The sequence below is a fragment of the Streptomyces sp. NPDC051041 genome (assembly GCF_044456065.1).
Taxonomy (GTDB): Bacteria; Actinomycetota; Actinomycetes; order Streptomycetales; family Streptomycetaceae; genus Streptomyces; species Streptomyces glaucus.
The window spans coordinates 171307-228496 of sequence record NZ_JBITFM010000006.1; the positions used below are offsets into that span (position 1 = coordinate 171307).

Genomic DNA, 57190 nt, shown 5'->3' on the forward strand with positions numbered 1-57190 from the left:
CGGCATCATCACGCGCGAGGACGTGCACGCGGCGGCGGCCCCGCCGAAGGCGCCCGAGTCCGCCGTCGAGGCCCCGGTCTCCCCGGTCACCGCGGCCCCGGCCGCGGCGCCGGTGTCGTACGACACCGCCCGCGAGACGCGCATCCCCGTCAAGGGCGTGCGCAAGGCGACGGCGGCGGCGATGGTCGGCTCGGCGTTCACGGCGCCCCACGTCACGGAGTTCGTGACGGTCGACGTGACGCGCACGATGAAGCTGGTCGAGGAGCTGAGGCAGGACAAGGAGTTCGCCGGCCTGCGCGTGAACCCGCTGCTGCTCATCGCCAAGGCCCTGCTGGTCGCGGTCCGGCGCAACCCGGACATCAACGCGTCCTGGGACGAGGCGGCCCAGGAGATCGTGGTCAAGCACTACGTCAACCTGGGCATCGCCGCCGCGACCCCGCGCGGCCTGATCGTCCCGAACATCAAGGACGCCCACGCCAAGACGCTGCCGGAACTGGCGCGGGCACTGGGCGAGCTGGTGACGACGGCCCGCGAGGGCAAGACCTCCCCGGCCGCGATGCAGGGCGGCACCCTCACCATCACCAACGTCGGCGTCTTCGGCGTCGACACCGGCACGCCGATCCTCAACCCCGGCGAGTCCGCGATCCTCGCGGTCGGCGCGATCAAGCTCCAGCCGTGGGTCCACAAGGGCAAGGTGAAGCCGCGTCAGGTCACCACCCTCGCGCTGAGCTTCGACCACCGCCTGGTCGACGGCGAACTGGGCTCCAAGGTCCTGGCCGACGTGGCGGCGATCCTGGAACAGCCCAAGCGACTGATCACCTGGGCGTGAGCCGGGTGCGGGGGGGGCCCCCCCGCGGGGGGGGGGGGCCGGGCCCGGGCCGGCGCGGGGGGGGGGCCCGCGGGGGCGCGGGCCACCGGGGCCCCACGCCCGGGGCCGCGGGGGCGGGTACCGGCCACCCCCCAACCCCCCCCCCCCCCCGGGGCTGCCCGGGGGGGGGGGCCCCCCCCCGGGGGGGGGGGGCCGCCGCACCCGCACAGGACGGGATCGAAGGGCCGTGCCGCCCGCCGTCGGGGATCTCGACGGTGACGGTGCCGCCGTCGGTCTCACGGGCCCCGGATTCCCCGCTCGGCCACCGGGGATCGAGTAACTCGCCGGCGGATGCCGGGACTTGCCGGTCGGCGCCGGGTGCGTGCACTCCGTGGCGGACCGCGGTGCGTTCGGTCCGCGACGCCGTCATGCGCGGTTCCCCAGGAAGTGGGCGCGGGCGCTGAGACGGGGGCGCCGGTGGTGCGGCGGGCGGTTTCGCGGTAGGAGACCGCCACGGCCTCGTGTTCGCCGAGGAGCACTGGCCACAGCTCCACCGGCTCCGCATCGACGAACGGCATGTCCGCGGCGATCTCCTGTGCCCGCTCCAGGCCGTAGCCACCGGACAGTTCACCGCTCCCGTGGTGCTTCCCGTCGAACGCCTCCTGCTCGGCGATCGCCTCCGGCCACGCCCCGCCCGGGAGGCGCACGGGAGGTTCTCCAGGACCGTCGTTGCCGGCGGGGAGCCCTCGGGCGGTGGGGTGGCCGTGCCGGCGACAACGGCTCGTCGAGCGTCGGATGAGCATGCGGAGCGAGACGAAGGAGGAGCGGGCGATGCCGCAGCCCTCCGGCCCGAAGGCGCTCCCGACCGGAAGGAAGGGAACACGGCCGAACAGAATTGACCTCAAGTCAAGTTGACTTTCTACGGTCGTCCTCTCGAACCAGTTCAAACAGAGGCGGAGGAGCCGGCCGTGGAGTATTCGCACAGCGATGCCGAAATTATCGAGCAGCCCATCGGCTACTGGAGTTGGGCGGCCTACAAGGCCGTCGTCACCCGCACCCGGGAAGCCCTCGCGGGGATCGGCGCCACCCAGCCGCAGTGGTGGGTTGTCGCGCAGGTCGCACGCGCCGACACCGTCAAAACCCGCGACGAGGTGTCCCGTCTCCTGCGGGACTACCTCGACACAGGCCCGGAAGCCATGGAGTCGGAGATCGACGAGACCATCGCCCGAGGCTGGATCACCGAGGACGCCGAGGGACGCCTCGGCATCACGACGGAAGGCGCGGCGTTCTACGACAAGGCCGCGGCCCTCCAGGACGAACTGTGGGCGGAACGGCACGCGGGCATCTCCGACGAGGAGTACCTGACCACCCTCAAGGTGCTGCAGCGATTCATCCACAACACCGGTGGGCGGGCTTGGCACCACTGAGACCGACCGGCGCAGGCCGACTCGTCGGCGAACGACGCGGTGGTCGAGGCGGAGAGCCGTACCGATCCCGCCGGTGGCGCGCGGAACGGCCCGACCGGCGGACCCGGTGGCTTCCCGCGCCTCGGGCGCCGCGTCCCGCCGCTCGGCTGCCGTGCGCGCCTCCTGCCGTCGTGGGGCCGCGGTACTGCTGCCGCGGGTGGACGGGCGGCCGAGCGGATCACGCACCGGCCCCGCCCGGCACGGTCATCTCCGCCCACACCGTCTTGCCCACGGTGAGCCGCTCCACGGCCCACCGGTCGGCCAGTGCGCGGACGATCAGCAGGCCCCGGCCGAACTGGTCGCCGGGGCCGGAAGCGCGGGGCACCGGCAGGCGTTCGCCCCTCGGGTCCGTGACGGCGACGCGCAGGGTGGTGCCGGTGAGGGACGTCTCCACGCGGAACAGGCGGTCCCGCAGGCACCCGTGCAGCAAGGCGTTCGTGCACAACTCGCCGGCCAGCAGCGCCGCGTCGGCTGCGGTGCCGGGGTGCCCCCAGTCGGCGACGAGCCGGGCGACGTGCCTGCGGGCGCGGGAGACGTTCTGAGGGTAGGGGGTGTAGCTGACGGCGTCGTAACGGTCGTACGCCTTGGGCCTGTCGGGAGGGCAGCAGTCGGTCACGGGAACGCCTCTCCTGGTGCGAGCGGGGAGTTCGGGGCCGGGCGGTGGCTTCGCCGTGCGGTGCCCGGGTGCGGGCAGCACGGTGCACTTCCGCCAGCCGATTCCAGTGGGTATGCGGTCTGGCACAGACGGTAGTCTTCCGCACGGGTGGCCATCAACTGATTCGGCCAGAAAATTCAATGCCCCTCGGGAGGGTGGGAATGGCAGGCAGGGATCCCAACCGTGGGAAGACGGTCACGACGGTGCTGGGGCGGCGGCTCGGTGGGGAGCTCCTGAGGCTGCGCGAGGCGTGTTCGTTGCGCCAGGCACACGCTGCCGAGGCACTGTCGGCGTCCGTCGCCAAGGTCGCGAAGATCGAGCGAGGCCAGGTCCCGATGCGTGATCCGGACATCAGGGCGCTGTGTCATCTGTACGGCCAGAACGACGAAGCGGTGATCGGCAGGCTGCTGGCTCTTGCGAAGGCGGACCGCGAGCGTCGCAAGGCCCGCGGCTGGTGGAATCAGTATCCGCAGCTCGAGGCCATGGTCGAGTATGTGGCGCTGGAGGACATCGCGACCAGTGTCCGGACGTGGCAGCTCGCGATCGTTCCGGGCCTGTTGCAGACGCCGGACTATGCGCGAGCCCTGGCCATCGGCAACGGCCACTGGGAGGACGTGGACGAGATCGAGCCCTTCGTCGAATCCCGTATGGCGCGTCAGGCACGCCTCCACGGTGAGACACCGCTGGAGTTGTGGGCGGTTGTGCACGAAGCCGCACTACGTCAGCTGGTCGGCGGGCGGGAGGTCATGCGGGAGCAACTGGGGCATCTGCTGGACACGGCCCGGCGGCCGAACGTGAAATTGCAGGTGCTTCCCTTTATCGCCGGCGCGCATCCGGGAATGACCAGCGCGTTCACCATCGTGTCGTTCGCCGAGCCGGGTGCCTTGGACGTGGTCCACGTGGATACCACCTCGTCGGCCGTCTGGTTGGAGAGCGATACTGATGCCGCGCATCACAACACGCTCTTCGACCGCATCACACGGTTGAGCCTCGCGCAGCGGAACTCGGTCGAGCTGATCGACGGAATCTTGAAGGAGATGTAGTCGGCGTGCCCGCATACCAATTCGTCAAGTCCAGCTACAGCGGTGGCAATGCCGGCCAGGAGTGCGTCGAAGTCGCCCGCAACATACCCGGCTCCATAGCCGTCCGTGACTCCAAGGACGCCGACGGGCCGATACTGACGTTCACGCCCGCGGTGTGGGCCGCGTTCACGGCGGAGGCGCACCGCGCGGCCGCGGCACCGGCGGTGGATCCGGCCGGCCGCTGAGGAGCGTTCCGGCGACGACGGGAGGGCCCGCCGCCCGCCTCCCCGGCGGACGGCGGGCCCTCCCGCGCTGTCGGTGCCCGGCGGGTGTCAGCCGAGCTGGGCGAAGCCGTAGTTCAGCAGCTTCTTGGCGTCCGCCTCGCGCTGGGCGGTGGAGGACGAGGCGAGGACCGTGCCGATGACGGTCTTGCCGTTGCGGGTGGCGGCGAAGACCAGGCAGTACTTCGCCTCCGGGCCGGAGCCGGTCTTCACGCCGATCGTGCCGCTGTAGCTGCTGAGCAGCCCGTTGGTGTTCTTCCACGCGGCCATCGTCCGGGTGCTGCCGGTCTTGGTGATCGTCTTGGCCGTGTACGACTTGGTCTTGACGATCGTGCGGAACGTGGAGTTCTTCAGCGCGTTGCTGGCGAGCTTCGTCAGGTCGCGCGGGGTGGAGTAGTTGGCGCCGTTGCCGATGCCGTCGAACGAGTCGAAGTGCGTGTTCGTCATGCCCAGGCTCTTGGCCGTGGTGTTCATCTTGCCGATGAACGACTTCACCCGCGCCGCCCGGGTCGAGCCCGAGCCGAACTTGTCGGCGAGCGCGTACGCCGCGTCGCAGCCGGACGGCAGCATCAGGCCGTACAGCAGCTGACGGACGGTGACCTTGTCGCCGACGATCAGACGCGCCGAGGAGGCGTTGTTCTTCACGATGTAGTCGCTGTACGCCATCTGGATCGTGACCTTGGCGTCCAGGTTGAGGTTCGGCTGCGCGAGCACGACCTTCGCGGTCATGATCTTCGTCGTGGAGCCGGTGGAGAGCCTGGTGTCCGCCTTCTTGGTGTACAGCGTCTTGCTGTTCGCGTTGTTCATCGCGTAGCCGCCCTTGGCGACGATCGTGGGCGCGGTGGCGGCCTGGGCGGGCGCCGCGTGGAGGGCACCGGAGGCGAGTACGGCGCCGGTGGTCATCGCGACGGCGGCGGCTCTGCGGAGGCGGATGCCCTGAATGCCGTTTATCAAGTGAGGTACCCCGATTACGTTGAATGCCCCTGCGGTGCGGCCGGATTGACGTCGGAACAGCACGGGGCCGCGTCTGTGTGACTCGTAACTAGCACAGATGGTTGTGCGCCCGCCGGGACACGCTTCCTTTTCCGCCGGTGCGGCGGCCTCCGGCGCGGTCGCGGTGACACGTCCGCATGGTGAACGGACCCGCCCATGCGTACGTGTTGTATCTATCCTGTCGGCATGACCCTCGCCGTGAAGCAACCTCCCGCCGCCGACCGCGTCTACAGCCATGTCAAACAGGGCGTCCTCGACCGCCGCTACGAGGGCGGCACCCTGCTCACCGAGGGCGAGCTCGCCGAGGCCGTGGGGGTCTCGCGCACCCCGGTGCGCGAGGCGCTGCTGAGGCTGGAGGTCGAGGGGCTGATCAGGCTCTACCCGAAGAAGGGCGCCCTCGTCCTGCCCGTGTCCGCCCAGGAGATCGCGGACGTGGTGGAGACGCGGCTGCTGGTCGAGGAGCACGCGGCGCGCAAGGCCGTGCCCGCCCCGCCCGGCCTGATCGAGCGGCTGGAGGAGCTGCTCGAACAGCAGAAGGCGCAGGCCGCGGCCGGCGACCTCGCCGCGGCCGCCGTCTCCGACCGCTGCTTCCACGCCGAGATCGTCCGCAGCGGCGGCAACGAGATCCTCTCCCGCCTCTACGACCAGCTCCGCGACCGCCAGCTGCGCATGGGCGTCGCCGTCATGCACTCCCACCCCGACCGGATCGCCAAGACCCTCACCGAGCACGAGGAGATCCTCGACGCGCTGCGCTCCGGCGACGCGGAGGCGGCCGTCGGGGTCGTCCACCGGCACGTCGGCTGGTTCTCGCACCTGGCCCGGGGGGAGGTCCGATGAGCGCCGCCACCGCCCTGCCCGGCGATCCGCCGGGCGGCCGCCGCGCCGTCGCCGTCTGGGGCATCGGCGTCGCCGTCTACTTCGTCGCCGTCATCTTCCGCACGTCGCTGGGCGTGGCCGGCCTCGACGCCGCCGACCGCTTCCACGTGGGCGCCTCCGCGCTGTCGACGTTCTCGATCCTGCAGCTGCTGGTCTACGCGGGCATGCAGATACCCGTCGGCCTGCTGGTCGACCGGCTCGGCACCAAGAAGGTGCTGACCATCGGGACCGTGCTCTTCACGGCCGGGCAGCTCGGGTTCGCCTTCTCGCCGTCGTACGGGACGGCGCTCGCCTCGCGGGCGCTGCTCGGCTGCGGGGACGCGCTGACCTTCATCAGCGTGCTGCGGCTGGGCACGCGCTGGTTCCCGGCGCGGCGCGGGCCGCTGGTCGCCCAGCTCGCGGGGCTGGCCGGCATGGCGGGCAACCTGGTCTCCACGCTGGTGCTGGCCCGGCTGCTGCACGGCGTCGGCTGGACGGCGGCGTTCGCGGGCAGCGCGCTCGCGGGCGTCGTGGTGCTGGTGCTGACGCTGCTGTTCCTCAAGGACCACCCCGAGGGGCACGAGCCGGAGCCGCTGCCGCACCAGGGGGCGGCGTACGTCCGCCGGCAGATCGCCGCCTCCTGGCGGGAGCCGGGGACGCGGCTCGGGCTGTGGGTGCACTTCACCACGCAGTTCCCCGCGATGGTGTTCCTGCTGCTGTGGGGGCTGCCGTTCCTGGTCCAGGCGCAGGGGCTGTCCCGGGCCGCGGCCGGGGAACTGCTCACGCTCGTCGTGCTGTCGAACATGGCGATCGGCCTGGTGTACGGGCAGATCATCGCCCGGCACCACGGGGCGCGGCTGCCGCTGGCGCTCGGCACGGTCGGGGCGACGGCCGTGCTGTGGGCGGCGACGCTGCTGTACCCGGCCGGCCACGCGCCGATGTGGCTGCTGGTGGTGTTGTGCGTGGTCCTCGGGGCGTGCGGCCCGGCGTCGATGATCGGCTTCGACTTCGCGCGGCCGGCGAACCCGCCCGAGCGGCAGGGGACGGCGTCCGGCATCACCAACATGGGCGGCTTCGTCGCCTCGATGACCACGCTGTTCGCCGTCGGCGTGCTGCTGGACGCCACCGGCGACGACTACACCGTCGCGTTCTCCGCGGTCTTCCTGCTCCAGGCGCTGGGCGTGAGCCAGATCCTGCGGCTGCGGCGGCGGGCGGCCCGGCGGGAACGCGAGCGGCTGGTCGCGAGCCGGGTGGAGACGGTGCACGTTCCCGCGTAGGAACCGGCGCCGGCGTCTCCGGGGGGCCGTCCGCCCCCCGGCCCCGTTACGGCGTCACCGCGAAGTTCCGCAGGATGGCCGCCGCCAGCTCCGGGTCGCCCTCCGTCTTCACCCGGTCCGCCACCGCCTCCGGTGCGACCCGGCCGCAGGCCAGGCGGACGTACGTCTCCCAGTCGAGGGCGAGGGTGGCGGCGGGGCCGAGGGCGGGGACCGCCTCCAGGGTGCCGCGGCCCTGCATGTCGACGCGGACCGTGCGCAGGAACTCGACCGGGCCGTGCACGTCGAAGACGACGGCCGAACTGCGGGGCGCGTCCGTCCGCTCGGCCACCACCCGGGGGAGCTCGGCGAGCAGCACGTCGCGGGCGACGTGCGCGCCGGGGGAGTCGAGGTTGCCGGGACGGCCGAGGGCGGTGCGCAGGTCCTGTTCGTGCACCCACACGTCGAACGCGTGCCGGCGCATCGACTCCTCCAGGGTGAGTTCGATGCCGAGCGGGCCGCGCACCTTCGTGCCCGGATCACGCGACTCGTTCCGCAGCTGGCGGTTGCGCCGGATGATCATGTACTCCAGTTCGGCCGTCATCTCGGGCGCCGTGTGGTGGCGGCGGGCGTCGACCTGCAGCTCCATGTAGCGCTGGTGGTCGGTGACGACGTGGAACAGGTCGCGCGGGAGCGAGTGGATGGGCCGCGGGTCGCCCAGCATCTCCGAGTCCAGGCCCATGACGTGGGAGACGACGTCGCGCACGGACCACGCCGGGCACGGTGTCCGGCGGTTCCAGTCTGCCTCCACGAGCGGCTGGACCAGCTCGGATATCGCCTCGATGGAGTGAGTCCAGGCGTCGGCGTAGGGCTGGAGGGTGGGATGCAGACTCACGGAACGGGACCCCTCGGCGGTCGTGACACGGGCAGTTGGTGGCGGCTTTGCCGGTGGAGGCGGCGGCTGTCGGCGGGTGTCGTGGAGCTCCCCCCGGCTCTCGGCTCGCTCGAACAAGGGGGACCCCCAAGTTACGCTGCTGTACGGCACCCCGGCAGTGCTTTCGTGTGACGATCGTAGGCCGGTGTGGAAGGCTCCTTTACCAGGACGGTGGTAGTGTGCGCGCCTCGCTGATCCAAGTCGCCGTAGAAGAGGGCGAATCGGTTGAAAACCGGCGTCGGCGGGTCGCCGACCTGGTACGGGATCAGGCCGGAGCCGATCTCGTCGTGCTCCCGGAGCTGTGGACCACCGGGGCGTTCGCCTACGAGGAGTTCGGCCCCGCGGCCGAGCCGCTCCAGGGGCCGACGTACGAGGCGATGGCGAAGGCCGCGAGCGACGCCGGGGTGTGGCTGCACGCGGGGTCGATCCCGGAGCGGGACCCGGACGGGACGCTGTACAACACGTCGCTGGTCTTCTCCCCCTCCGGTGAGCAGGCCGCCGCCTACCGCAAGATCCACCGGTTCGGCTTCGACAAGGGCGAGGCCGTGCTGATGGGCGCGGGCGAGGAACTGGTGACGGTGCGCCTGCCGTCGACCACCCTCGGCGTGGCCACCTGCTACGACCTGCGCTTCCCCGAGCTCTTCCGCGGCCTGGTCGACGCCGGCGCCGAGACCCTCGTCGTCTCGGCGGGCTGGCCGGAGCGCCGCCGGGCGCACTGGACGCTGCTGGCCCGGGCGCGGGCGGTGGAGAACCAGGCGTTCGTGCTGGCGTGCGGAACGGCCGGGACGCACGCGGGGATTCAGCAGGCGGGGCACTCGTTCGCGGTCGACCCGTGGGGCGAGGTGCTGGCCGAGGCCGGCGCCGGCGAGGAGGTCCTCACCGTGGAGTTCGACCCCGGGAAGGTGGCGACGACCCGGGAGCAGTTCCCGGCGCTGAAGGACCGGGTGCTGGGGCTGGCCCCGCCGCGGGGCTGACCGGCGCGGACCCTACTCGTCCTCCCGTTCCTTCTCCGCCAGGTGGATCACGCACATCGTCACCGCGATCAGCAGCGCCGGGTCCGCGTCCTCGCGGACGATGTCGATGCCGTAGGTGTCGCGGACGGTGAGCAGGCGGCGGGAGATCACCGCGAGGAGTTCGCCGTCGTACTCGACGGCGAACTCGCGGTCCAGGATCTTGCCGCTGACGTCGAGTTCCGTGCCGTCGGCCAGGGAGATCAGGTAGTGGTTGCGCAGCAGCGACAGCCGCTTGCGCCGGACGGTGGCCAGGGGCTCGCCGGCCCGCTCGATCACCATCGTGTCCCGCAGGGCGAGCATCTTCCGGTGGATGCCGATCAGGACGCGCCCTCGGGCGTCCTTCAGCTCCCAGGTGTCCCGCAGGCGCAGCGCCTTGCCGTCGACGAGGAAGGCCTTGTCGCCGCGGTCGTCCTCGATCCAGTGGTCGTCGCCGATGCCGAGGAGCCGGTCGTACACGAGGAATCTCATGGGAGGAGCGCTTCCCCGGGGGCCGGTCCGAAACGCCGCCGGTAGGCCGATGGGCTGAGCCCGGTCGCGTGCCCCGGTCCCCACCGCGATCCCGCGGCTCGGGCTCGCCGGGGCCCGTACCGCCGGCGGCCGCCGCGACGACGTGCCGGGCCGCGCGGAGGCCGCCAGGGGGCATGCGCCGACGTGATCGCCGGCGTCGGGTGGCACCCTTGGACGCATGAACCACTCGGCACCCCGACGCGCTCGCGTCCGCGCCCCCGAGCTGACCGGCAAGGGCGGCTGGCTGAACACGGGCGGCACCCAGTACACCCTCGCGGACCTGCGGGGACGCATCGTCATCCTGGACTTCTGGACGTTCTGCTGCATCAACTGTCTGCACGTCCTGGACGAGCTGCGCGAACTGGAGGCCAAACACCGGGACACGGTCGTGGTGATCGGGGTGCACTCGCCGAAGTTCGTGCACGAGGCCGATCACGCGGCGGTGGTCGACGCCGTCGAGCGGTACGGCGTGGAGCACCCGGTGCTCGACGACCCCGAGCTGGCCACCTGGAAGCAGTACGCGGTGCGCGCGTGGCCGACGCTCGTGGTGATCGACCCCGAGGGGTACGTCGTCGCCCAGCACGCCGGTGAGGGGCATGTGCACGCCATCGAGCGGCTGGTGACCGAGCTGGAGGCCGAGCACGCCGCGAAGGGCACGCTGCGCCGCGGCGACGGCCCGTACGTGCCGCCGGAGCCGGAGCCGACGGTGCTGCGCTTCCCGGGCAAGGCGATCCTGCTGCCGTCGGGGAACTTCCTGGTCAGCGACACCACCCGGCACCAGCTGGTGGAGCTGGCGGCGGACGGGGAGAGCGTCGTGCGCCGGATCGGCTCCGGCGCGCGCGGCTTCACCGACGGCCCGGCCGACGCGGCGGCGTTCAACGAGCCGCAGGGCCTGGCCCTCCTCGACGACGGCTCCGTCGTGGTGGCCGACACCGTCAACCACGCCCTGCGGCGGCTGGACCCGGCCACCGGCGAGGTCACGACCCTCGCGGGCACCGGCAGGCAGTGGTGGCAGGGCTCCCCGACCTCGGGCCCCGCGCGCGAGGTCGACCTGTCCTCGCCCTGGGACGTGGCCTGGTGGCGGGGCCGGGTCTGGATCGCCATGGCCGGCGTCCACCAGCTGTGGGCGTACGACCCGGAGGGCGACACGGTGGCCGTCACGGCCGGCACGACCAACGAGGGGCTCGTCGACGGGCCGGGCGCCGAGGCCTGGTTCGCCCAGCCGTCGGGGCTCGCGGCCACGCCCGAGCGGCTGTGGCTGGCCGACTCCGAGACGTCCGCCCTGCGCTGGGTGGACGCCGACGGCAGCGTCCACACCGCCGTCGGCACCGGCCTGTTCGACTTCGGGCACCGCGACGGCGCCGCCGAACAGGCCCTGTTCCAGCACCCGTTGGGGGTGACCGCGCTGCCCGACGGCTCGGTCGCCGTCGCCGACACCTACAACCACGCCCTGCGCCGCTACGACCCCGCGACCGGCGAGGTGACCACCCTGGCCACCGACCTGCGGGAGCCCAGCGACGCCGTCCTGGTCGGCGACGACATCGTGGTCGTGGAGTCCGCCCGGCACCGCCTGACCCGGCTGCGGCTGCCGGAGGAGGCGGTCAAGGTCGCCGCCGTCGCCCACCGCACCCGGCGGGCCGCCACCGAGGTCGCCCCGGGCCGGCTCCGGCTGGACGTGATCTTCCAGGCCCCGGCGGGCCAGAAGCTGGACACCCGCTACGGCCCCTCGACCCGGCTGCTGGTCTCCGCCACCCCGCCCGGGCTGCTGCTGGACGGGGCGGGCGCGGGAACCGAGCTGTCCCGCACCCTCGCGCTCGATCCCGCCGTCCCGGAGGGCGTGCTGCACGTCTCCGCGATGGCGGCCTCCTGCGACGACGACCCGGCCAACGAGTACCCGGCCTGCCACGTCCACCAGCAGGACTGGGGCGTGCCGGTCCGCCTCACCGAGGGCGGGGCGGACCGGCTGCCGCTGGTGCTGGCAGGCATGGACGAGGGGGCCGAAGGGGCCGAGAGGGCCGGGGAGGGCGCGGGGGCCGGCGCGGCCGGCGCCTGACACGTGCCGGGCGTGACGCACCTGTCCGGTGTGTCACGCCCGTCTCGGAGCCGTGTCCGCGTCCGTTCCCGTTCCGCGTGCCCGTGGCGTCAGACGCCGTAGCCGTCGCTGTAGCCGTCGCGGCGGTGCGGTACCGCCGGGTCGTCGACGACCGGCGTCGTGGGCGGCACCACCACGCGCCGGCGCCGGGCGATGCTGCTGAACGTCGAGACGCCGATCAGGCCGACGATCATCAGGATGATGCCGACCAGATCGAGGTTGACCCCCTGCATGTCCCAGTCGGTCGCGAACGTGAGGATGGCTCCCACGGCGATGAGGATGATGCACCCGCCGAGGCCCATGAGTGTCGCCTCCCTGTGGATCCGGTCGTTCCGGGCTTTCCGGTCGTTCCGGTTCCCTGCGGGTACCCCGAGGCCCAACACCCATGCGGCGGCGCGTCGTTCTTCCTCCCGGCCTACCCCTCCAGGAAGGCCGCCAGCGCGTTGGCCAGCAGGTACGGGTCGTCGGCGCCGCACAACTCCCGCGCGCTGTGCATCGACAGGATGGCCACGCCGACGTCCACGGTCCGGATGCCGTGCCGGGCCGCGGTGATCGGGCCGATCGTCGTGCCGCACGGCATGGAGTTGTGGGAGACGAACGACTGGAAGGGGACGCCGGCCTTCTCGCAGGCCGCGGCCCACACCGCGCGGCCCGAACCGTCCGTGGCGTAGCGGTTGTTGACGTTGACCTTGAGGATCGGCCCGCCGTTGACCCGCGGGCGGTGCGTCGGGTCGTGCCGCTCCGGGTAGTTGGGGTGGACGGCGTGGCCGGTGTCGGAGGACAGGCAGACCGTGCCCGCCAGGGCCCGCGCCCGGTCCTCGTACGAGCCGCCGCGCGCGAACACCGAGCGCTCCAGCACGTTGCCGAGCAGCGGGCCGTCCGCGCCGGTGTCCGACTGGGAGCCGTTCTCCTCGTGGTCGAAGGCGGCCAGCACCGGGATGTACGGCAGGTCGGCGGCGCCGGGCCCGGTCGCCACCGCCGCGAGCGCCGCCGCGCCCGCGTGCACCGACAGCAGGTTGTCCATGCGCGGGCCCGCGACCAGCTCCCGGTCCCGGCCGAGGTACGCCGGGGGCTCCACGGAGTGGACCATCAGGTCCCAGCCGGTCACCTCGCCCGCGGGCAGCCCCGAGGCCTCCTCCAGGAAGGCGATCAGGTCGCCGTCGCGGACGTCGCCGCCGAGCCCCCAGACGGGCTGCATGTGCTGCTGCTTGTCGAGCTTCAGGCCCTCCGCGGACACCGAGCGGTCGAGGTGGATCGCCAGCTGGGGGACGCGCAGCAGCGGCCGGTCGACGTTGACCAGGCGGGTGGTGCCGTCGCGCAGGGTGAGCCGGCCGGCCAGGCCCAGGTCGCGGTCGAGCCAGGAGTTCAGCAGCGGCCCGCCGTAGATCTCGACGGCCACCTGGCGCCAGCCGTGCGCGCCGGTGTCCGGGAGCGGCTTGACCCGCAGGGTGGGGGAGTCGGTGTGCGCGCCGACGATCCGGAACGGCGTGTGCGGCGCGGCGCCCTCGGGGACGTACCAGGCCACGATCGCGCCGCCGCGCAGCACGTACCTGCCGCCGCTCCTCCCGTCCCAGGCGTCCGTCTCCGCGACCCGTCGGAAGCCCGCCTTCTCCAGCCGTTCCGCGGTGCCGGCCACCGCGTGGTACGGCGACGGGCCGGCCGCCAGGAAGGACATCAGATCGTCGGTGTGGCCGCGGTCGAAGCGGGAGGGTTCGCTCATGGCAGCCACCATAAGGCTCGGCGGCGGAGGGCCCCAGCGCGGCCGGGGCGTCCGGTGGCGGGGCGGTGCGGGGTGCGTGGGACCGCGGCGCGCCCCGCCTCCGGGAAGGCGTGCGCCCCGAGGCCCCTCCGAGGGCGCGCCCGGCGAGCCGTCCGGGAGGGGGACCGCGGCCTCCCGGGCGCGCGTCCCGCGGCCCGCCCGGGACGGGGGCCGGCGCTCAGCGCCGCAGCGCCTCCACCGGCTGCACCCGCGCCGCCCGCCACGCCGGGTACACCCCGGCGAGGACGCCGGTCGCCAGGCCGAGGACCGGGGCCGCCGCGACCGTGCCCGGGTGGACGACGGGCGTCCAGTCGCGGGCGACGGCGACCGCGACGACCGCGACGGTGCCGAGGCTGGTGCCGACGAGCCCGCCGAGCGCGCCCAGCGCCCCGGACTCGGCGAGGAACTGGGTGGTGACATGCCGCCCGCGCGCGCCCAGCGCCCGGCGGAGCCCGATCTCCCCGGTCCGCTCCAGGACCGCCACCAGGGTGGTGTTGGCGATCCCGACCGCGCCGATGACCAGGCAGATCCCGGCCAGCAGCAGGAAGAGCTGGTTCAGGTCCGAGGTGACGGACGAGCGCAGGGTCTTCGGGTCGGGCGGCGGGATCGCCTTCAGGTACTCGGGGTGGTCGGGGCGCAGCGCGACCGGCGCCTCGTCGGCGATCTGCCGGGCCGCGCCCACCTCCGTGGACACCAGCATGCGCGCGCTCTCGGCGGGCGGCCCCCACAGGTCGCGCGCGGTGGTGTCGGGCACCAGCACGGACATCAGCACGTCCGCCTTGCGCTCCACGTCGTCCACGACGCCGATCACGGTGAACGGCTGGTCGCCGATGAACAGCGCGGGCCGCGTCTCCAGGGTGGAGATGCCCAGCCGTGCCGCGACCGCGCTGCCGACGACGGCCACCGGCTGCCGGGAGCGCGCGTGGTAGTCGTCGTACGGCCGCCCCTCGGCCATCGTCGGCACGGCGGCGTCGAGCACGCCGGGCGAGGCGGCCACGATCTCGATCCGCTCCCCCGAGGCGTCCCCGACCGGCGAGGACCGCACCTCGGGCGCCCCGCCGGCGGGCCGCACCGGCCAGTACACGCCCGCGTGCCGCACTCCGCCCAGCGCCTCGATCCGCTCCCCGGCGTCCTTCGGGAAGGCGTCGCCGGCGAACTCGTCCCGCTCCCGGGCCACGTCCTCGACGGTCACCTCGGTCGCGGTGAGCAGGTCGAACCGGGAGTCGATCTGCGAGGACGCGGTGGCGGTCAGCCCCAGGACGGCGACGAAGGTGCCGACGCCGAGGACCGTGCCCAGCGCGGTCAGCCCGCTGCGGCCGGGCCGCTGGAGGATGCCGGCCACCGCCTCGGCGAGCAGGTCGCGCGGGGCGAAGGAGGACGGCTCGACCGCCGTCGGCCGCCGGCGGGCCCCGGGCCACCGTGCCCTCATGCGGTCACCGCCTCCTCGCTCAGCACCCCGTCGCGGATCGCCACCGAGCGCCGGCCGCGCGCGGCGACGTCCCGGTCGTGGGTGATGAGGACGACGGTCATGCCCTCGTCGTGCAGCTCCTCCAGGAGCCGCAGCACGGCCTGCGCGTTGGCGCTGTCCAGGTTGCCGGTCGGCTCGTCGCACAGCAGCAGCGACGGCCGGGCCACCAGCGCCCGCGCGATGGCGACCCGCTGCCGCTCGCCGCCCGACATCCGGGTGGGCAGCGCGTCGACGCGGTGGCCGAGGCCGACCCGTCGGAGGGCCTCACGCGCGCGCGGCGCGCGTTCCCGGCGTGGGACGCCGCAGTAGACCATCGCGAGCACGACGTTCTCCAGGGCGCTGCGGTGCGGCATCAGGTGGAACGCCTGGAAGACGAACCCGATCCGGCGGCCCCGCAGCGCCGTGCGGTCGGCGTCCCGCAGCGTCCCGGTGTCGATGCCGTCCAGCAGGTAGGTGCCCGAGGTCGGCGCGTCCAGCAGCCCCGCGATGTTCAGGAAGGTCGACTTCCCGGAGCCGGAGGGGCCGACGACGGTGACGAAGTCGCCCCGGTGGACGGTCAGGTCGCAGGGGCGGAACGCCTCGACCGGCGGCGGTCCGGGATAGGTGAGCGCCACCCGCCGGAACTCGATCACCGGCGGCGTCCCCTCCCCGGCCGTCACGAGCCGCCCCCGCCCGTCGCCGTCCCCGCGGCCCGCCGTACGCCGGTCAGCACCCGGTCGTCCTCGGCGAGCCGTGCGCCCGCCGACGGGGTCACCTCGACGTACCCGTCGCCGGTGGTGCCCGCCCGCACCGGCACCCGCCGCTGGCGGCCGTCCGCGTCGACGACGGTCACGACGGTCCGGCCGTCGGCCCCGGCGGACACCGCGGTCACCGGTACGACCAGCACCTCGCCGTCGGTCGAGCCGGCCTCCACGGTCAGCCGTACGTCCTGGCCGGCCAGGTCGGCCGGGAGCGTGCGGTCGGGACCGACCACCACCAGGTATCCGGAGCGGCCGCTCCCGGCGGACGCCTGCCCGTCCTGCCCGCCCTGGCCGTCGCCCTGCGCGGACTGCTCGGTGGTGGGCGAGTCCGCCACCGACTCCACCCGCGCGGCGGCCTCCGCGCCGGTGACCTCGGACAGGATCCGCGTGCGCATGCCCGCGCGGATCAGCTCCTTCTGGTGCGCCTGGAGGAGTCCGTGCACCTCCAGCGCGCCCGAGGACACCTTCATCACGGCGCCCGACACCTGGGCGCCGACCTCGGCGGAGACGCTGTCGACCCGCGCGGGGAAGCTCTCCAGGAAGACCACCTCGGAGGACGGCAGCATCGCCCCGGCCGCCGAGCGCGCCCGTTCCAGGTCCGCGCGGGCCTCGGCCAGGTCCTCCCGGGCGCGGGCGAGGTTCTTGCGGGGCTCCTCCAGGACGTCCTCGCCGTTCCCGCCGCCCCCCTGGCCGCCGCCGGTCCCCGGGGCCGCGCCGGGGGACGCGGACGCGGCCGGTCCCGCCGGCGCGCCCGGGGCTCCCGTCTGCGCGCCCGATGCCTGTGCGCCCGATGCCTGTGCGCCCGATGCCTGCGCGCCCGAGGCGCTCGCCGCCTGCTCGGCCGCCTCCTCCGTCTCCTGCGCCTCCTCCGCGTCGTCCAGCGCGTCCCGGGCGTCCTCCACGGCCCGCTCCATGGACTTCACCAGGTCCTCCGCCGCCTCGACGTCCGAGCCCTCCTCGCCGCCGGCCTCGACGGGGTCGTAGCCGAGGGCGGAGTACAGCGCGGTCACGGCGGCCTTCGTGCCCGAGCCGTACGTCCCGGAGGCGTCCGGCGCGGTGCTGTGGCCGAGTTCGGCCAGGGCCTTCTGGAGCTGGGCGACGTCGTCGCCCTCGGAGCCCGGCTTGAGGTCCCGGTAGACGGGCAGACCGCCGTGGAGGGCGATGACCGGCCGCCCGGACACCTCGATGAGCGTCTTGCCCGCGGCGACCCGGTCACCGGCCTTCAGCGGGGTCTTGGTCACGGTCGGCGCCGAGGCGCCCTCCGCCCCGGCGCCGGCCGCGCCGGGCGTCACGTCCACGCTCTGCCCGGCGACGACCGTGCCGCGCAGGATCACGGACGTCTTCAGCACCCGCCGCTCGACGGGCGCCGTCAGCACGTCCGGCGGCGGCGCCTCGGAGTCGGCGGCGGCCTGCGCGGGCGACTTGACGACCAGCGAGGCGCCGACGCCGGCCCCGGTCAGCAGTACGGCGCCGACGGCGACGGCGACCACCCAGCGGCGGCCGCGGGTCGCGCCCGCGGCCGCGCCGGCCTCCGGCTCACTCTGTCCCGGGAAGCGCATCAGCTGCTCGCGAGGGCCTTCTGGGCGTTGCGCACGTACCCCTTGTGCCATTCCTCCAGGAGCTCGAACTCCTCGGCCCGCTCGTCTATCTCGGCCTGCTCCAGCGGCCTCATGACGGACACCCAGGTCTCCTCCAGGGCCGCCTTCTCGTTGCAGCCGCTGTCGGCGACGGCGACCTTCTTCTCCTCGTCGGTCGCGGTCCGCGTGGTGCGGGCGCCGTCGGCGGGCCGGTCGCCCTTGGCGCCCTTGCCGAGGAACCGGCCGGCGGCGTCGCGCGGATGGGCGAAGACGAAGCCCTGTTCCTTCATGCACGCGCTCCACTCGGCGACGGCCGCGGTGAGCTTCGGGTCGGACTGCGCCTTCTGCGCCGCTTCGTTCGCGGCCTGGTCGACCGGGCTGGGCACGGGCAGCTCGGGCAGGCCCTCGGCCATGGTCCGGTCGGTCTCGCCCTTGCAGCCGCCCTCCGGGACGGCCTTGCCGTCTACCGTCCGGGCGCCGGTGCCGAGGCGGACGGCGTTCTCGGCCTCGGAACCGGCCTTGCCGTCGTCGCCGGTCTCGTCGACGGGCTCGCCGCCGTCCGGGGAGTGGTAGCCGTGGGCGGCGGCGTCGGCGGCGGGGATCATCCGGTACTCGGAGTCCCGCGCCGGCTCGGCCTCCTCGACCCCGGGCTGCGGGGTGTAGGCGAAGCCGAACCGCTGCATGCACTCCTTCATCAGCAGGTCGGAGGCCTGCTGGATGGTCTTCTCGTCCTCCTCGGAGGTGGCGGAGTACGCGGACAGCGGCAGCGGCTCCACCGCTTCGCCGCCCCGGGCGGCGGCGCTGCCGCCGGTGCCGGCGTCCCCGGCCCTGCCGGACCCGCCGTCGGACGAGCCGCAGCCGGCGACGGCCGCCAGGAACAGCACGGGCAGCGCGGCGCGCAGGGCGGCTGTGTGGGTGGAGCGGAGCTTCATGCGTCTGTTCTCCAGAGGTCGTCGGTGACCGCGGGGGTCGGGATCAGTCGTGCCGTGCGTTCACGCGGCGGGCGTTGGCGAGCCGGGTCTCGCGGTCGGCCCTGGCCGCCGCCAGCTCGTCGGGGTGCTCCGCCATCAGGGACCGTTCGATCGCGCTCTCGACCCGGTGCCAGACGGCGACCAGGCCGGTGCGCTCCTTGCAGGCGACGTCGGCCACGGCGGTCCGCTTCTCGTCCGCGCTGGCCGGCGGGTCCTCGGGGAACCGCGGGTCGTTGGACGGGTCGAGCGGGCTCGCGTAGTCGTGGCCCTTCTCCCTCATGCAGTCCGACCAGGCGGCGAACACCCGCTTCACCTCCGGGTCCTGCTGGGACTTCTGGTAGGCCTCGCCGTAGATGTCCCGCGGTACGCCGGTCAGGTCGCGGTTGTCGTCCCGTTCGGCCAGCGTCCGCCGGGCCTCGCCGAGGCAGCCGCCCTCGGGGACGGCCCTGCCGCGGTACCGGGTGACCTTCTCGACGTCCGCGAAGGGCATCGGCTCGCCGTCCTCGGCGTAGGCGACACCGCCGGTGATCAGCGCCTGGGCGGTGGCGTCCGGCTGGGCCGCGTCCGGGTCGGGGCGGGACTGCAGGCCGGGCGGGATCCGGTAGCCGTGGTCGCGGGCCCACTGCCGGTCGGTGATGCCGTAGGGGGCCTCCGGGGCGGGCCGGACCACCGCGGTGTGCGGGGAGCGGTAGTCCGAACCGAGCCGCTCCAGGCAGGCGTTGACGAGGAGCTGCTCGGCCGCGCGCAGCTCGGCGTGCTCGGCGTTGCTGATGCGGTACGGGTCGATGGGCATCTTCGGCGGCTCGGGCGCGCGGGGCGCCGGGGCCGTGGCGGTGACCGCCGGGGAGGGCGGGGCGGGGGCCGGGTCCCGGTCGCCCGAGCAGGCGGTGAGCAGCGCGCAGCCGGCGGCCAGGAGCAGGGGGGCGAGAAGGCGCGGTGCGAGTGGGTTCATGGGTCCGCTCGTGGGTGTCTGGAGACGACGCGCGGGTGCCCGCCGGTGTCGGGCGGGCACCCCCTTCCTCGGTTCCGGCGTGGTGCTTACCAGAAGTTGTGGGAGGCGTTCTCGTTGTAGACGTTGTCGAACCGCCCGTCGCCGGTGGCGGCGGGCAGGGTGTCCGAACGGCCGTCGTAGGTGCCGTTGTTGTAATTGCTGTTGTACCAAACGGTGACGGCGAGGGAGGTCTCGTAGTTGAAGCCGCCCGCGGCGTTGTTCTTGACGACCTGCCCCTGGCCGGCGCCGGTGCTCAGGAACTTGTTGTCGACGAGGTTGGGGTCGTTGTAGAAGAAGTCCGAACGCGACCCCTGGTAGTCGCTGTTGAAGAAGTAGCAGAGCTCGCCGGTGTTGCAGACGCCGTCGCGGTCGGCGGCGGACGCCGGGGCGGCCAGGGCGAGGCCCAGGCCGGCGGCGGTGGTGACGGCGGCGAGCAGTGCAGCGCTGAAGCGTTTTGCCATGGTGGTCTCTTCCCGCTTCGTCTCGCTTCTGATGGGTGATGCCCGTGAGGCGTGCGGCGACGGCCGCCGCGCTCCGGGGCGGACGAGACGCTAACAAGGAAGTTCTGATCGGATGTTCGATTAATTTCCGCTCTTTGGCCGCTTCTGGGGTTTGAGTGGCCGATCGGTCGATGGTTGCGTTTTCCTTCGGCCATGTCCTGGTCGAAGCGGAATCAGCGAGTTCGGGGCGGCAAACAGCCGGTAGCTCACATTCCGCCACATTCGTCCCTCTGCTGGCCGGATTCATCCGGACATTCCCCCTGTTCCCGCGGGGTTGGCCTGAACCGCCTCCCGGTTGACGGCCGGATCGACCCACAGCTGCCAGCGCGCGCTGCCCGCGACCGTGCGCAGCTGGCCGGCGGAGAAGCCGGTGCCGACCGCGGTCACCGCGATCCGGGTGCCGTCCGGACGCAGCACGTCGGCGGTCGTCCCGGCCCCGCCGGGCCCCTCCCGGGAGAGCAGCACCGACCCGTCGTCGAGCCGGGTGACCCGGCACTTGCGGTCGCCGGCGGCGCACGAGTAGTGCTCGGCGAGGTCCGTCCGCTCCGCCGGCGGATCGCCCTTGCCGGCGGGCCGGTCCTTGGACCGCGCCTCCCCCTCCCGGCCCGCCTGCGGGGCCGCCGCCCCGTCCTGCGCGTACCCTCCCTGCAGCCACACGGCGACCGAGCCGCCGCCGGCCAGGGTGAGCTCGGCGTACGTCCGCACCGGCCCGCCCGCGCGGCCGCTGTCCCGCGAGGTCGCGTCCGTCACCGCCGGCCGCCCCGGCAGCAGCTCCGCCAGCAGCGCGGCGGTGGCGGCGCCGGTCACCGGCTCCTTCCCGGCGGGCGCGGCGGTGCTGCCGGCGGAGAACTCCGGCAGGGCCACCGTCGTCGCCGGCTCCGGGCCGCCCGGCAGCCCGAACAGCACCGCGGCCGCGGACAGCGCGGCGGTCGCCGTACCGGCCGCGCCCCAGGCCGCGAACCGCCTGCGGCGCCGGATCCGGGCGCCCCGCGCCACCGCGCCGGTCACCAGGTGCTCGGTGCGCGACGGAAGCCCGTCCAGGGCGGTGGCGAGGGTCTGGGACAGCTCCACGCCGTACCGCAGCTCGTCGTGCGGGGCGGAGTCGTCGTTCCGCATGGGGTGCACCGTCCTTTCCAGTGTCGGTTCCGGCGTGGGGGAGTGGGCGGGGGTTCGCGGCGGGGCGGCTCAGAGCACGGCGACCGAGTCCCGCCCGTCCCCGATGGCCTTGCGCAGCCGCGCCAGCGCCCGGCTGCTGCGGTTGCGGACGGAACTCTGGGTCATCCCGAGCGCGGACGCGGTCTCCTGCACGCTGCGGTCCTCCCAGTAGCGCAGGACCACCACGGCCCGGTCGCGCGGCGGCAGCTCCCGCAGCGCGGCCAGCAGGGTGAGGCGCAGGGCGTTGTCCGCGGCGGAGGCGTCGGCCGTGTCCGGTAACGCGGCGACCGGCTGCTCCGAGGAGCGGCGCAGCCGCTTGTGCGAGATGTAGCTGCGCATCAGAACGGTGTGCGCGTAGGCGTCCGGGCTGTCGGCCCGCCGTACCCGCGACCAGGAGGCGAACACCTTGCCGAGGGCCGTCTGCACCAGGTCCTCGGCGAGATGCCAGTCACCGCTCATCAGCAGGGCGGAGCGGAACAGGCGCGGCGTGACGGCGCGGGCGAAGCCCTGGAACTCGTCGAGAGCTCTTGCAGCCGTCACCCGTTCCCGTCCCTTCACCGCCGCGGGCTCCGCCGTGGAGCCCCGTACATCCCGTAGACGCCTCGGCCCCCGGGGCGTGTCGCATCCGGGACGGGATTTTTTTGCGGGACGGCCGGGAGAGAGATCGGACCGCCCGGAAGGACTCGGGGCGGAAGGACTCGTCCCGGAAGGATTCGGGGCGGCTTTCGGGGGACGGCTCGGGGCGGGTTCCGCAGAACGACTCGGGGCGGCTTCCGCAAGACGGCGGAACGGCGGGGGGGGGGCGCGGGCCCCGCCCCCGCCCGCCGGGGGGGGGGGGGGGGGGGGGGGGGGGGGGGGGGGGGGGGGGCGCCCCCCCCCGGGGGGGGGGCCGCCCCCCCCGGGGCGGGGGGGGGGGGGCCCCCCCCCCCGGGGGGGGGGGGGGGGGGCCCCCCCCCCGCCGTGTGGAACGGCCGGGTCAGAACGCGGCCTCGTCCAGCTCCATCAGTTCCAGGTCCGCGTTCTCGGAGACCTTGCGGGCCAGCGTGACGCCCGGCAGGACGTTGGCCGCGAAGAACTTCGCCGCCGCGATCTTGCCCGTGTAGAACGCCCGGTCCCTGGCGGAGGCCGTCTCCAGCTTCTCCGCGGCGACCGCCGCGCCCTTCAGCAGCAGGTAGCCGACGATCACGTCGCCGGAGGCCATCAGCAGGCGGGTGGTGTTGAGCCCGACCTTGTAGATGTTCTTCACGTCCTGCTCGGTGGCCGCGAGGTCGGTGAGCATCAGGCCGACGATGGCCTCCAGCTCGACGGCGGCCTTGGCGAGGTGCTCGCGGGCGCCGGCCAGCTCCTCGCCGCCCGTGCCGAGGGCGAGGAACTTCTTGATGTCCTCGGCGAGCGAGTTCAGCGCGGCGCCCTGGTTGCGGACGATCTTCCGGAAGAAGAAGTCCTGGCCCTGGATCGCGGTGGTGCCCTCGTACAGGGTGTCGATCTTGGAGTCGCGGATGTACTGCTCGACCGGGTACTCCTGCAGGAAGCCGGAGCCGCCGAAGGTCTGCAGCGACTGGGCGAGCTGCTCGTAGGCCTTCTCGGAGCCGTAGCCCTTGACGATCGGCAGGAGCAGGTCGTTCAGGGCGTGCTCGGCGGTGGCGTCCTCGCCGTTGGCCTCCTTGACCTGGATGGCGTCCTGGATGGAGGCGGTGTACATCACCAGGGCGCGCATGCCCTCCGCGTACGCCTTCTGCGTCATCAGCGAGCGGCGCACGTCGGGGTGGTGGGTGATGGTGACCTTGGGCGCGGTCTTGTCCATGAAGTTCTTCAGGTCCGGACCCTGGACGCGCTCCTTGGCGTACTCCAGCGCGTTCAGGTAGCCGGTGGACAGCGTGGAGATCGCCTTCGTGCCGACCATCATGCGGGCGAACTCGATGATGCGGAACATCTGGCGGATGCCGTCGTGCTTGTCGCCGACCAGCCAGCCCTTGGCGGGGTGCTTGTCGCCGAAGGTCATCTCGCACGTGTTGGAGACCTTCAGGCCCATCTTGTGCTCGACGTTGGTGGCGTAGACGCCGTTGCGCTCGCCCAGCTCGCCGGTCTCGAAGTCGAACAGGTACTTCGGGACGAGGAAGAGGGACAGGCCCTTGGTGCCGGGTCCGGCGCCCTCGGGACGGGCCAGCACGTAGTGGAGGATGTTCTCCGACATGTCGTGCTCGCCCGAGGTGATGAAGCGCTTGACGCCCTCGATGTGCCAGGAACCGTCCTCCTGCTGCACGGCCCGGGTGCGGCCGGCGCCGACGTCCGAGCCGGCGTCCGGCTCGGTGAGCACCATGGTGGAGCCCCACTGCCGCTCGACGGCGATCTTGGCGATGTGCTTCTGGACCTCGTTGCCCTCGTCGAAGAGGATGCCGGCGAAGGCCGGGCCGGAGGAGTACATCCACACGGCCGGGTTGGCCCCGAGGATCAGCTCGGCGTAGGCCCAGATCAGGGAGCGGGGCGCGGTGGTGCCGCCGATCTCCTCGGGCAGGCCCAGGCGCCAGTACTCGGAGTCCATGAAGGCCTGGTAGCTCTTCTTGAAGCTCTCCGGGATCGGCGCGGTGTTCGTCTCGGGGTCGAAGACCGGCGGGTTGCGGTCGGCGTCGGCGAAGGACTCGGCCAGCTCGTTCTCCGACAGCCGCGTCAGCTCTTCCAGGATGCTCTTCGCGGTCTCGACGTCCATCTCCTCGAACGGGCCGGTGCCGTACAGCTTGTCCCGCCCGAGAACTTCGAAGAGGTTGAACTCGATGTCGCGGAGATTCGACTTGTAGTGCCCCATGGCGACGGCTCCGTAGAGGGATCGGCGAGGCACTGACTCCTCGCACCTAGTTCACGTACCAACAAGTAGCTAAGATGATGCTACCCGTCGGTAATAAGAAGCAACCCCGATCCGGCGATCTGTGACTGAGTACTCTTTCGGGCATGTACGGCTACGACCAGACCGTGGGCCCTCAGCAGCAGTACGCCCCGCCGCAGCAGCCGATGAACGGCGGATACGGGCAGCAGGCGCCGCTGTACCCCGAGCCGTCCCCGCCCTCGCTCGCGGACGCGGTGCGGGCGTTCACCACCGGGCAGATGTCCGCCGAGGACTTCCAGCAGGTCTTCGCGACCTCCAAGGTCTACTGCCCGCGCGGCGACAACCCCGGCTTCCTCGCCCTGCACAACACCCAGCAGCCGGTGATCCCGATGTTCACCTCGCTCAAGGAGCTGCGCCGGTACGCGGGCAAGGAGTCCAAGTACTTCGTGATCACCGGCGCCGAGGTGATCGACCTGCTGCCGACCGGCTACGGCTTCGTGCTCGACATGGAGGGCGAGCACCGGATCGTCTTCGACGCCAAGGCCGTGGAGCAGATGGTGGAGTTCGCGATGCGGCGCATGTACGGCTGACCCCGTGCGCGGTGTCCCGCGGTGCGGCCCGGAGGGAATGCCCTCCGGGCCTTTCCTGTTGAGGGTGGCAGAAAGTTCAATTCTCAACTAAAGTGGACGCACCCGAGGAGGTACCGACATGCCTGCAGTGACCGTCGAGAACCCGTTGACGCTGCCCCGCGTGACCGCGCCGGCCGACGCCGTGGCACGTCCCGTGCTCGCCGTCACGACCGCGCCGAGCGGTTTCGAGGGCGAGGGCTTCCCGGTGCGCCGGGCGTTCGCCGGGATCAACTACCGCCACCTCGACCCGTTCATCATGATGGACCAGATGGGCGAGGTGGAGTACGCGCCGGGCGAGCCCAAGGGCACCCCCTGGCACCCCCACCGCGGTTTCGAGACCGTCACGTACATCATCGACGGGATCTTCGACCACCAGGACAGCCACGGCGGTGGCGGCACCATCACCAACGGCGACACCCAGTGGATGACCGCGGGCTCGGGCCTGCTGCACATCGAGGCCCCGCCGGAGCAGCTGGTCATGTCCGGCGGTCTCTTCCACGGCCTGCAGCTGTGGGTGAACCTCCCGGCCAAGGACAAGATGATGGCCCCCCGCTACCAGGACATCCGCGGTGGCCAGGTGCAGTTGCTGACCTCCCCGGACGGCGGCGCGCTGCTGCGCGTCATCGCCGGCGAGCTGGACGGCCACCAGGGACCCGGCATCACGCACACGCCGATCACCATGATCCACGCGACGCTGGCGCCGGGCGCCGAGATCACGCTCCCCTGGCGGGAGGACTTCAACGGCCTGGCGTACGTGCTGGCCGGGCGCGGCAGCGTCGGCGCCGAGCGCCGGCCGGTCCGCCTGGGGCAGGCCGCCGTCTTCGGCGCGGGATCCTCGCTGACCGTCCGCGCGGACGAGAAGCAGGAGTCCCGTACGCCGGACCTGGAGGTCGTGCTGCTGGGCGGGCGGCCGATCCGGGAGCCGATGGTCCACTACGGCCCCTTCGTGATGAACACCAAGGAGGAGCTGATGCAGGCCTTCGAGGACTTCCAGAAGGGCCGGCTCGGGACCGTCCCGGCGGTGCACGGGATGACCGGGGCCGGACCGCAGGACTGACGATCCGTCACCCGGGCGGGCCGTCCCGACGGGACGGCCCGCCCGCGGCGTGCTCGGGCGGCGGCATGCGGCCGCCTCCCGGGTCCGTGCCTCCCGGGTCCGTGCCGTCCGGGTCCGTGCCTTCCCGATTCGTGTCGTCCGACCTCGTATCTTCCCGACCGGTGCCTCCCGCTTCGCGGCCGTCGGCCGACTCGTGGAACTCGAACCAGATGCTCTTGCCCTGGCCGCGCGGGTCCACGCCCCAGGTGTGCGCCAGCAGCTCGATCAGCATCAGGCCGCGCCCGGAGGAGGCCAGCTCCCCGGGGCTGCGCCTGTGCGGCAGGTCGTCGCTGGCGTCGGTGACCTCGACCCGCATCCGGCGCCCGCCCGGCGCGCCCCGCATCTCCACGAGCAGCAGGGCGTCGGTGTCGGTGTGCACGAGGACGTTGGTGAGCAGTTCGGACAGCAGCAGCACCGCCGAGTCCACCTCGTCCGGCGAGGACCAGTCGTGCAGCAGCTCCCGCAGCTGCTGCCGGGCCTGCGCGATCCGCTCGGGCTCGGCCTGCGCCACCGTCAGCATCGTGCGCCGCACCAGCGGATGTACGGCCGCCGGGTGCCCGCAGCCGCGGCCCTCCCCCTCCCGGCACAGCAGCAGTACCGCGATGTCGTCCTCGCGCCGGTCGGCCAGCGGGCCGGTGGTGTGGTGGGAGAAGGGCCCGTGCACGCCCTGCACCAGGGCGTCGGCCAGCTCCTCCAGGTCGCCCTCGTGGTGCTCCAGGATCGCGCGGATGCGCCGCCAGCCGGTCTCCAGGTCGTGGCCGCCGGTCTCGATCAGGCCGTCGGTGCAGGCCAGCAGGGTCTCCCCGGGTTCGAGGGTGATCGAGGTGGTCGGGTAGTCGGCGTCCGGGTCGATGCCCAGCGGCAGCCCGCCCGCCGTGGGACGCGAGAGCACCGTGCCGTCCGGCATGCGGATGACCGGGTCCGGATGGCCGGCGCGGGCCATACTCAGCACGCCGGTGGCCGGGTCGGCCTCGACGTACAGGCAGGTCGCGAAGCGCAGCTCGGCCGGGTCGGCCTCGTTGAGGCCGTGCAGGAAGCGGGAGGCGCGGGAGAGCACCGCGTCGGGGCGGTGGCCCTCGGCGGCGTACGCCCTCAGCGCGATCCGGAGCTGGCCCATCAGCCCGGCCGCCCGCACGTCGTGCCCCTGCACATCACCGATGACCAGCGCGAACCGGCCTGCCCCGGACGCCGTCCGGGAGGTGCCCCCGGGCAGGGGGATCACGTCGTACCAGTCACCGCCGACCTGGAGTCCGCCGCCGGTGGGGACGTAGCGGCCGGCGACGCTCATGCCCGGGATGCGCCGCGGACCCAGGGTGGGCAGCATCGAGCGCTGCAGCCCGTCGGCCAGCGCCCGCTCGGTCTCGGCCGTCCCGGCCCGGGACAGCGCCTGCGCCAGCATCCGCGCCACCGTGGTCAGCACCGACCGCTCGTCCGGCGTGAACGCCACGGGGTGGGCGAAGGCGGCCAGCCAGGCGCCCATCGTGCGCCCGGCGACGGTCAGCGGCAGGAAGGCCCAGGAGCGGCGGCCGAAGCGCTGGGCGAGCGGCCAGGTCAGCGGATAGCGGGACGCGTACTCCTCGGGCGAGGACAGATACACCGCGCGTCCCGTGCGGACCACCTCGGCGGCCGGGTAGTCCGTGTCCAGCGACATGGAGGTGAACGGGGCCTCGTCCCCCGGCCGCTGCCCGTGGTGGCCGATGACCGTCAGCCGGTCGCCCTCCACCCCGAACACCGCGAGCCCGTCCGGCTCGAACCCCGGCATCGACAGGCCGGCGGCGACCCGCAGCACCTCCTGCGTCGACCGCGCCTCGGCCAGCGCCCGGCCCGCGTCCAGCAGGAACGCCGCCCGTGACAGGCTCCGGTCGCCGGCGGCCGCGCCGCGCCCGGCGGGGGTGGCGGGCGCCGGTTCGGCGACCTCCTGGAGGGTGCCGATCAGCTCGTACGCCGTCCGCTCGGGATCGGAGGACGGGGCGAAGCGGCTGCGTGCGGTACGGATCACCCGGCCGTGCTCGTCCATGATCCGCACGCGTGCCTCGGCGAGGGTGCCCTCGGCCACGGCGAGCCGCGTCGCCCCGGCGATCCCGTTCCAGTCGACGGGGTGCAGCCGGGCGCGGACCTGGGACTGCGTGAGGCCGGCCGCCTCGGCGGGCAGCCCGAGCAGCCGCGCCGCCTCGGCGTCGACCGTGACCAGCCCGGTGGCGGTGTCCCAGTGCCACAGGCCGGTCGCGAGGGCGGCCAGGACCTGCCCCACGGCGGACAGGGGCTCACCAGTGCGCATTGCCCCACTTTAAGAAGGGTGCATCGAACACTGCCACCGATCGCATACGGACGTACGGCCCGCGGCGGCCCGCGGAGCCCGGAAACGGTGAGGAGCCGATCCCGGGGTGCCCGGTACGCTGGGGGTGACGTTTCACGTGAAACACGTGCGCGTGGAACAGGCCCCCGATCCGCGAAGACTGGATGAACGACGATGCATCGGTACAGGTCCCACACCTGCGGCGAGCTCCGCGCCTCTGACGTCGGCACCGACGTCCGGCTGAGTGGCTGGCTGCACAATCGGCGCGACCTGGGCGGCATCCTCTTCATCGATCTGCGCGACCACTACGGCATCACGCAGCTCGTGGCCCGTCCGGGCACCGAGGCGTACGAGGCCCTCGACAAGCTCTCCAAGGAGACCGTCGTCCGGGTCGACGGCAAGGTCGTCTCCCGCGGCGCGGAGAACGTCAACCCCGACCTGCCCACCGGCGAGATCGAGATCGAGGTCGGCGAGGTCGAGGTGCTGGGCGCGGCGGCCCCCCTGCCCTTCACGATCAACACCGAGGACGGGGTCAACGAGGAGCGGCGCCTGGAGTACCGCTTCCTGGACCTGCGCCGCGAGCGCATGCACCGCAACATCATGCTGCGCACGGCGGTCATCTCCGCGATCCGTCACAAGATGGCGGCGATGGGCTTCAACGAGATGGCGACCCCGATCCTGACCGCCACCTCCCCCGAGGGCGCGCGCGACTTCGTGGTCCCCTCCCGGCTGCACCCGGGCAAGTTCTACGCCCTCCCGCAGGCCCCGCAGCAGTTCAAGCAGCTGCTGATGATCTCCGGCTTCGACCGCTACTTCCAGATCGCGCCCTGCTTCCGTGACGAGGACGCCCGCGCCGACCGCTCGCCGGGTGAGTTCTACCAGCTCGACGTCGAGATGAGCTTCGTCGAGCAGGAGGACGTCTTCCAGCCGATCGAGAAGCTGATGACCGAGCTCTTCGAGGAGTTCGGCGGCGGCCGGCACGTCACCTCCCCGTTCCCGCGGATCCCGTTCCGCGAGGCGATGCTGAAGTACGGCTCCGACAAGCCGGACCTGCGCGCCAAGCTGGAGCTCGTCGACATCACCGACGTCTTCGCGGGCTCGGAGTTCAAGGCGTTCGCCGGCAAGCACGTGCGGGCGCTGCCGGTGCCGGCGGTCCAGGACCAGCCGCGCAAGTTCTTCGACCAGCTCGGCGAGTACGCCGTCTCGTTGGGCGCCAAGGGCCTGGCGTGGGTCCGGGTCGGCGAGGACGGCGGGCTGACGGGCCCGATCGCGAAGTTCCTCACCGAGGACGACGTCGCCGAGCTGACCAAGCGCCTGTCCCTGGCCCCCGGCCACGCGGTGTTCTTCGGCGCGGGCGACTTCGACGAGGTCTCGAAGATCATGGGCGCGGTGCGGGTCGAGGCCGCCAAGCGCGCCGGGCACTTCGAGGAGGGCGTCTTCCGCTTCTGCTGGATCGTCGACTTCCCGATGTACGAGAAGGACGAGGAGACCGGGAAGATCGACTTCTCGCACAACCCCTTCTCGATGCCGCAGGGCGGTCTGGAGGCCCTGGAGACCCAGGACCCGCTGGATGTCCTGGCCTGGCAGTACGACATCGTCTGCAACGGCGTCGAGCTGTCCTCGGGCGCGATCCGGAACCACGAGCCGGACATCATGCTGAAGGCCTTCGAAATCGCCGGCTACGACAACGAGACCGTCGAGCGCGAGTTCGCGGGCATGCTGCGCGCGTTCCGCTTCGGTGCCCCGCCGCACGGTGGCATCGCGCCCGGCGTCGACCGCATCGTGATGCTGCTCGCCGACGAGCCCAACATCCGCGAGACGATCGCCTTCCCGCTCAACGGCAACGCCCAGGACCTGATGATGGGCGCGCCGACGGAGCTGGACGAGGCCCGGCTGAAGGAACTGCACCTGACGGTGCGCAAGCCGCAGCCGAAGTGACCGACGCGCACGCGTGAAGCGGCCCGGCCCCTCCTCGGGGCCGGGCCGCTTCACGCGTGGGGGCGGTGGTGCCGCCGAGTGATCCGCCCACGGCCTTCCGGGGGCCGTGCCCCTCGGGGCCGACGCGGACGGTGTCCCGTGATCCTCGCCGAATGCGAAAGCGAGAGCGGGAACGGGGGCGGAAACGGGGGCAAGGACGGAAGCGGAAGCGGGAGCGGAAGTCCCGGGGCAACCTTTTCGCGGTCCGCGGCCACTGGGGAGTCGGAAGCCCCTCAGCGGGGCTCCACACGAACCGCGTGTCTCAGCGAACCCCCGTAAGGACTCATTCGTGGCATCCGCCTCCCACCGCCGCTCGCTTCGCAAGCGCCGTGCCCTCGTCTTCTCCGCCGCCGTGGTGGCCGCCGCCGCCGGTACCGGCGTCTTCGTGATGAACGCCAACGCCGAAGCCGTCGACCTGTACCACCAGACGCTGCCCGCCAAGGACGGCTGGGCGGCTTCCGGAACGGGCACGACCGGCGGCGCCAAGGCCGACTCCGCGCACACCTTCACCGTCAGCACCCGGGCGGAGCTGGTGAAGGCGCTCGGCTCCGCCTCGGACACCACACCGAGGATCATCAAGGTCAAGGGCACCATCGACGCCAACACCGACGACACCGGCAAGAAGCTGACCTGCGCCGACTACGCCGCCGGCACCGGCTATTCGCTGGACGCCTACCTCAAGGCGTACGACCCGGCGACCTGGGGCGACAAGGCGCCCTCGGGCACGCAGGAGAACGCCCGCGCCGCCGCCCAGGCCAAGCAGGCGAAGAACATCGTCTTCAAGGTGCCCGCCAACACCACCCTCGTGGGCGTGCCCGGTACGAACGCCGGGATCAAGGGCGGCAGCCTGCAGGTGAAGGGCGTGGACAACGTCATCATCCGCAACCTCGCCTTCTCCGCCACCGAGGACTGCTTCCCGCAGTGGGACCCGACGGACGGCTCGGCGGGCGAGTGGAACTCCGCCTACGACTCCGTCACCCTGCGCGGGGCGACCCACGTCTGGGCGGACCACAACACCTTCACCGACGCGCCGTTCTTCGACAGCCAGGAGAAGACGTACTTCGGCCGCAAGTACCAGGTCCACGACGGCGCCCTGGACATCACCAACGGCTCCGACCTGGTGACGGTCGAGCGGAACGTGTTCACCAGCCACGACAAGACCATGCTGATCGGCAGCAGCGACACCGACAGCACCGGCAAGCTGCGCGTCACGATCCACCACAACCTGTGGAAGGGGATCGTGCAGCGGGCCCCGCTGGCCCGCATCGGGCAGGTCCACCTCTACAACAACGTCTACGACACGACCACGCTCAACGGCTACGCGCTCAAGTACAGCATCGACTCCCGCGCCAAGGCGCAGGTCGTCGCCGAGCGCAACCACTGGATCCTGCCCTCGGGCGGCAAGGTCGCCAAGCTGCTGAGCGGCGACGGCACGGGCTCGGTCGCGGGCGGCGGCAACCTCGTCAACGGCACGGAGACCGATCTGGTGGCCGCGTACAACGCCGCGAACTCCAAAAAGATCAAGACGACCGTCAACTGGACGCCGGCCCTGAACGCCGGGCTCCAGACGTCCGTGAAGAACCTGCCGGCCGAGCTGGCCACGACGACCGGCGCGGGGGTCCTGACCGCCCAGTGAGAGACCGGGCCCGGAACCGGCACCGGTTCCGGGCCGCCCGCGTCCCTGGGGCTCTCACCCGGCTCGCCCCGGGGCTCCCGCCCGGCCCGTGAGCATCCCGGGCGCCGGTGCGGTCATCCCGCGACGAACTGCGTCAGGATCGCCTGGATCTCGTAGATGTCGACGCCCTTGGTGAAGGTCTTCTGGATCGGGGTCGGGTTGCCGGAGATCCAGATCTTCAGTTCGGCGTCGAGGTCGAAGGTGCCGGCGGTCTCCACGGAGAAGTGGGTGATGCTGCGGTACGGGATGGAGTGGTACTCCGTCTTCTTGCCGGTGATGCCCTGCTTGTCGACCAGGATCATGCGGCGGTCGGTGAACAGGATGGTGTCGCGGATCAGCAGGCAGGCGGCGTGAACCTGCTCGCCGGGGCCGAGCAGGCGGGCGTAGTCCTGCTGGGCCTGGGACGGGTCGATGCTGTGTGCGTTTCCGAACAGGGCCATGGCTGGTTCCCCCCACTCATGGGCCTCGACGGCGAAGCCCTTGCGGCCGTGACTTCCATGATCTTCGTCTTCGGGGCGGCTCGTCCAGGTCCGGCGGTAACAGGCGTGCCACAGACGTGAGCCCGGTGACACCGAGCGGTGTCACCGGGCTCACGGGGCGCGTCCGCGGGGCTTACTGCGGCTCGCCGCCGAAGCGCTCCTTGTACTCCGCCAGGTCGTCGTCGGTCAGCTTGGCGAACAGGACCGGCGGGACCGTGAAGGGGGTGCCGGCCGGGACGGAGGCCAGGGCCTTCGCCTCGTCCTGCGTGACCCAGGTGGCCGTGTCGTCCGGCAGGGAGAAGGCCGAGCGCATCGCGGCGGAGGTCGTCGGGATGAACGGCTCGGAGACCACCGCGTACAGGTGGATCAGGTTCATCGCCGTGCGCAGGGTGAGGGCGGCGCCGTCCTTGTCGGTCTTGATCTCCAGCCAGGGCGCCTTCTCCTCCAGGTAGGAGTTGCCCGCCGACCACAGGGCGCGCAGCGCCGCGGCGGCCTTGCGGAACTGGAGGGACTCCATCTGGGACTCGTACTCGGCGAGCAGGCGGGCGATCTCCGCACCGAGCCGCGCCTCCGCCTCGCCGGGCTCGCCGCCCGCCGGGACCTCCTCGCCGAAGCGCTTCCTGGAGAAGGACAGGACCCGGTTGACGAAGTTGCCGAGGGTGTCGGCCAGGTCCTTGTTGACCGTGGCGGTGAAGTGCTCCCAGGTGAAGGACGCGTCGTCCGACTCCGGGGCGTTGGCCATGAGGAAGTAGCGCCAGTAGTCGGCGGGGAGGATCTCGAGGGCCTGGTCGGTGAAGACGCCCCGCTTCTGGGACGTGGAGAACTTGCCGCCGTAGTACGTCAGCCAGTTGAACGCCTTGACGTAGTCGACCTTCTTCCACGGCTCGCGCACGCCCAGCTCGGTCGCCGGGAACATCACCGTGTGGAAGGGGACGTTGTCCTTGGCCATGAACTCCGTGTAGCGGACGGGGTCGTCGCCGGAGTCGGCCTCGTACCACCAGGACTTCCAGTCCCGGTTCTCCGGGTCCTGGTCCGCCCACTCCTTCGTCGCGCCGATGTACTCGATCGGCGCGTCGAACCAGACGTAGAAGACCTTGCCCTCGGCGGCCAGCTCCGGCCAGGTGTCGGCCGGGACCGGGACGCCCCAGTCCAGGTCGCGGGTGATCGCGCGGTCGTGCAGGCCCTCGGTCAGCCACTTGCGGGCGATGGAGGCGGCGAGCTGCGGCCACTCCTCCTCGTGGGCGGCCACCCACTCCTCGACCTCGTGCTGGAGCCTGGACTGGAGGAGGAAGAGGTGCTTGGTCTCGCGGACCTCCAGGTCCGTGGAGCCGGAGATCGCCGAGCGGGGGTTCAGCAGGTCCGTGGGGTCGAGTACGCGGGTGCAGTTCTCGCACTGGTCGCCGCGGGCCTTGTCGTAGCCGCAGTGGGGGCAGGTGCCCTCGACGTAGCGGTCCGGCAGGAAGCGGTTGTCGGCGGGGCTGTAGACCTGCCGGATCGCCCGCTCCTCGATGAAGCCGTTCTCGTTCAGCTTGCGGGCGAAGTGCTGGGTGATCTCGACGTTCTGCGGGGAGGAGCTGCGGCCGAAGTAGTCGAAGGCGAGCGCGAAACCGTCGTAGACCGCCTTCTGGGCGTCGTGCGCCTGCGCGCAGAACTCGTCCACGGGAAGGCCCTGCTCCTTGGCCGCCAGCTCCGCCGGGGTGCCGTGCTCGTCCGTCGCGCAGATGTAGAGGACCTCGTGGCCGCGCTGGCGCAGGTAGCGGGCGTACACGTCCGCCGGGAGCATGGACCCCACCATGTTGCCCAGGTGCTTGATCCCGTTGATGTACGGAAGGGCGCTGGTGATGAGGTGTCGAGCCATCGCGGGCTGCTCCCAGGTCGTTACGTGTAGTGACGATCTCGTGGTTTCGGGTCGTCCGTGGAACCTTGAAATCGTAGCCGACACGGGTGGGCCGCCCGCTTCCTGTTTCGAGGGGTGGGAGGGGTGGAAGGGGCGGCCCGGGAGGGGGGAGGGGAGGAGGGGCTGTCAGGGACGCCAGGCGGCCAGGACGCCCTCGTAGAGCTCGTGGTCCGTGAGCTCGCGGGGGGCGGGGCCCGCGTGGAAGAAGGACGTGTTGGCGGTCTTCAGCTTGCGGAGGTAGTCGAAGGCCTTGTTGTCGTGCTCCCCGAAGGCGACGAAGGAGAAGAAGACCGAGGGGTGGTTCTTCTCGGCGTCCGTGAGGGACTGGGTGGCGGGGGTCTTGGCGTCGGGGGCGCCGTCGGTCTGGAAGACCACCAGGGCGGGGGTGCCGGGAGCGGTCCTCGCGTGGTGGGCGACGACTTCCTCGACCGCCGCGTGATAGCTCGTGCGGCCCATGCGGCCGAGCTCGGCGTGCAGGGCGTCGATCCTGTTCTCGTGGTCGGCGAGGGTGAGGTCGGCGGTGCCGTCCACCTCCGTGGAGAAGAACACGACGCGGACCGTGGCCTCGGGGTCGAGGTGGGCGGCCAGGGCGAGGGTCTGCTCGGCGAGGGCCTGGGCGGAGCCGTCCTTGTAGTACGGGCGCATGGAGGCCGAGCGGTCCAGGACGAGGTAGACCTTGGCCCGGGCCTCGGTGAGGCCGAGCTTGGCCAGGGTGGCGGCGGCGGCCTTGTGGGCGGTGGTGAGGGTGGCGGGGACGGCGGGGGCGGCGGCCGCTTCGGTCTCGCCGTCTCCCTCGGCGGGGGCTGCTTCGGTCTCGGCGTCTCCCTCGGCGTCTCCCTCGGCGGGGGCACGCCCGGCCGCGTCATCCGCGACGGCTCCGTCGGCGGCCGCGGGTGACCCCTGCGGGGCGGTCTCGCCGCCGGCGGCCGCGGGTTCGGGGGTGGCCGGTTCCTCGGGGGTGTCGTCGGGGGTGACCTCGGGGGTGGCTTCGGAGGTGGGGGCAGGGGCCGGTTCCGGCGCCGGGGCAGGAGTCGGTTCCGGGGCCGGTTCGGCCTCGGCGGACGCCTCGGTCCGGGGTTCCGCCTTGTCGTCCGCGCCGCTCCTGCCGTCGGCTTCCGGTTCCGCCTGGGCGGCGGGCTCGGGCTCGGGCTTCGTGTCGGCTTCTGCGGCGGGTTCAGGCTTCGTGTCGGTTTCTGCGGCGGGCTCGGGCTCGGGCTTGGGCTCGGTGTCCGTGTCGGCCTGGGTGGTGGGCTCGGGCTTCGCCTCGGTTTCTGCGGCGGGCTCGGGCCTGGGCTCGGTGTCCGTGTCGGCTTCTGCGGCGGGCTCGGGCTCAGGCTTCGTGTCGGTTTCTGCGGCGGGCTCGGGCTCGGGCTTGGGCTCGGTGTCCGTGTCGGCCTGGGCGGTGGGCTCGGGCTTCGTGTCGGCTTCCGGTTCCGCCTGGGCGGTGAGCTCGGGCTCTGCGACAGTCTCGGCCGCCACGGCAGGCTCGGGCTCCGGATCCGTCTCCGTCACCGGCAGCCGCTCAACCGTCGGCTCGTCCTCGGGCTGCGGTTCTTCGGTGGCCTCGGGGTTTTCGGCGGTCCCGGGGCCTTCGACGACCTTCGGCTCGTCACCGTTTTCCGGTTCTTCGGTAGCCCTGGGCTGCTCGGTGGTCTCCGGTTCGTCGGTGGCCCTGGGCTCCTCAGCCGTCTTCGGTTCCTCGACGGGTTCCGGCGCTTCGGCGACCGGCGGTGTACCGGCGGCAGCAGGCTCCTCCGCCACCGACGGCTCCGTCACCGCGGTCGACGCCTCCTCGATTTCCGGCGTCTCCTCGGCCTTCGGCGTCTTCGTCTCAGCTTCGGGGGCCTTCTCGTCGGCCTCCGTCGTCTCCTTGGCCTCCGCCTTCTCGTCGGCCTCCGGCGCCTCGTCGGCCTCCGGCGTCTCCTCAGCCTTCGACGTCTCCTCGGCCTTCGGCGTCTCGTCGATCGGTGTCTTCGTCTCGGCCTCGGGCTTTTCCTCGGCCTCCGGCGTCTTCGTCTCGGCCTCGGGCGCCTTCTCCTCGGCCGACGGAGTCTCCTCGGCCGACGTCGTCTCCTCGGCCGCCGACGGCGTCTCGGCGGTCTTCCGGTCCGCAGTCTCCTCCGTCCCCTCCGTCCGCTCGCTCTCCGTCGTGCGCGTCGGCTTCGGGACCGTGACGTTGTCGAAGGCCGCGACGACCAGTTCGTGTTCCTCGCCGGTGGCCGGACGGGATTCGGGGATGCGGGGTGCGGGGGCGGGCTCCGACTCGGTGGACGGGGACGGCAGCTTCGGTTCCGGCGACGCGGACTCCCCGGGGGCCGTCGTCCCGGTCGACGCGGCCTCCGGGGCAGCGGCCCCGGTCGCCTGCGCGGCCTCCGTCTCCGCGGGCTCCCGCGAAGCAGCCGGCTCCTGCGCCGCACCCTCCGCCTCGGCGGCCCTCGCTTTGCGTGACCGGCCGAATGCGTTCCGCAGGAGAGTGAGAATGCCCATGTGCGCAACCCTTCGCGTGAGTTGAAGCCCGTCAATCCCTGGCCAGGACGGACACGTAAGGTTAGCGGCCCCGTCTTGTGATCTTGTGCAGGGCCTGGCACGAAAGCCCCGCCACGTCAAGGGCCGCATCCAGTCTCCCCGTACCTTCGTCGTGGACGCCTGTGACTTCCTTCCGGCTGCCGCAGGTTCACTCTCTGTTCACCCGAGCGCCCGACTCCCGCACGTATGTGCCCCTACGGTCACGACGACACCAAGGGCATCCCAGGGGAGAACACAGTGCGCAAGCTGCTGCCGTTGATCGGAACGCCGTCCGGATCCCATCCCGGCGGCCGGTCCGCCATGACCTGTCGTTTCCGGTGTGGTGACGCCTGCTTCCACGAGGTGCCCAACACCAGCTCCAACGAGTACGTCGGCGACGTCATCGCCGGCGCCCTCAGCCGTCGCTCGATGATGCGGGCCGCCGCCGTGGTCACCGTCGCCGCCGCGGGCGCCGGTGCCGTGGGCGCGGCGGGCGCCCCGCAGGCCGCCGCGGCCCCGGCCGCGGCCGGGGCGGTGTCCGGCAAGCAGAAGGGTGCGCGGGGGCTGCGCTTCACGCCCGTCGCGCCCAACACCACCGACGCCGTCGTCGTGCCGGACGGGTACAAGCAGAACGTCGTGATCCGCTGGGGCGAGCCCATCCTGCGCGGGGCGCCCGCCTTCGACCCGGAGAAGCAGACGGCCAAGGCGCAGGCCGGGCAGTTCGGCTACAACTGCGACTTCCTCGCCCTGCTGCCGCTGCCCGGCGAGCGGAACCGGCAGCTGCTCGTGGCCAACCACGAGTACACCGACGAGGTCCTGATGTTCCGCGGCTACGACGCCGCCAACCCGACCCGGGAGCAGGTGGAGATCGCCTGGGCCGCGCACGGGCTGTCCGCCGTCGTGGTCGAGGAGGACCGGAGGACCGGCAAGCTGACCGCCGTGCCGCGCCACCACCTCAACCGTCGGGTCACCGCCACCACCGCGTTCCGGCTCACCGGCCCGGCCGCCGGCTCCGACCTGCTCAAGACCTCCGCCGACCCGACCGGCACCAAGGTGCTCGGCACCCTCAACAACTGCTCGGGCGGTGTCACCCCGTGGGGCACCACCCTGCACGGCGAGGAGAACTTCAACCAGTACTTCGCCAACAGCAGCCGCCCGACGGACAAGCGCTACGGGATCGGCACCGGCGCCACCGAGCGCAAGTGGGAGCGTTTCGACAAGCGGTTCGACGTCGCCCAGGAGCCGAACGAGGTGCACCGCTTCGGGTACGTCGTCGAGTTCGACCCGTACGACCCGACGTCCACCCCGCGCAAGCACACCGCCCTGGGCCGCTTCAAGCACGAGGCCGCGACCGTGCGGCTCACCCACGACGGACGGCCGGTCGTGTACTCCGGTGACGACGAGCGGTTCGACTACTTCTACAAGTTCGTCAGCAGCAAGCGGATGAAGAAGGGCAGCTCCCGCGCGGTCCGCGAGCACAACCTGTCGCTGCTCGACGAGGGCACGCTGTACGTCGCCAAGCTGACCGGGGACTCCCCGGCCATCGAGATCGACGGCACGGGCAAGCTGCCGAACGACGGCGAGTTCGACGGCAGCGGCGAGTGGATCCCGCTGGCCACCGCCACCGCCGACGGCGCCGTCAGCCACGTCGAGGGCATGACCGCCGAGGAGGTGTTCGTCTTCACGCGGCTCGCCGGCGACAAGGTGGGCGCCACGAAGATGGACCGTCCCGAGGACATCGAGCCCTCCCCGGTCACCGGCAAGGTGTACGTCGCCCTCACCAACAACACCAACCGCGGGGTCGGCTCGAACGCCAAGGCGGACGAGGCCAACCCGCGCAACGCCAACAAGCACGGGCACGTCCTGGAGCTGACCGAGCGCTGGAACCGGCCGGAGAGCACGAAGTTCGCCTGGTCGCTGTTCCTGGTCGCCGGCGACCCGAACGACCCGGCGACGTACTTCGCGGGCTTCCCGAAGGACAAGGTCAGCCCGATCTCCTGCCCGGACAACGTGGCCTTCGACCCGTACGGCAACCTGTGGATCTCCACCGACGGCGCTCAGCTCGGCTCGCACGACGGCCTCTTCGGCGTCGCCACGCGCGGTGAGCGGCGCGGTGAGCTGAAGCAGTTCCTGACCGTGCCGACCGGTGCCGAGACCTGCGGCCCGATCATCCAGGACCGGCGTGTGCTGGTCGCCGTGCAGCACCCGGGCGAGGTCGACGGCGCGACCGTGGACAAGCCGGCCAGCACCTGGCCCGACGGCCCCGGCAAGTACGTCCGCCCGGCGGTCGTCGCGGTGTGGCGCGCGGACGGCCGCGACATCGGCGCCTGACCGCCCACCGCCTCGACGGACCGACCGGCTGACCGGCCGATCGACCGGCCGGTCGAGCGACTGATCGCCTGAAAGGGCCGCCCGGAGGGGCGTCACGGCCGCGCACGGCTGTGGCGCCCCTCGTCGCGTCAGCTCCGCAGGTGCAGCGTCAGGTCGACGACCAGGGACCGGTGGTCCGTGTGCGCCAGGTCCAGGAAGCGGGCGCGGCGGGCCGAGAACTCCTCGGACACCAGCACGTGGTCGATCTGGGCGCCGAACGCCGGGGCGATCGGCGCCGGCCAGGTGGCCGTCCGGTCGGCGCCGGCCAGGCGGGCCGCGTCGCGCAGGCCGGTGTCGAGGACGCGGCGGAAGGCGGCGTGGTCCTGGGAGGCGTTGAAGTCGCCGGCCAGGATCGTCGGGGTGTCCCGGTCCCCGGCGGCGAAGTCGCGCAGGGCGGCCAGTTCGCCGCGCCAGAGGTCCACCTGGCCGGGCAGCGGCGGCATCGGGTGCGCGAGCTGGATCCGTACGGCGTGCCCGCGCACGTCGGCCACGGCGCCGGGCATGCCCATGGTGCCGGGGACGCCGTCGGTGCCGCGCAGCGGGAAGCGGCTGAGGACGACGGAGCCCTCGGAGCCGCCGCCCGCCACGGCCCGCCGGTGGGGGTAGGCGTCCGCGAGGTCCCGCCGCAGCGCCGCGTCGCACGTGTACTCGCACTCCTGGACGAAGACGAGGTCCGGTTCCTCGCGCCGTACCGCGGCGACGAGGGGACCGGTGCCCTGCCCGAACTCGACGTTCGAGGTCAGCACCCGCAGCTCGGCCACGGGCCGTCCGCCGGGCGCGCCGGCCTTGCCGTACGGTGCGGCGAACCACGCCAGCAGCGCCACCAGGGCCACCCCCCACACCGCTCCCGCCCACCACCGGGCGAGCAGCGCGAGCAGCAGTCCGAGGCCGGCCGGCACGAGCAGCCACGGCAGGAAGGCCAGCAGCTGCGGTACGGGCGTGACGCCGTCGCTGTCGGCGGTCCGGAAGCCGACGACCACGCTCACGGCGGCGAACAGCAGTCCGGCGCACCAGATTCCGGCCCGCCGGGTCCGCCGCCCGCCCCGCCGCTCGCGCGCGTCACCGGTCGCGGTCCGCTCGGCAGCCGCTGTGTCCACGCCCGGCCTCCCCGTCTCGGATGATCTGCCCGGAATCCTCCCTCAAAGACGGCGCGCACGGGCGGAAAGTTGCCCTCGGACCGGCCCCGGGTCGGCACCGCGGGAGCCCGGGCCCGGCGTCACAGCCGGGCGCGGGCCGGCCGGGGGCCGGGATCCGGGGAGCCGGGATCCGGGGGGCCGGGGCGGCGACGGTGCGCGAAGGGGCCGGGGCGGGCCGTGAGCCAGGAGAGCAGGGCGACCGCCAGGCCGAGCACGACCAGCAGCCAGGACACCGTGCGCAGGGTGGCCGTCAGGGCGTCGTAGACGGCGCCCGCGGCGGGACGGCCGATCTCCCCGGACAGGTCGGCGAGGGTCAGGCGGCGGCCGACCGCGACGGCGAGGGCGAGCAGCGCGCCGCCCAGGGCCGTGCCGAGCCCGGTGGCCGCGACCGCGCGGCGGCGGCAGGCGGCCACCGCGATCCCGCCGGCCGCGAACACCACGGTCGCGGCCGGCAGCCAGCGGGCGGCGACCTCGAGCACGCGGTAGCCCGTACGCAGCCGCTCCGCGTCCCGGGCGGGCAGGACGGCGATCGCGGTGTGCTCGACGGGGATGCGCCGCGCCAGCGGCACGTGGTCGAGGGCGAGCCGGGCCTTGACCCGGGCGGTGACCGGCGCCAGGTCGACGGTGACCGGGCCCCCGGCCGCGCGCTCGTCCCGCAGCCGGCGCAGCACCGCGTCGTGGACGGCCCGGTTCGCCGCGTCCCACCCGGCGCGGAACGCCTCCGTCCGGGTGAACGAGCGGGCCGCGTCCCGTACGAAGGGCCGCACGGCGTCCGGCAGCGGCCGGCCGGCGCCGGCCTCCCGCAGGAGGCGGGAGCCCACCGTGTCCGCGACCGCGTCGCGCACGTCCGGGTCGGTGGACAACGGCGCCAGCGCGGTGACGTACCGGCCGGTGTCGGCCAGCCCGTACGCAGCCCAGGCCGCCAGCGCGCCGAGCGGTACGAGCAGGCAGGACAGGGCGATCAGCAGGGCCGACAGGCCGTTGCGGAGACGTGCGGACACCCTTCCAGGCAAGGGCCTGCGGGCCGGGCGGGCGAGTCGAGCGGCCGCGGACGCGTCCGGACGGACGTGCGCCACCGGCCGGCCGAGCGCCTCCTCAGCCCGACGTGACAGCGGTGACCTGCGATTTCCCCGCTGTGACGGCGGGTTCGCCCGGACGGGTGGTTTCCGGGACGGGGAAGGCGCCGGTCACGGGCACCGCTTCGGCCCCGCGGACCCCGGCTGCGGCCCTGCTCGGCGTGGGGCCGGGCCGTGGCCCGGCCCGCCGGCGGTCCCCGCCCGCCGCGGCGGGGCCGCACCGGCATCACCGGTGACGGCACCGCGGAGGGAGCCGGGACCGCCGCGGCACCGCGCACCCGGCGGCACCGTGCGCTCACGGCGCCGGGCAGGGGCTCCCTGTCCGGCCCGGACCGGCGGGCGGTCCGGACCGGCGGGGGCCTACGTGGGGCCTTCCTGGTTCTCCGCCTCCCCCTTGCGCGTGTAGTAGTGGTAGACCAACATCACGAAGAGACCCGCCGCGACGGCCAGCGACACCGCCGCGGTCTCCAGCACGGACACGCTGGCCTGGGAGCACAGGAAACCGATCGCGGCACCGGTGAAGACGGACCAGAGCAGTGCGCGGAGTTCGCGTTTCAGCCGCCGGGCCACGGCCCGTACGGCGATGTACAGCATCATGAACGCGACCGCGGTCGCGAGGCCGAACAGCAGGTTCCAGCCGGTGACCGGCGCGCCGCTGCGCCGGTTGGTCGCGGCCCAGCAGCCGTAGGCGAGCCCGATCACGGCGGGCAGCGCCCACTGCGCGATCCTGTGGACCCGCTCGCTGAAGACGTCGGGCGTACCGGTCCGGGCCGGCGGGCTCGGCGTGCGCATTCCGCCGGGCGTGGGTGCCGCGTGCGTCATGAGAGCGCTCCTCTCTCTCCTCGCCCCGCCTACCAGGGCACACCTGGGGGCGGTGGGCGGCAAGTCGGCGCGGCGGGAGGCGTCCGGGATCCGGATGCGGGCCGTACGGGGGCGTGTTTCGCTGGGGCCGTGAGGGGTCGCGTCCTGAGACCGGCCGACGGCCGGTACCGGCAGCCGCCCGGCCGGCCGGCTCCCGCCGGACCCGCCGGCCGGGAGGACGTCCGGTACCGGCAGCCGCTGCTGCGGGTGCGTGGCCGCAGTGTCGCCTGGGCGCCGCCGCTGCTGCTGCTCGCCGGGATCACGCTGGTGGACTACAACACCACGGGCGAGTTCCGGATCATCTCCTGGATCGTGCTGGTGCCCGGCATCGCCGCCACGATCTGCGGGGTGTGGGGGACGGCCGCGTTCGCGGTCCTCTCGGTCGCCGCGTACGTCCTCGTGGACACCTCCTGGCCGCACCAGTACCAGACCGGGCTGCCCGACTTCATCCTCGTCACCGTGGGCGGCTTCCTCGCCACGCTGGCCTGCGCGGTCCGGGTGCGCGGCGAGCGGCGGATGCTGCACATGCGGGACGTCGCCGACACCACCCGGCGCACCGTGCTGCGCCCGCTGCCACCGGGCTGGGGCGGCCTGGACCACGCCGCGGTCTACCTCGCCGCGGACACCGAGGCCCGGGTCGGCGGCGACTTCTACGACATCCAGCCCGGGCCGCACGGCACCCGCGTCCTCGTCGGCGACGTCCAGGGCAAGGGCCTGGGCGCGGTGGAGGCGGCGGCCGCGCTGCTCGGCGCGTTCCGGGAGGCCGGCTACCACGAGGCGGACCTCATGACGGTCGCCGCGCGGCTGGAGGTGCGGATGGTGCGGCACCGGGCGCACACGGCGGCCCTGGGGCGGGCCGACGGCGACCGGTTCGCGACGGCCGTGCTGCTGGGGTTCCCCGAGGTCCCGCCGGACGCGGTGGACGTGCTGCTGTTCGGCCACGAACCGCCGCTGGTGGTCGGACCGGACGGGGTGCGGCGCCTGCCGGCCGGGGACGGGCTGCCGCTCGGGCTGGGGGAGTTCGTGACCGGACCGCCCACGCCGCGGCGGGTGCGGCTCGGCGCCGGCGAGACGCTGCTGCTGGTGACGGACGGGGTGACCGAGGCCCGGGACCGCGGCGGGCTGTTCTACCCGCTGACGGACGAGGTGGCCCGGGCGCTCGCGGCCGATCCGCGGCTCGCCGACCCCCGCCGCCTGGTCGCCTTCGTCCGGGACGGCACGCTCCGCCACTGCGGCGGCCGGCTGGCCGACGACACGACGGTGTTCGCGGTGCGGCGCGTGTAGTCGCCGGCGGCGCGCCGGTTTCCGCGGGGGTGCCGAGCGGCGGGAGGCGGGCGGGGGGCGGCTTCGTGCGGCTCGGCGCCGGTGCGAGCGGCGCCGGCGGGCGCGGGGCGTGCGGCTCGGGTGCCGCGGCCGGCTTCCGGCCCGGCGGATCCGTTCGCTCCGGAACGGCGTCAGCGGCTCCTCGGGGTCTCTCCCGCTCCCGGCCCGTGCCGCCGCTCGAACCGGGCACGGGCGGCGTCGTGGGCGTCGCGCAGGAGCCGCACGACCGTGCCGGCCGTCCGCGCACCGGGATTGACGACGCAGATCCAGCCGAGCGCGCCGTAGACCGGATGCGGCAGCACACGGTCGGCGGCCGCGTAGTCGCGGCGACGGCCGAGGGCGCGCGGCTCCTCTCCGGTGAGCTCCCGGAACGTCGCACGGTCGACGTGGACGTTCACCCGCCAGCGGCCCGGAGGGTCGAGGTCGGAGGCGTCGTCGCCGGGCTGGTCCTTGGTGACGATCGTCCCGTAGGGCTGGACGCTGCGGGGCATCCGCCCGTCCGGGGCGTAGTAGAAGAACGCGTCCCCCCACGCCGCCTCGGGGAAGTCGCCGCCCGGCGCCGGGACGACCACGAGCGCGCCGTCGAAGCCCCGCACGGTCGCGATGATCTGCTCCATACTCATGGTTCGAGCATCACCTTCAAGTGCTTGTGTGGGGTTGGCGATGACCGGGCCGGTGAGCGGTTCGCGACGGGCACCGCTGAGAACGGTCGACGTCGCCAGGGCGTCGGGCTACTCGCCGCAGCAGGTTCGCGACCTGGAGCGGCTGGGAGTCATCCCCCCGGCCGCCCGGTCGGGCAACGGCCACCGCCGCTACGCGCCGGTCCACGTGCACGCCCTGCGCGCCTATCGAGGGCTCGCCGCCGCCGTCGGACCCGTCGAGGCCCGGCGGATGCTCGCGGAACTGCGAACGGAGACGATCACGACGGCGGCCGCGGCGATCAGCGCGGTGCACGTCCGGCTCGCGCGGGAGCGGGACGAGGCGCTGCGCGCTCAGCGAGCGGTGCGGGCGATCCAGGCCGAAGCGGACGTCCCCGGGGACGATCGGGAGAGCGACGCGATGACGATCACGGAACTCGCCGGAGCGCTCGGCGTGCGTCCCTCGACCCTGCGGTTCTGGGAGCAGGAAGGGCTCGTCGCCCCCGAGCGGGTGACGTCACTGCGAGCCCGTCGCTACGGCCCTCCGGCGATCGGAGCGGCCAGGATAGTCGCGGCCCTGCGCGGCGCCGGCTACGGCATTCCCGCGGTGCGCGAGATCATGGCCTCCCTGCACCGGTTCGGCGGTCCCGAGGAGGCCCAGCGCATCCTGCGGCAGCGTCTCGACCGGATCGCGGCACGGGCCGTGGCGCTCCTGCGAGCGGGCGCGGACCTGGCGGCCGTGATCACATCCGTTCAGGAACCGGCATCCTGCCCGCCGGGCCCGGACCGCCCCGCCGGCTGACGTGCCCGGACCGCCGGCCCGGGCGCGCCGCTCGGCGGCGGCCGTTGCGGATCCGGCGCCCCGCGGGCGGCCGCAGCCGTTACCGTGCTGCCGTAAGTGATCGACCGTCGGGGGGAGGGCTCGATGCCCGGAACCGTGCTGCTGCTCGCGGCCGCACCCGTGGGAAAGGGCTGTCTGGTGGACGCCGCGTCCGTGCTGCCCGTGCTCGCGGCCGTGCCGCCCGCGGTGCTGGCCGGGACGGACACCGCGAACGTCGTCGAGCTCGCCGACCCGCTGGAACCCCAGGCCGTGCTGACCCGGCTGCGCGCCGCCGCCGCGGCCCCCGGCCCGCTGACCGTGTACGTCACCGGCCAGCTCCAGCTGGACCGCCGCCAGCGCCTGCCCCACCTCGCGCTGGCCCGCACCACCCCGGCGACCGTCCGCTACACCGCCCTGCCGTGGCACTGGATCCGCGAGGAGCTGAGACTGCGGCCGACGGGGGCGACGGCCCTGCTGCTCGACCTGCACGCGGACGCCGAGACCTGGCGGTGGCTGCGGGAGCACCCGCTGGACTCGGGCCGCAACAACGCCGTGTACGGCCGCGTCGCGCCGCCGCCGTCCCGGTGGTCGGTGGCGGAGCCGTCGTACATGAAGGCGGTCGCGACGATTCTGCGCAGCGGGTACCGGCCGCCGCTGGAGGAGCTGCACCAGCGGGCGCTGACGCGGATCGAGCCGGAGAGCGCGGGCGCCGACCTGGTGCTGACCGCGCCGGGGCCGGCGGCGGGCGACCCGCACGCCGTCATCGCCGCCGCCGTGCGGTCGGGGCGGCACGCCGACGCCGACGCGCTGGCCGCGCGGCACGAGGAGGCCGCCGTACGGGCGCACGGACCCGCGTCGGAGGAGGCGCTGCACTGGGCGGAGGTCCGCGCGGACCTGGCGATGTTCGCCGGGGACCCGGTGCGCAGCTGCCGCACCTGGCTGGCGGTGGCGGCCGCCCGGCTGGCCGCCGGGCAGGCGCCGGACGCGCCCGCCGTCGAGGCGGCCGTCGACCGGGCCCACCACCAGTGGGGGCGGATCCGTGACGCGGCGCCGGCCCGGGAACTGGGGTCCGCGCTCGCCCGGTTGCGGGGTCAGGTCCCCGGCCGGCGGGAGGGCGCCCTGGACGACGTCCGCAGGCGCCTGGCCGGCCTCGGCGCGTGACGCGACCGCGCGCCGGCGCGCACGGACGGGGCTCCTCCGGATGCCGCGGGGCGGGTGGTGTCGCACGGCGCGGAGTGTGCGCGGCGCGGGACGACGGGCGCGTTCCCGGCGCCGGAGCCGTACGACGTGCCGCCCGGCCCGCCGACGCGGAACGGCACGCGGACGTCAACGCGGCGTGCGGATCCGGCGCGCGGGGCGGGCGCGCGCCGGGAGCGGCTTCCAGACCCTGTCCAGTGTGCAACGCCGGTGCCATGATGATGAGTTATGACTGAGGGGGATGCAGTGGTGGGCCGCGGCGTGCGGGTCCGACTGGACGGGGCCGTCACCGAGAGAGACATCGGGGCGCTGCGCAAGTGGCTGGAGCAGGAGAAGCCGCTCGACGAGATGGTCCGTGCGGGACGGCTGCAGATCCACGAGCGGCGGCGCACGGACCACGACGGGACCGGGACGCCGATGGGCGTCGACATGGAGATCGTCGTGACGGTGCTGGAGGCGACCGTCACCCTGGTGGAGGTGACGCTCCTGGTGCGGCGGGCCGTCGAGGCCTGGCGGGCCAACCGCGGCCGGGTCGAGGGCGGTCCGCCGCCCGAGCACCGGGTGGACCAGGTGGGCCCGGAACCCGTACCGGACGACCGCCGCGGACCGGAGGACGGTGATCACCCGCCCGCTGGCCGCGGCGACGAGTAGATCCGGTGGCTCTCAACGACCCGGGTGGACCGGTGAACCGGGCACTACTGGTCGGAGTGTCCGAGTACGACGACACCAAGCCGCCGCACGGCGTGTCCGGCGACCTCCCGGCCGTCCGGCACAATCTGGACCGGCTGCGCGAGGTGCTGGCGCGCGGGCAGGTGTTCGGCGCGCACGAGATCGTCGTGAAGCACTCGCCCTCCCTGGACGACTTCGGCCGGGCCCTGCAGAAGGCCGCCGCCGAGGCCGACGGAGTGCTGCTGCTGTACTTCGCCGGGCACGGCGCGGTCCCGAACGCGCCGGACGAGCTGTTCCTGCAGATGCGCAACGCGAGTGTGATCGCGGGCGGAGAGGCCGTCTTTCCCGGCGCGGAGAGGTTCCTCACCGTGCTCACCGTGCTGGCCACCAGCCGGGCCGGACGGATCGTGGTGATCCTCGACTGCTGCTACGCGGGCAACGCCGCCCGGATCTGGGAGACCTTCCGCGACAAGCGGCGCGTGTTGCTGCTGATGAGCGTGCAGGCCAACCACAAGATCGACGCGGGCGACCCGGACACGCCGACGCCGTTCACCGGGGAGCTGGTGCGACTCCTCGCCGAGGACGGGGAGCTGTGGTTCAGCGGCCTCGCGGACGAACTGCGGGAACGGATGGCGGCGGGTGGACACGTCACCGTGCGCAACGAGCCCTGGGAACCGCAGAGCCGCGCCGAGCGGGGTGTGGACGCGCTGCTGTCGGCGCGCGGGGTGCCGGACGCGGGGGACGCGGGGGGTGGCTCCCCCGGACCCGGTCACCGGCCGGCCGCGCCCGCTTCCGCGCCCGAACCCACATCCGCGCCCGCTTCCGAGCCCGAGCCCGCTACGTCCGCGCCCGAGCCCGCTCCTACGTCCGCGCCCGCGCCCGCTCCTACGTCCGCGCCCGCGCCCGCGCCCGAGCCCGAGCCCGCGTCCGCTCCCCCGCGACCGGCCCTGTTATCCCGCGCCCTGGCGGCCTCCCTCGCCCTCCTGCACGCCTCGGCCGGCACCGTGGCCGCGTGGCGGCGGATGCCGCGGTCGGCGTTCTGGCGCCGGCCCCGCCGGGCGGTGTCATACGTCATCGGACTGGCCGTGCTGGCCACCGGCGTGGGCCTCGCCGCGTCCGGCTTGCTCACCCCCGACGGACGCGGCGAGGCCTGCGCCCCGCCCCTGGAGCTGCGCGTCCTGACCGATCCCGAACTGGAGTCCACCGTCCGGGCCGCCGCCGACGCGTATCTGACGTCGGACGGGAACACCACCGGCGACGGCTGCCGCCGCAGCGGCATCACCGTCTACAGCGCGGGCGCCGCCGACACGGTCGCCGCGCTGCGCCGGCAGACCGGCGCCTGGCAGGAGCCCCCCGACGACGACACCAACCCGCAGCGCGACATCGGCCCGCAGCCGGACGTGTGGATCCCCGCCTCCCGTGCCGACGCCGACCGGGTCGCCGCCGGGCAGGACACGGACGCCGCCGCCACCCTGGAACCCGCCGACGAGCCCTTCGCCTACTCCCCGATCGTGCTCGCCGTCCCGCAGGACCTCGCCGCCGACGACTACGACGCGCGGGTCGGTCCCCCGCTCAACCGGATGATCGACGACCTGCGCGCGCGGCACCCGGACGCCCGGGTGCGCCGCCCCGACCCGGAGTTCACCGACACGGGCCTGTTCGCCACGATCGGCCTGTACGGCATCACCGCCGACGCCGACGCCGGCACGGGGACCGGCCCGGACGCCGCCGACCTCGGCCGCGCCGAACGCCGCGTCGACCAGACCGGCCCGCCGTCCCCCACCGCCGGCCAGCTGCTGTGCACGCTGCCCGCCGACGACGCCGTGGACGACCGCACCGCCGCGCTCGTCCCCGAGTTCCTGCTGAAGAGCGGCGTCGGCTGCGAGAGCGAGCGGCGCGCCCCGCGCTTCGCCCAGTACCCCGGCGACGTGCCCGGCCTGGAGCCCCTCTTCGTGCGGGTCCGCTGGGAGGACGCCGACCGCGACGAGGCCGCGCGCGACGAGGCCGCCGAGGACTTCCGGGCCTGGCTCGCCGGCGAGCGGGGCGGTGCGGTGTTCGCGCGGGACGGCTTCCGCCCGGTCACGGGCGGCCGGACCCTGCCGGACGACGAGTCGGTCGCCGACGGCGTGCTGCGCGCCCCCGCCCCGCTCGTCGAGTCCGCCGGGCGGGACGCCGCCGAGGCCGCGCTGACCGGCTATCAGGGCGCCAACGGGCCCGGCCGGGTGCTGTACCTGCTCGACAGCTCCGGCTCCATGGTCGACCTGTGGGAGGGGCCCAGCGGCGGCCCCGGCCTGCTGAAGCAGTCGCTGGGCGGGCTCGGCGACCGCGACGAGTACGGGGTGTGGGCGGTGTCGGGCCTCGGCGAGCGGCCGTACGAGACGCTGCTGCCGTTCGGGCAGCACGGCCGCGGGGACGCCCGGCGGGCCGTCGACGAGCGCGCCCGCGTGCGGGACGCCGAGGCCGATCCGCACGCGGCCCTGCTCGCCGCGCTGGAGGAGATGGAGCGGCTCGGCACCGACCGCCCCCGGCTGATCGTGTACGTCACCGACGACGAGGACGTGGGCCGGCTGACCGGCACCCGTCTCGCCGACGTGCTGGCCAGGGTCCGGTCGGTGCAGGTGCCGGTGACGACGGTGCTCCTGGAGGGCGCCGGCTGCGACGCGGGCAGGCCGAACGCCCGGGTCTCCGCGGCGAGCGGCGGCCGCTGCATCGGCGTCGACGAGGACCTCGGCGCCGCCCTGCGCGACGAGGTCGCCCGCACCGGAACGGGGGAGGACTGATGACCCGGCGGCTCGTGGCCCTGCTCGCCCTGCTGCTGGTGGCCGCCTGCACCGGCGGCGGCCACGGCGCGGACCCCGCGCCCTCCGCCGACGTGCCCGGCGACATCGTGATCGCCAGCGGCCGGGACGTCACCGGCAACAACGGCGTCCGCCAGCAGCTCATCGACGCCTGGAACGCCGAGCAGGAGAGACGGGACACCGGCTACCGCGCCCGTCTGGTGGAGCTGCCCGGCAGCGCCGACGAACAGCGCAGCCAGCTGCTCGGCGCCCTGCAGTCCGGCAGCGCCGCCTACGACGTGGTCAACCTGGACGTGACGTGGGTGCCGGAGTTCGCCGCCGCGGGCCTGATCCGGCCGCTGCCCCAGGCGATGCTGGACGCCGACGTCATCCCGTCCGTGGCCGGCACGGCCCGCTGGGACGACCGGGTGTACGCGGTGCCGTTCAACAGCGACGTCGGCCTGCTGTACTACCGGCCGGACCATCTGCGGCAGGCGGGCATCCACCACACCGACCTGCGCGGCATCGACTGGGACCAGCTCCGGAACCTGATCAACTACGTCCAGGCCCGCCGCCCCCGCGGCTACGAGAAGGGCTGGACGACCCAGCTGCGCGCCTACGAGGGCCGCACGGTCAACGCCGTGGAGGCGTTCGCCTCGGCGGTGCCGGGCCTGACGCTCACCGACGACGAGGGCCGGTACCGCGCCGACGTCGACGACCTGGCGCAGGGCGTCGCGGAGCTGCGCCGCCGCACCGACGACTCGTACACCCTCACGGACGCCGACCGGTCCGACGAGGAGAAGAGCCTGGCCGACTTCGCCGCGGGCCGCACCACGTTCCTGCGGCACTGGCCGTACGCCTACCGCGCCCTGCACCAGACGTTCGACGAGCGGCGGCTGCGCGTGGCCCCGCTGCCCGGCCGGGCGGTGCTCGGCGGCCAGAACCTCGCGGTGACCGAGGCGTCCGACCAGCCGGCCAGGGCGAGGGAGCTGATCCGGTTCCTCACCGGCAGGCAGAGCGAGCGCTGTCTGCTGGACGCGGGCTTCGCGGCCACCCGCACCTCGGCGTACCGGGACGACTCCGTACGCTGCCCGCTGTCCTCTCCGGTCCCCTCGGCCTCCCCCACCGGCGAACGCGCCGACAGCATGCCGAGGGACGAGCGGACCGGCCGCCCCCGGTACGCCGAGGACATCCTGCTCCCCGCCCTCCAGCGCGCGGTGCCCCGCCCGCGCACTCCGCTGTACGGCGCCTTCACGCAGACGTTCACGGCCCAGCTGGGCCCCCTGTTCGGCGCCGACCCGCCGACCGACGCGGAACTGGCCCGCCGGCTGGACGGGGCCCTGCGCGAGGCCCTGCCGGACTGAGCGGCCGGGGCCGGGGCGGGGCGGGCCGCGCGGGCGGGGCCGGGCAGGGGGCCGGTACGTGGGCGGGGCCGCGTCCGGCCGCGGTCCTAGGGTCCTTCCACCGCCGCCAGGTACAGCTTCACGTACCGTTCCACGGCCACGTCCAGCGCCACGTCCACCAGGGGCTGCTCGCGGGTGCCGTCGTGGATCTCGGACTCGCCGGGGCGCCGGCGGCGGTCGACGACCGTCTGGCCGCGGGCCGGGCCCGCGGCCAGGTTCACCTCGACCGGCAGGCGGCGGGTGGTCAGGCCCTGCGGGTCGGCGACCGCGCAGACCGCGCCCGCGTCGCCGAGGCCGCCGCCGGGATCCGACTCGTCGACGACGGGGCCGCGGTGGGCGAGGAGTTCGCCGGCCAGGCGGGCGCCGGGCTCGGCGCCGGCGCGCAGCCGCCGCACGTCGGCGCCGGGGACCACGACCCGCTGGAACACGTCCAGGCCGTACATCGTGATCGGCACCCCGGCGGTGAGCAGGATCGCCGCCGCCTCCGGGTCGTGCCAGACGTTGAACTCGGCGACCGGCGTGGCGTTCCCGGCGGCGACCGCGCCGCCCATGAAGACGATGCGCTCGATGTTGCGCACCACCTCGGGATGGGTGCGCAGCAGCAGCGCGATGTTGGTCAGGGGGGCCGTGGGGATCAGGGTGACCGGGCGGGGGGAGGCGAGGATCTCGCGGCGCAGCAGCGTCACCGCGTCCACGTCCGCCGCGGTGCGGGTCGGCGCGGGCAGGCCGAGGTCGCCCATGCCGTCGTGCCCGTGCACGTGCCGGGCCGTGCGGAGGGGTTCGAGCAGCGGGCGCTCGGCGCCCCGGGCGACGGGGACGTCCGGGGCGCCGGCCTGCTCCAGCACGGTCAGGGTGTTCCGCACCACCCCGTCCACGTCCGTGTTCCCGGCCACGCAGGTGATCGCGCGCAGGTCCAGCCCCGGGTGACGGACCGCGAACAGCAGGGCCAGGGCGTCGTCGATGCCGGTGTCGCAGTCGATGATCACCGGGATGGGCCGGTCGGTCGTCACGGCGAGGGCTCCTTCCACCGTTTCCGCGTTCCCGCGCGGGGGCCTGTGCCGGTGACCTTACGCGGGTTCCCCCCGGCCCGGCGGGCCGCGACGCCCCGGCGGCCGGGCTCACCCGGACGGCCCGGAACGCTGGTGGGGCGCGGGGCGGGGTGCTCCCTTGGAAGACGACGTCCGGGATCTCCGGACGTGCCGGATCCCGAGCAGCGCGCCCCCAGGAGGCACCCGATGCAGCACCCCCCGGCCGCACGCATCCGCGTCCTCGCCGCCCGCGCTCTCCCGGTGGCCGCCCTGCTGACCGTGACGGCCTGCTCCGCCGGCCACCCGGAGCTGCCCGGAGCGGCCTCCAGCGCCGCCGCCTCGGCCGGGCGGTCGCCCGCCGCGCTCGCGTCGCCCACCGCCCCGCCCCCGCTGACCGAGGACGGGGCGCGGGACGCCCTGATCGCCCCCGGCGACCTGGGCGGGCGGTGGCGGCCGACGCAGGGCGCCGCGCCCTGGCGGGACGGGCTGCTCAAGGCGACCGCCGAGGACCCCGACTGCCGGCGCCTGCTCGACCTCCTCTACACCGAGGAGTTCCTCGGCCCGCCCGCGGGCGCCCGCGCGGTGGCCGGCTTCGACGACGCCGGGGGCGCGGCCCAGCTGCGCTACCAGGTAGCCGCCCATCGGGTCGCGGACGTGGACCGCACGCTGACCTGGTTCGCGGGCCTGCCGGTGCGGTGCGGGCGGTTCCCGGCCGTGACCGCGTACGGGGCGGAGCAGGACGTGGAGGTCGACGAGCTGCCGCTGCCGGAGGTCGGGGACGCCCGCCAGGGCCTGCGGGTCACGCTGAGCGGGCAGACGGCCGGCGGCGAGCCGTCGTTCCTCGTCGTGGAGGTCGCCGCCGTCCGCGTCGGCGAGGACACGATCACCCTCACCAACGGCGGCCCCGGCGAGGTGCCGGAGGAGGTCACCTGGCGGGCCGTGCAGGCGGGGGCGGAGCGGCTGGCGGAGGTGAGGAGGCAGAGCGGGACGGAGGTCTAGGGTCCCGGCGGGCGATGCCCTCCCGCCGCGGGGTCCGGGGTCCCGGCGACGCCCGCCCGTCCGGGGGCGGGGCCCGGTCAGTCCTCGCGGTCGAAGCGGGTGCGGCGGGCGATCACCTCGCGGGCCACGGCGAGAGCGGTGCGGCCGCCCGCGAAGGCGTGGGCGCGCAGCCGGGCCAGGGCCTCGTCGGCGCCGACGCCGAGCTGGGCCATGATCATGCCGATCGCCTGGTGGACCGCGTCGTGGTCGGTGGCCAGACCGCTCAGCCAGGACTCGCCGCCCCGTGCGTCCGGTTCGTCGTCGTGCGGCAGCGCCGTCAGGGCCACCGTCATGACGTCGGCCACCAGTTCCGCGGTGCGCAGTTCGCCGTCGGTGAGCCGGCCGGGGCGGTCGCGGTAGAGGTCGAGGGTGCCCACGCACACCGAGTCGTTGCCGAGCGGCAGCGCATACACCGCCCGCACCCCGGCGGCGGTGGCCTGCTGGGCGAAGACCGGCCACCGGTCGGCGTCGGGCCCGCGGGTCAGATCGCAGGCGAGCACGGGCGCGCCGGTCTCGGCGGCGTGCACGCAGGGGCCGTCGCCCAGGGTGGTCTGGATCTCCGCCACGCGCGCGGCCTGCTCGCTGCTGGCGCACAGACGGAGGGGGACGCCGTCGTTGCGCAGGGACGCGCTCGCACCGGTCACCGGCAGCAGTTCGACCGCCACCGCGCACAGGCGTTTCGGAACCTCCCGGGGCCGGGCATCGCGTACTTCCGCGGCGATCCGTTCGGCGGCGTCCGTCCGGTCCGCGTCCGGGTACCGGTCGCATCCGGCTCCGGACGGCCGGACGCGATCGCCGTTGGGTACGCCGCCGCGGTCGCCGTCCGGTACGCCGCCGCAGCGGTCGTCCCTTGGCCGCACGGCCCACCGCCTCCTTCGATCACCGCGGCCGGCAACGTCGACGCTCTCCCGGCACGGGGCACCGACGGCGCCGCCTGCCCGGAGACGAGCCGACTACCCGCGCCCCGCCGGGCGAAACCCCGCCGCCCGGGCTCCGGGGGCCGGTTCCGGCCGTCTTCGTCCCGGCGCGGCTAGCGCTTCTCGTACGGGTTCGCCGGCTGCTCGACGTGCCGGACCCGGGTGGCGTCGAGGACCGGCGGCCAGGCGGCGTCCGTGCCCAGGGCGCCCTCGGGGTGCCAGGTGCCGGTGACCGTGACCCAGGTGTCGGCGGGCGGGGCCTCGGCCGAGCGGATCTCGACCTTGCCGGTGGTGGCGTCGGCGGCGCAGCAGGAGACGAGGAGACGGGTGACGTACCAGGTGCCGTCGTCGCCGTGGGTGACGAAGCCGGTCAGGCGGACGGTGCGGCCCTTCAGGGACCGCTCGCTGTCGTAGATCGCGCGGGAGCCGAACTCGGCGAGGGTCAGGTCCACCGGGTCCCCGGACGGCAGCGCCGGGAAGGCGCCGACGCCCTGCGCCGCCCGCTGCGCCGCCTCCCGCTCGGCGCTGTAGGAGCCGAGGGCGGGCGGCGGGAACAGCAGCAGGGCGAGGGCGGGCAGGGCGAGCAGCCAGGCGACGCGGGGTCCGCCGGGACCGTGGGCGTGCCCGTGGTCCCCGTGCTCCCCGTGATCGCGCTCCCCGTGCTCCCCGTGCTCCCCGTGCTCCGCGTGTCCTTCGTGGTCCGCGGCGCGCCGCCCCGCCACCGCCGTGCACAGGGCCAGCAGCACCAGAACCGCACCGGACACGATCAGGTACGGCCGCAGTCCCGGCTGCACGTACCGCAGGTACAGGTCGCCGAAGAGGGAAATGCGCAGCACCGCCGCGCCGGTCAGCGCCAGCAGCACCGCGGGACCGTACCGCCTCACAGCAGCCACCACCCCACCAGCACGCTGCTCGCCACGGCCACCACCCACGTCACCGACGCGAACCGGACCGCGAAGGCCCGGCCGAAGGTGCCCGCCTGCAGCGCGATCAGCTTCAGGTCCACCATCGGCCCCACCACCATGAACGCCAGCCGCGCGGTCGGCGAGAAGCCGCTGAGCGAGGCCGCGACGAACGCGTCGGCCTCGCTGCACACGCACAGCACCACCGCCAGGACGGCCAGCAGCAGCACCGACAGCCACGCCGACCCGGTGAAGACGTCCAGCACCGAGCGGGGCACGGCGATGTCGAAGGTGGCCGCCGCACCGGCGCCCACCACCAGGAAGCCGCCGGCGTGCAGGAAGTCGTGCCGCAGCCCGGCGAGGAAGGCGTGCCGGCCGTGCGACGGCCCGGACGCCGGGCGCCCCTTCGACAGCCGCAGCCACTCCTCCCGCCCGAACCGGGCCCACAGCCAGCCCATGACCACCGCCGCCGCGAGCGAGGCGGCCAGCCGCGCCGCGACCATGGCCGGCTGCCCGGGGAACGCGATCGAGGTGGCGACCAGCACGACCGGGTTGATCGCGGGCGCCGACAGCAGGAAGGCCAGGGCGGCGGCCGGGGCGACGCCCCGCCGCATCAGGCTCCCGGCCACCGGCACCGACGCGCACTCGCAGCCGGGCAGCACCACCCCCGCCGCGCCGGCGACCGGGACGGCGAGCGCCTGGTTGCGGGGGAGGAGCCGGGTGAGGACCCGGTCCGGCACGAAGGCGCCGATCGCCGCCGACACGACCGTGCCGAGCAGCAGGAAGGGCACGCCCTGGACGACGACGGCGGTGAAGACGGTCCACCAGGCGGCCACCGGCGGGGTGTACAGGTCGAGCGCCACCACCGGGCCCAGCACGGAGACGACCGTCGCGATGGCGACGAGCGCGGTCCCGCCGACGACGGCGTACACGAGCGCGCGCACGGCCAGGCGCAGGCCGTCGGCCACAGTCCGTCGATTCTCCACGCGCCCTCTACCCGTTCCGTCGGTCGGCGCTCGCAGGCTAACGGACGCCGCTGTGCGCCGCCCCGGCACCGTCCCGGAGCGGGCTGTGCGGGCGTCGCGGAGGAAGCCGTGCGGGCGCCGGGCCGGTGCCGTCGCGGAGGGGCCGTGCGGGCGCCGTCACAGCGGGGGCTGTGCGGGCGCCGGGCCGAGGGTGGTCGTCCCCGGGGCCGTACGGTGACCGAGGCCCGTCCGGTAGGCGTCCAGCGCGGCCTCCACCCGCCCGGTGCGGCGCAGCAGGTCCCCCAGCAACCGGCACAGGTCGGCCAGGTCCCCGGCGGCGCCCGCCCGCTCCAGCAGGCTCAGCGCCCGGACGTAGTGCTCCTCGGCCGCCTCGGTGTCCCGGGCGTCCTCGGCGATGATGCCGAGCAGCCGGTGCGCGGCGGCGGCGTGGACGGCGCCGCGCTCGGAGGACAGGCCGTCGAGGACCCCGTGCAGCAGTTCGGCGGCCTCCTCGGAGCGTCCGCGCCGGTGCAGCACGTCGGCCAGCTCGACGGCGACCTGGCTGCTGTAGAGGGCGGCGCGCTTGGCCGTCAGCATGGCCAGGGCCTCGCGCAGCTCGTCCTCGGCGCGGTCGAGCCGGCCGTCCTGGGCGTACACGTACCCGCGCATCCAGTGGCAGTTGGCCAGCTCGGTGCGGAGCTGGAGCGTCCGGTACAGCTCTGCGGCCTTGGCGAGCGAGGCGTCGGCCTCGGCGAGGCGGCCCTCGGCGAGCAGGGTGCGGGCGACGGAGCGGTGCATGCGCGCCACCAGCGCCGGGTCGCCCGCCTGCGGGGCGAGCGCGAGCGCGAACTCGGCGGCCTGGGCGGCCCGCGCGTGCGCGCCCATGTCCATGTACGGCCCGATGGCGCTGGCGTAGAGCAGCAGCAGCGCGTCCGGGTCGTGCAGCCCGCTGCGGTTCAGCTCGTCGAGGGTCGACTCCAGCAGGTAGACGGCGTACCGGAGCTCACCGGCGAGGTAGTGGGCGACGGCCCGGCCGCGCAGCGCGGGGACCCGGCCCGGCAGGGGCGCGTCGGCCAGGCACTCCTCCGCGCGCTCGAAGAACCGCCGGCCGTCCGCCAGCTCCCCGCTCTCCAGCGCGCACTCCCCGAGCCCGAGCAGCGCGGCGGCCCGCACCTCGCCGATTCCGTGCGTCTCGGCCTCGGCGAGCAGGCCGGCGTACTGCCGCCGCGCCTGTTCCGTCTCCCCGGTGGCCAGGGTGCGCTGGGCCTCGGTCAGCCGCAGCCGCAGGTCGGTGGCGAGGCGGGCCGGACGGCCGGTGACCAGCTCCTCGTACGCGACGCCGAGCCGGCCGGCGATGTGCCGCAGCGCCTCCTCGGAGGCCCGCACCCGGCCCGCCTCCAGCGTGGAGACGTACGCGGGCGTGTACGAGGGTTCCGCGAGCTGCCGCTGCGTCAGCCCGCGCTCGACGCGCAACCGCTGCACTCGGCGTCCGATGGTCTCCGGGTCGTCACGGTCCCCCACTGGCCAACTCCCCCTGCGGCTCTTGCCGTTCGGCTGCGACGGCTTTAGGTTAAACCGTGAATTAAACGCGCTTAATACGTTGCTGTACACCCGTCGTCGCCCGACACCGTCGTCGGGCGCCGGCGCCGGCACCG

General features: G+C 73.9%; 48 protein-coding genes (1 of these 48 cut by a window edge). 20 read left to right on the plus strand and 28 right to left on the minus strand.

From position 1 onward, the window contains the following. Positions 1 to 829 carry the 3' portion of a dihydrolipoamide acetyltransferase family protein gene (locus tag ACIBAI_RS13185; RefSeq protein ID WP_399033680.1) on the plus strand. It extends 584 nt beyond the left edge of the window, so only the last 829 of its 1413 coding nucleotides appear in the window; its start codon lies beyond the left edge, outside the window; the stop codon is at positions 827 to 829. A 947-nt stretch (positions 830 to 1776) separates the two neighbouring features. Then, positions 1777 to 2235: a MarR family winged helix-turn-helix transcriptional regulator gene (locus ACIBAI_RS13190; RefSeq protein WP_399033682.1), complete on the plus strand. Its 459-nt coding sequence runs from the start codon at positions 1777 to 1779 to the stop codon at positions 2233 to 2235. A 217-nt stretch (positions 2236 to 2452) separates the two neighbouring features. Here ACIBAI_RS13190 and ACIBAI_RS13195 read toward each other — a convergent pair whose 3' ends face one another. Continuing rightward, the gene (locus ACIBAI_RS13195; protein ID WP_399033684.1) at positions 2453 to 2890 is read right to left on the minus strand and encodes an ATP-binding protein; all 438 of its coding nucleotides are present in this window, start codon (positions 2888 to 2890) and stop codon (positions 2453 to 2455) included. A gap of 200 nt (positions 2891 to 3090) precedes the next feature. Here ACIBAI_RS13195 and ACIBAI_RS13200 point away from each other — a divergent pair, with 200 nt between their 5' ends. Both ACIBAI_RS13200 and ACIBAI_RS13205 read left to right on the plus strand, forming a co-directional pair. Further along, entirely contained in the window at positions 3091 to 3972 is an 882-nt protein-coding gene (locus ACIBAI_RS13200) for a helix-turn-helix domain-containing protein (protein ID WP_399033686.1), read from the plus strand. A gap of 5 nt (positions 3973 to 3977) precedes the next feature. Then, complete coding sequence (locus ACIBAI_RS13205; RefSeq protein ID WP_399033689.1) at positions 3978 to 4196, plus strand: DUF397 domain-containing protein; 219 nt, start codon at positions 3978 to 3980, stop codon at positions 4194 to 4196. An 87-nt stretch (positions 4197 to 4283) separates the two neighbouring features. Here ACIBAI_RS13205 and ACIBAI_RS13210 read toward each other — a convergent pair whose 3' ends face one another. Beyond that, positions 4284 to 5186: a D-alanyl-D-alanine carboxypeptidase family protein gene (locus ACIBAI_RS13210; RefSeq protein WP_399033691.1), complete on the minus strand. Its 903-nt coding sequence runs from the start codon at positions 5184 to 5186 to the stop codon at positions 4284 to 4286. Positions 5187 to 5411: 225 nt separating this feature from the next. On the opposite strand from ACIBAI_RS13210, the gene ACIBAI_RS13215 reads away from it, so the two are divergent. Together ACIBAI_RS13215 and ACIBAI_RS13220 are read left to right on the plus strand one after the other, a co-directional pair. After that, a complete protein-coding gene (locus tag ACIBAI_RS13215; protein WP_399033693.1) occupies positions 5412 to 6062 on the plus strand; it encodes a GntR family transcriptional regulator in 651 nt (216 codons plus the stop codon). Next, positions 6059 to 7357, plus strand: coding sequence for a nitrate/nitrite transporter (locus ACIBAI_RS13220; RefSeq protein WP_399033695.1), 1299 nt, complete (start codon positions 6059 to 6061; stop codon positions 7355 to 7357). The genes ACIBAI_RS13215 and ACIBAI_RS13220 overlap by 4 nt, the downstream gene beginning before the upstream one ends. A gap of 46 nt (positions 7358 to 7403) precedes the next feature. On the opposite strand, the gene ACIBAI_RS13225 is transcribed toward ACIBAI_RS13220, so the two are convergent. Continuing rightward, a complete protein-coding gene (locus ACIBAI_RS13225; protein ID WP_399033697.1) occupies positions 7404 to 8228 on the minus strand; it encodes a maleylpyruvate isomerase family mycothiol-dependent enzyme in 825 nt (274 codons plus the stop codon). A gap of 218 nt (positions 8229 to 8446) precedes the next feature. On the opposite strand from ACIBAI_RS13225, the gene ACIBAI_RS13230 reads away from it, so the two are divergent. After that, on the plus strand, positions 8447 to 9241 hold the full coding sequence (locus ACIBAI_RS13230; protein WP_399033699.1) for a carbon-nitrogen family hydrolase: 795 nt from the start codon (positions 8447 to 8449) through the stop codon (positions 9239 to 9241). 12 nt (positions 9242 to 9253) lie between these two features. Here the strand turns inward: ACIBAI_RS13230 and ACIBAI_RS13235 are convergent, their stop codons facing one another. Further along, a complete protein-coding gene (locus ACIBAI_RS13235; protein WP_399033701.1) occupies positions 9254 to 9748 on the minus strand; it encodes an LURP-one-related/scramblase family protein in 495 nt (164 codons plus the stop codon). Positions 9749 to 9965: 217 nt separating this feature from the next. Here ACIBAI_RS13235 and ACIBAI_RS13240 point away from each other — a divergent pair, with 217 nt between their 5' ends. Next, entirely contained in the window at positions 9966 to 11840 is a 1875-nt protein-coding gene (locus ACIBAI_RS13240; protein ID WP_399033703.1) for a thioredoxin-like domain-containing protein, read from the plus strand. 89 nt (positions 11841 to 11929) lie between these two features. Here ACIBAI_RS13240 and ACIBAI_RS13245 read toward each other — a convergent pair whose 3' ends face one another. From ACIBAI_RS13245 to ACIBAI_RS13295, 11 genes are all read right to left on the minus strand, one after another. Next, positions 11930 to 12181, minus strand: coding sequence for a DUF6458 family protein (locus tag ACIBAI_RS13245; RefSeq protein ID WP_399033705.1), 252 nt, complete (start codon positions 12179 to 12181; stop codon positions 11930 to 11932). A gap of 113 nt (positions 12182 to 12294) precedes the next feature. After that, positions 12295 to 13599 carry a M18 family aminopeptidase gene (locus ACIBAI_RS13250; RefSeq protein ID WP_399033707.1) on the minus strand — a complete coding sequence of 435 codons (1305 nt, stop codon included), beginning with the start codon at positions 13597 to 13599 and terminating at the stop codon, positions 12295 to 12297. 217 nt (positions 13600 to 13816) lie between these two features. Continuing rightward, positions 13817 to 15067 carry an ABC transporter permease gene (locus ACIBAI_RS13255; protein ID WP_399033709.1) on the minus strand — a complete coding sequence of 417 codons (1251 nt, stop codon included), beginning with the start codon at positions 15065 to 15067 and terminating at the stop codon, positions 13817 to 13819. After that, positions 15064 to 15765 carry an ABC transporter ATP-binding protein gene (locus ACIBAI_RS13260; RefSeq protein WP_344600475.1) on the minus strand — a complete coding sequence of 234 codons (702 nt, stop codon included), beginning with the start codon at positions 15763 to 15765 and terminating at the stop codon, positions 15064 to 15066. Before ACIBAI_RS13260 ends, ACIBAI_RS13255 begins: the two co-directional genes overlap by 4 nt. Then, entirely contained in the window at positions 15762 to 17405 is a 1644-nt protein-coding gene (locus tag ACIBAI_RS13265) for a peptidoglycan-binding protein (protein WP_399033713.1), read from the minus strand. Before ACIBAI_RS13265 ends, ACIBAI_RS13260 begins: the two co-directional genes overlap by 4 nt. Beyond that, complete coding sequence (locus tag ACIBAI_RS13270) at positions 17405 to 18355, minus strand: hypothetical protein (protein ID WP_399033715.1); 951 nt, start codon at positions 18353 to 18355, stop codon at positions 17405 to 17407. The genes ACIBAI_RS13265 and ACIBAI_RS13270 overlap by 1 nt, the downstream gene beginning before the upstream one ends. Positions 18356 to 18398: 43 nt before the next feature. Next, on the minus strand, positions 18399 to 19346 hold the full coding sequence (locus ACIBAI_RS13275; protein ID WP_399033717.1) for a hypothetical protein: 948 nt from the start codon (positions 19344 to 19346) through the stop codon (positions 18399 to 18401). A gap of 86 nt (positions 19347 to 19432) precedes the next feature. Beyond that, positions 19433 to 19846, minus strand: coding sequence for a peptidase inhibitor family I36 protein (locus ACIBAI_RS13280; RefSeq protein WP_399033719.1), 414 nt, complete (start codon positions 19844 to 19846; stop codon positions 19433 to 19435). A gap of 282 nt (positions 19847 to 20128) precedes the next feature. Continuing rightward, the gene (locus ACIBAI_RS13285; RefSeq protein WP_399033720.1) at positions 20129 to 21001 is read right to left on the minus strand and encodes a hypothetical protein; all 873 of its coding nucleotides are present in this window, start codon (positions 20999 to 21001) and stop codon (positions 20129 to 20131) included. Between the two features lie 69 nt (positions 21002 to 21070). Next, positions 21071 to 21580, minus strand: a complete 510-nt coding sequence (locus ACIBAI_RS13290; RefSeq protein ID WP_399033722.1) for a SigE family RNA polymerase sigma factor — start codon at positions 21578 to 21580, stop codon at positions 21071 to 21073. Between the two features lie 436 nt (positions 21581 to 22016). After that, positions 22017 to 23843, minus strand: a complete 1827-nt coding sequence (locus tag ACIBAI_RS13295; RefSeq protein ID WP_399033971.1) for an acyl-CoA dehydrogenase — start codon at positions 23841 to 23843, stop codon at positions 22017 to 22019. A gap of 143 nt (positions 23844 to 23986) precedes the next feature. Here ACIBAI_RS13295 and ACIBAI_RS13300 point away from each other — a divergent pair, with 143 nt between their 5' ends. Next, positions 23987 to 24451: an SseB family protein gene (locus ACIBAI_RS13300; protein ID WP_344600461.1), complete on the plus strand. Its 465-nt coding sequence runs from the start codon at positions 23987 to 23989 to the stop codon at positions 24449 to 24451. A 118-nt stretch (positions 24452 to 24569) separates the two neighbouring features. After that, a complete protein-coding gene (locus tag ACIBAI_RS13305) occupies positions 24570 to 25547 on the plus strand; it encodes a pirin family protein (RefSeq protein WP_399033724.1) in 978 nt (325 codons plus the stop codon). A gap of 7 nt (positions 25548 to 25554) precedes the next feature. Here the strand turns inward: ACIBAI_RS13305 and ACIBAI_RS13310 are convergent, their stop codons facing one another. Beyond that, positions 25555 to 27864, minus strand: a complete 2310-nt coding sequence (locus tag ACIBAI_RS13310; RefSeq protein WP_399033726.1) for a SpoIIE family protein phosphatase — start codon at positions 27862 to 27864, stop codon at positions 25555 to 25557. 192 nt (positions 27865 to 28056) lie between these two features. On the opposite strand from ACIBAI_RS13310, the gene aspS reads away from it, so the two are divergent. Both aspS and ACIBAI_RS13320 read left to right on the plus strand, forming a co-directional pair. Further along, entirely contained in the window at positions 28057 to 29820 is a 1764-nt protein-coding gene (gene aspS, locus ACIBAI_RS13315; RefSeq protein WP_399033728.1) for an aspartate--tRNA ligase, read from the plus strand. A gap of 328 nt (positions 29821 to 30148) precedes the next feature. Beyond that, positions 30149 to 31495 carry a polysaccharide lyase family 1 protein gene (locus ACIBAI_RS13320; RefSeq protein WP_399033731.1) on the plus strand — a complete coding sequence of 449 codons (1347 nt, stop codon included), beginning with the start codon at positions 30149 to 30151 and terminating at the stop codon, positions 31493 to 31495. A 113-nt stretch (positions 31496 to 31608) separates the two neighbouring features. Here the strand turns inward: ACIBAI_RS13320 and ACIBAI_RS13325 are convergent, their stop codons facing one another. From ACIBAI_RS13325 to ACIBAI_RS13335, 3 genes are all read right to left on the minus strand, one after another. Beyond that, positions 31609 to 31974: a PH domain-containing protein gene (locus ACIBAI_RS13325; RefSeq protein ID WP_344600453.1), complete on the minus strand. Its 366-nt coding sequence runs from the start codon at positions 31972 to 31974 to the stop codon at positions 31609 to 31611. Between the two features lie 172 nt (positions 31975 to 32146). Beyond that, positions 32147 to 33871, minus strand: coding sequence for a methionine--tRNA ligase (gene metG, locus ACIBAI_RS13330; protein WP_399033734.1), 1725 nt, complete (start codon positions 33869 to 33871; stop codon positions 32147 to 32149). Between the two features lie 165 nt (positions 33872 to 34036). Further along, entirely contained in the window at positions 34037 to 36397 is a 2361-nt protein-coding gene (locus ACIBAI_RS13335; protein WP_399033737.1) for a VWA domain-containing protein, read from the minus strand. A gap of 276 nt (positions 36398 to 36673) precedes the next feature. Between ACIBAI_RS13335 and ACIBAI_RS13340 the strand changes: the two genes are divergently transcribed. Next, on the plus strand, positions 36674 to 38746 hold the full coding sequence (locus tag ACIBAI_RS13340; RefSeq protein ID WP_399033739.1) for a PhoX family protein: 2073 nt from the start codon (positions 36674 to 36676) through the stop codon (positions 38744 to 38746). 128 nt (positions 38747 to 38874) lie between these two features. On the opposite strand, the gene ACIBAI_RS13345 is transcribed toward ACIBAI_RS13340, so the two are convergent. The 3 genes from ACIBAI_RS13345 to ACIBAI_RS13355 form a co-directional block, all read right to left on the minus strand. Next, on the minus strand, positions 38875 to 39882 hold the full coding sequence (locus ACIBAI_RS13345) for an endonuclease/exonuclease/phosphatase family protein (RefSeq protein ID WP_399033740.1): 1008 nt from the start codon (positions 39880 to 39882) through the stop codon (positions 38875 to 38877). Between the two features lie 119 nt (positions 39883 to 40001). Continuing rightward, positions 40002 to 40922, minus strand: coding sequence for a hypothetical protein (locus ACIBAI_RS13350; RefSeq protein WP_399033742.1), 921 nt, complete (start codon positions 40920 to 40922; stop codon positions 40002 to 40004). A gap of 435 nt (positions 40923 to 41357) precedes the next feature. Continuing rightward, positions 41358 to 41819 carry a hypothetical protein gene (locus ACIBAI_RS13355; RefSeq protein WP_399033744.1) on the minus strand — a complete coding sequence of 154 codons (462 nt, stop codon included), beginning with the start codon at positions 41817 to 41819 and terminating at the stop codon, positions 41358 to 41360. 237 nt (positions 41820 to 42056) lie between these two features. Here ACIBAI_RS13355 and ACIBAI_RS13360 point away from each other — a divergent pair, with 237 nt between their 5' ends. Further along, on the plus strand, positions 42057 to 43142 hold the full coding sequence (locus ACIBAI_RS13360) for a PP2C family protein-serine/threonine phosphatase (RefSeq protein WP_399033973.1): 1086 nt from the start codon (positions 42057 to 42059) through the stop codon (positions 43140 to 43142). A 170-nt stretch (positions 43143 to 43312) separates the two neighbouring features. Here the strand turns inward: ACIBAI_RS13360 and ACIBAI_RS13365 are convergent, their stop codons facing one another. After that, on the minus strand, positions 43313 to 43798 hold the full coding sequence (locus ACIBAI_RS13365; RefSeq protein ID WP_399033975.1) for a DUF6194 family protein: 486 nt from the start codon (positions 43796 to 43798) through the stop codon (positions 43313 to 43315). Between the two features lie 46 nt (positions 43799 to 43844). Here ACIBAI_RS13365 and ACIBAI_RS13370 point away from each other — a divergent pair, with 46 nt between their 5' ends. From ACIBAI_RS13370 to ACIBAI_RS13390, 5 genes are all read left to right on the plus strand, one after another. After that, on the plus strand, positions 43845 to 44621 hold the full coding sequence (locus tag ACIBAI_RS13370; protein ID WP_399033746.1) for a MerR family transcriptional regulator: 777 nt from the start codon (positions 43845 to 43847) through the stop codon (positions 44619 to 44621). 123 nt (positions 44622 to 44744) lie between these two features. After that, the gene (locus ACIBAI_RS13375; RefSeq protein ID WP_399033748.1) at positions 44745 to 45800 is read left to right on the plus strand and encodes a hypothetical protein; all 1056 of its coding nucleotides are present in this window, start codon (positions 44745 to 44747) and stop codon (positions 45798 to 45800) included. Between the two features lie 264 nt (positions 45801 to 46064). After that, the gene (locus tag ACIBAI_RS13380; protein ID WP_399033749.1) at positions 46065 to 46487 is read left to right on the plus strand and encodes a hypothetical protein; all 423 of its coding nucleotides are present in this window, start codon (positions 46065 to 46067) and stop codon (positions 46485 to 46487) included. A gap of 32 nt (positions 46488 to 46519) precedes the next feature. Then, entirely contained in the window at positions 46520 to 49285 is a 2766-nt protein-coding gene (locus ACIBAI_RS13385; protein ID WP_399033751.1) for a substrate-binding domain-containing protein, read from the plus strand. Continuing rightward, on the plus strand, positions 49285 to 50646 hold the full coding sequence (locus ACIBAI_RS13390; RefSeq protein WP_399033753.1) for an extracellular solute-binding protein: 1362 nt from the start codon (positions 49285 to 49287) through the stop codon (positions 50644 to 50646). The genes ACIBAI_RS13385 and ACIBAI_RS13390 overlap by 1 nt, the downstream gene beginning before the upstream one ends. A gap of 86 nt (positions 50647 to 50732) precedes the next feature. Here ACIBAI_RS13390 and ACIBAI_RS13395 read toward each other — a convergent pair whose 3' ends face one another. Then, a complete protein-coding gene (locus ACIBAI_RS13395; RefSeq protein ID WP_399033755.1) occupies positions 50733 to 51695 on the minus strand; it encodes a nucleoside hydrolase in 963 nt (320 codons plus the stop codon). Positions 51696 to 51920: 225 nt separating this feature from the next. On the opposite strand from ACIBAI_RS13395, the gene ACIBAI_RS13400 reads away from it, so the two are divergent. Beyond that, on the plus strand, positions 51921 to 52712 hold the full coding sequence (locus tag ACIBAI_RS13400) for a hypothetical protein (protein WP_399033757.1): 792 nt from the start codon (positions 51921 to 51923) through the stop codon (positions 52710 to 52712). 77 nt (positions 52713 to 52789) lie between these two features. Here ACIBAI_RS13400 and ACIBAI_RS13405 read toward each other — a convergent pair whose 3' ends face one another. From ACIBAI_RS13405 to ACIBAI_RS13420, 4 genes are all read right to left on the minus strand, one after another. Then, positions 52790 to 53611: a GAF and ANTAR domain-containing protein gene (locus ACIBAI_RS13405; RefSeq protein WP_399033759.1), complete on the minus strand. Its 822-nt coding sequence runs from the start codon at positions 53609 to 53611 to the stop codon at positions 52790 to 52792. A 170-nt stretch (positions 53612 to 53781) separates the two neighbouring features. Beyond that, the gene (locus ACIBAI_RS13410) at positions 53782 to 54552 is read right to left on the minus strand and encodes a TIGR03943 family putative permease subunit (protein WP_399033977.1); all 771 of its coding nucleotides are present in this window, start codon (positions 54550 to 54552) and stop codon (positions 53782 to 53784) included. Beyond that, on the minus strand, positions 54549 to 55538 hold the full coding sequence (locus tag ACIBAI_RS13415) for a permease (protein WP_399033761.1): 990 nt from the start codon (positions 55536 to 55538) through the stop codon (positions 54549 to 54551). Before ACIBAI_RS13415 ends, ACIBAI_RS13410 begins: the two co-directional genes overlap by 4 nt. A gap of 174 nt (positions 55539 to 55712) precedes the next feature. Beyond that, positions 55713 to 57056, minus strand: coding sequence for a tetratricopeptide repeat protein (locus ACIBAI_RS13420; protein ID WP_399033763.1), 1344 nt, complete (start codon positions 57054 to 57056; stop codon positions 55713 to 55715). Positions 57057 to 57190 lie beyond the last annotated feature (134 nt).

Bases quoted from the DNA above. Each gene is read 5' to 3' on its own strand.
- ACIBAI_RS13335 (WP_399033737.1), bottom strand. From the start codon at position 36,397: ATGGGCATTCTCACTCTCCTGCGGAACGCATTCGGCCGGTCACGCAAA.
- ACIBAI_RS13310 (WP_399033726.1), bottom strand. From the start codon at position 27,864: ATGCGCACTGGTGAGCCCCTGTCCGCCGTGGGGCAGGTCCTGGCCGCC.
- ACIBAI_RS13215 (WP_399033693.1), top strand. From the start codon at position 5,412: ATGACCCTCGCCGTGAAGCAACCTCCCGCCGCCGACCGCGTCTACAGC.
- ACIBAI_RS13375 (WP_399033748.1), top strand. From the start codon at position 44,745: ATGCCCGGAACCGTGCTGCTGCTCGCGGCCGCACCCGTGGGAAAGGGC.
- ACIBAI_RS13355 (WP_399033744.1), bottom strand. From the start codon at position 41,819: ATGACGCACGCGGCACCCACGCCCGGCGGAATGCGCACGCCGAGCCCG.
- ACIBAI_RS13300 (WP_344600461.1), top strand. From the start codon at position 23,987: ATGTACGGCTACGACCAGACCGTGGGCCCTCAGCAGCAGTACGCCCCG.
- ACIBAI_RS13220 (WP_399033695.1), top strand. From the start codon at position 6,059: ATGAGCGCCGCCACCGCCCTGCCCGGCGATCCGCCGGGCGGCCGCCGC.
- ACIBAI_RS13265 (WP_399033713.1), bottom strand. From the start codon at position 17,405: ATGCGCTTCCCGGGACAGAGTGAGCCGGAGGCCGGCGCGGCCGCGGGC.
- ACIBAI_RS13285 (WP_399033720.1), bottom strand. From the start codon at position 21,001: ATGCGGAACGACGACTCCGCCCCGCACGACGAGCTGCGGTACGGCGTG.
- ACIBAI_RS13390 (WP_399033753.1), top strand. From the start codon at position 49,285: ATGACCCGGCGGCTCGTGGCCCTGCTCGCCCTGCTGCTGGTGGCCGCC.
- metG (WP_399033734.1), bottom strand. From the start codon at position 33,871: ATGGCTCGACACCTCATCACCAGCGCCCTTCCGTACATCAACGGGATC.
- ACIBAI_RS13255 (WP_399033709.1), bottom strand. From the start codon at position 15,067: ATGAGGGCACGGTGGCCCGGGGCCCGCCGGCGGCCGACGGCGGTCGAG.
- ACIBAI_RS13305 (WP_399033724.1), top strand. From the start codon at position 24,570: ATGCCTGCAGTGACCGTCGAGAACCCGTTGACGCTGCCCCGCGTGACC.
- ACIBAI_RS13245 (WP_399033705.1), bottom strand. From the start codon at position 12,181: ATGGGCCTCGGCGGGTGCATCATCCTCATCGCCGTGGGAGCCATCCTC.
- ACIBAI_RS13370 (WP_399033746.1), top strand. From the start codon at position 43,845: ATGACCGGGCCGGTGAGCGGTTCGCGACGGGCACCGCTGAGAACGGTC.
- ACIBAI_RS13270 (WP_399033715.1), bottom strand. From the start codon at position 18,355: ATGAAGCTCCGCTCCACCCACACAGCCGCCCTGCGCGCCGCGCTGCCC.
- ACIBAI_RS13400 (WP_399033757.1), top strand. From the start codon at position 51,921: ATGCAGCACCCCCCGGCCGCACGCATCCGCGTCCTCGCCGCCCGCGCT.
- ACIBAI_RS13380 (WP_399033749.1), top strand. From the start codon at position 46,065: ATGACTGAGGGGGATGCAGTGGTGGGCCGCGGCGTGCGGGTCCGACTG.
- ACIBAI_RS13295 (WP_399033971.1), bottom strand. From the start codon at position 23,843: ATGGGGCACTACAAGTCGAATCTCCGCGACATCGAGTTCAACCTCTTC.
- ACIBAI_RS13200 (WP_399033686.1), top strand. From the start codon at position 3,091: ATGGCAGGCAGGGATCCCAACCGTGGGAAGACGGTCACGACGGTGCTG.
- ACIBAI_RS13235 (WP_399033701.1), bottom strand. From the start codon at position 9,748: ATGAGATTCCTCGTGTACGACCGGCTCCTCGGCATCGGCGACGACCAC.
- ACIBAI_RS13325 (WP_344600453.1), bottom strand. From the start codon at position 31,974: ATGGCCCTGTTCGGAAACGCACACAGCATCGACCCGTCCCAGGCCCAG.
- ACIBAI_RS13275 (WP_399033717.1), bottom strand. From the start codon at position 19,346: ATGAACCCACTCGCACCGCGCCTTCTCGCCCCCCTGCTCCTGGCCGCC.
- ACIBAI_RS13240 (WP_399033703.1), top strand. From the start codon at position 9,966: ATGAACCACTCGGCACCCCGACGCGCTCGCGTCCGCGCCCCCGAGCTG.
- aspS (WP_399033728.1), top strand. From the start codon at position 28,057: ATGCATCGGTACAGGTCCCACACCTGCGGCGAGCTCCGCGCCTCTGAC.
- ACIBAI_RS13250 (WP_399033707.1), bottom strand. From the start codon at position 13,599: ATGAGCGAACCCTCCCGCTTCGACCGCGGCCACACCGACGATCTGATG.
- ACIBAI_RS13280 (WP_399033719.1), bottom strand. From the start codon at position 19,846: ATGGCAAAACGCTTCAGCGCTGCACTGCTCGCCGCCGTCACCACCGCC.
- ACIBAI_RS13365 (WP_399033975.1), bottom strand. From the start codon at position 43,798: ATGGAGCAGATCATCGCGACCGTGCGGGGCTTCGACGGCGCGCTCGTG.